We start from the raw sequence: 55,355 nt of genomic DNA, 5'->3' as shown, positions 1-55,355 counted from the left end.
GCACCTGGACGGGCGCGGGCTGCTGCTGGTCCCGTCGTTCTTCTGCGCGCGTACCCCGGTGGCGCTGCTCGACCCCGCGCTGCCGCCGGTGCTGGTCTACCCGGTGGACCGGCTGGGCGGCCTGGCGCCCGCGTCCGTCAGCGGCGCCGGTCCGACCGCCGAGGGATCCGGGCGGGAGGCGCTGGCCGCGCTGCTCGGCCGCACCCGGGCCGCCGTGCTGGAGGCCAGCGACGGCGGCTGCACCACCGGCGAGGTGGCCCGCCGCCTGAACATCTCGCCGGCCGCCGCCAGCCAGCACACCGCCGTGCTGCGCAACGCCGGGCTGCTGGTCAGCCAGCGGGACCGCAACACCGTGCTGCACACGCTGACCCCGCTCGGCCGGGCCATGCTGAACGCCTGACCCGAGCGGCCGCCGGAGAACGGGTCAGAGCGCGAGGCAGGCGCTGGCCGTGCTGCCCGTCGGGGGCGGCAGCAGCGCGGAGCCGATCCCCTCGGCGGCCAGCGCGGCGCGCAGCCGTTGCAGGTCGGCCCCGAACCGGACCAGGTCCGGCCGGTCGACCGGGGTGGGCGCGGCGCCGAGCACCAGGCCGGTCGCCTGCTCCGGCCAGCCCGGGACGGTCGCCACCAGGCCGGCGTGTACCTCCTCGTCGGTGACGTGGGTGAAGGCGGTGCCGGGCGCGACCACGTCGGCCACCGCGGCGACCGCCCGCTCGACCGCCGCCGGGTCCACCGGCGTCCCGCCGGGCGCGTCGGGCAGGGTGGCGGCGGAGCGCAGGCCGGCCGCCCGCGCCTCGGCGGTACCCAGCGAGAAGAGGTCCAGCGCGCTCTCCCGGACCAGCGCGGCCGCCCCGGCGCCGTCGTCGGTCCCGGTGGCGGCCAGGTAGCCGCGGACCACCGCGACCGGAACCTGGTCGCACTTGCCCTTGATCAGCTCGCCGGCGCCGGCGAGCTCGTCCACCACGGCCATCTGGGTCAGTTGCAGCTCGTTGCCGTACGGGTCGACCTCGCCCCGGTGGTCCCGGATGGCGGCCATCCCGGCCACACCGAGCGCCACGTCGGTGAGCCCGTTGCGCCAGGGCCGGCCCATGGTGTCGCTGATGATCACCGCCACATCGAGGTCGTAGCGCTCGCGCAGCCCGGCGCGGAGCGCCAGGGCCGAGGCGTCCGGGTCCTTCGGGAGCAGCACCAGCCGGGTCTTGTCGACGTTGGACGCGTCGATCCCGGCGGAGGCCATCACGAAACCGTGGTGGGTCTGCACGATCTGGGTCGGGCCCCGGCTGGCCACCACCCGGGCGGTCTCGGCGGCCAGCACCGCGTCCCGCGCGGCGAGCCGCTCCGGCCCGTCGGCCGGCACGTCGACCATCCGTCCCTCGGCCTTCGACACGATCTTGCTGGTCACCACCAGCACGTCGCCGTCGCGCAGCCACGGCGCCGCGGTCGCGATCATCGCCGCCAGGTCGTCGCCCTCGGTCACGTCGCCGATGCCCAGCACCGGCAGGATCTCCAGCCTCACACCAGCTCCAATGCGGCGCGGACCATCGCCACCGTCGCCGCCTCGTCGGTCATCCGCAACGGCGCGGAGCGGACCGGCACACCCGGCACCACCGCACCCTCGTCCTCCGGTGCCACCAGCCAGCCGTCGAGCAGCCCGCCGTCGCCGCGTCCGCCGTAGAGCCGGCCGACCCCGGCCGCGCTGCACTCCACCCCGAGCACCGACAGGCAGCGCTCGGCCATGCCGCGGACCGCCGCGCCGCCGATGATCGGCGAGACCCCGACGACCCGGGCCGGGCCCTCGGTGACCGCCTCGCGCAGGCCGGGCACCGCCAGCACCGGGGCGACGCTCACCACCGGGTTGCTCGGCGCGATGAGCACCACGTCGGCCGCGGCGACCGCCTCCCGCACGCCGGGGGCCGGCTTGGCGCTCTCCGCGCCGACGAAGACGAACCGGTGGGTGGGGACGTCCGCCCGGTACCGCACCCACCACTCCTGGAAGTGGATCGCCCGCTGGCCGCCGTCGAGGTCGACCACCACGTGCGTCTCCAGCCGGTCGTCGGTCGCCGGCAGCAGGCGTACGCCGGGCTGCCAGCGGGTGGCCAGCGCCTCGGTGACCGTCGAGAGCGGGTAGCCGGCGTTGAGCATGGTGGTCCGGACCAGGTGGGTGGCGATGTCCTTGTCGCCGAGCCCGAACCAGCTCGGTTCGGCGCCGTACGCGGCCAGTTCCTCCTTGACCGTCCAGCTCTCGCCGACCCGTCCCCAGCCGCGCTCCGGGTCGGCGCCGCCGCCCAGGGTGTACATGACGCTGTCCAGGTCGGGGCAGACCTTGAGCCCGTGCAGGAGCAGGTCGTCGCCGACGTTCACCACGGCGGTCACCTCGGCGCCCACCTCGCGGGCGTACGCCCGGACGCCGAGCAGGAACCGGGCGCCCCCGATGCCGCCGGTCAGAACCACGATGCGCATGCCGTCCATCCTCGCGTACGGGCCGCCTACCGTACGTGGGTGGTCCGGGAGACTAGGCTCACGTCCGCACCTGTCCGTTTTAGCCCCCGAGGGAGAGCTCGTGACCAGCCCCGCCGAGCCCGCGCCGACCGACGCGACGCAGGCCCGCCAGTTGACCAGGCCACTGCGCGAACTGGTCGCGCTCGTCCTGCTCGGCGCGAACGCCGTCCTGCTCTTCGTGGGCTTCGTCCGGCTGGTCGTGCCGACCTCCGACTACGGCACCTTCTCCGGCCGCGCCGGGAGCACCTTCTTCTCGTTCGTCGGCATCGAGGCGACGGTCCTGCCGCTGCTGGCCGTGCTGCTCGCCACGCACGTCTCGCCGGTGCTGCCGCGGGCGAGGCAGATCACCCAGGCGGCGGTCGGCGAGTACGCGTTCGGCGCGCTGTTCGGCGCGCTGGCCTTCCTGATCTGGCTGGTCGGTCGGCTGGCCGAGGCGGAGGTGCTGGACGCCCTGCTCGGCATGCTGACCCGGGCCGCCTGGTTCGCGGTGTTCGCGGTGGCGGCCTTCGTCGTCTACCGGATCTGGCGGACCCTGTACTTCGTCCCGAAGCCCAAGCCGCAGCCCGGCGTGTACGGCCAGCCGCAGCCCGGTTGGCACCAGCAGGGCGGCCATCCGCCCGCCGGCTACCCGGCCCCCGGCCAGCCCGCCGGCTGGCCGTCCCCGGGTCACCCGGCCCCGGGTCACCCGGCCCCGGGTCAGCCCGCCGGCCAGTACGGCCAGCCGACCGCCGCCCCGGCGCCGCCGTTCGGCGCTCCCCAGTCGGCACCGCCCTACGGCACCGCCCCGCACTCGGCGCCGCCGTTCGGGCAGCCGACGTCGGCGGACCCGACCCAGACCATCCCGCGCCAGCCGGGCGAGGCCGGTTCGCCGGGCGACGCGGACAGCGACCGGACCCAGCGCTTCCGTCGCGACGACCCGAACGCGCACTGACCGGAGCCGGCTCCCGCTCCGGCCACCTTCCGCCGGAGTGGGAGCGTCGGTCACCGACCGGTCGCGCCCGGGGCCGGTATCGCTGTCAATCATATTTATGACTCTCACTCAGATTGCTCACGGCGGAATCCACCTCCCGCGTCCGACCTGCCCACGGGCCCTCGCCGCCGGATCCCGGCCCACACGTGCCGATCTCACATCCGGTCGCGTGGCCTTACCGCCGTCCCGGTCACCACCTAGGCTGAACGGATGGCTGACCGCACCGATCCCGGCCCCACCGCGGCGAGCATCCAGCGCGCGTTGCGCCGGGCGGCCACCGGGCGTGCGCTGGACGTCGACGAGGCGACCGCGCTGCTGGCGGCCCGCGGGCCCGCGCTGGACGAGCTGCTCCGGATCGCCGGCGAGATCCGCGACGCCGGGCTGCGCGAGGCCGGCCGTCCGGGCGTCGTGACGTACTCCAAGAAGGTCTTCATCCCGCTCACCCGGCTCTGCCGGGACCGTTGCCACTACTGCACCTTCGCCACCGTGCCGCACCGGCTCCCCGCCGCCTTCCTGGACCGCGACGAGGTGCTGGAGATCGCCCGCGCGGGCGCCGCGCAGGGCTGCAAGGAGGCCCTGTTCACCCTCGGTGACCGGCCGGAGGAGCGCTGGCCGGCCGCCCGGGAGTGGCTGGACGAGCGCGGCTACGACTCCACCCTGGACTACCTGCGCGCCTGCGCGGTCGCCGTGCTGGAGGAGACCGGGCTGCTGCCGCACCTCAACCCGGGGGTGCTCTCCTGGTCGGAGCTGCAACGGCTCAAGCCGGTCGCGCCGAGCATGGGGATGATGCTGGAGACCACCGCGACCCGGCTCTGGTCGGAGCCGGGCGGCCCGCACTTCGGCTCACCCGACAAGGAGCCGGCGGTCCGGCTCCGGGTGCTCGACGACGCCGGCCGGGTGGGCGTTCCCTTCACCACCGGCATCCTGATCGGCATCGGCGAGACCCCGGCCGAGCGGGTCGACGCGATCTTCGCGATCCGCCGGGCACAGCGGGAGTACGGCCACCTCCAGGAGGTGATCGTGCAGAACTTCCGCGCCAAGCCGGACACCGCGATGCGCGGCATGCCCGACGCGGAACTGCACGACCTGGCCGCCACCGTGGCGGTGACCCGGCTGCTGCTCGGCCCGAAGGCCCGTGTCCAGGCACCGCCCAACCTGATCGAGGGCGAGTACGACCTGCTGCTGCGGGCCGGCATCGACGACTGGGGCGGGGTGTCGCCGCTGACCCCGGACCACGTCAACCCGGAGCGCCCCTGGCCGCAGCTGGACGAGCTGGCCCGGCAGACCGAGAAGGCCGGCTTCACCCTCCGCGAGCGGCTGACCATCTACCCGGAGTACGTCCGGGCCGGCGACCCGTGGCTCGACCCGCGGCTGCTGCCGCACGTGACCGCCCTCGCCGAACCGGAGAGCGGGCTCGCCGTCGAGTCCGCCCGGCCGGCGGGCCGCCCGTGGCAGGAGCCGGAGGAGGTCTTCGGCGGCCGTACCGACCTGCACGCCACCATCGACACCAGCGGGCGCACCGGCGACCGGCGGGGAGACTTCGACAGCGTCTACGGCGACTGGTCCGAGGTGGCCGGCAAGGTGGGCCCGGAGGCTTCCGGCGTACCCCGGGCGACGGGGACCGGCGCGGACGGCGACCTGCGGGCCGGGTTGCGGCTGGCGGCCGACGACCCGGCGGCGCTGCTGGAGCCCCGGCACGCGGACGCGGCGCTGGCCCTCTTCGGCGCGGACGGCCCGGCGCTGGACGAGCTGTGCCGGCTCGCCGACGACGTGCGCCGGGACGTCGTCGGCGACGACGTCACCTACGTGGTCAACCGCAACATCAACTTCAGCAACGTCTGCTACGTCGGCTGCCGGTTCTGCGCCTTCGCCCAACGGGAGCGGGACGCCGACGCGTTCCGGCTCTCCGTGGAGCAGGTCGCCGACCGGGCCGAGGAGGCCTGGGCGGCCGGCGCCAGCGAGGTCTGCCTGCAGGGCGGGATCGACCCGAAGTTCCCGGTGACCGGCTACGCCGACCTGGTCCGGGCGATCAAGACCAGGGTTCCCGGCATGCACGTGCACGCCTTCTCCCCGATGGAGATCGTCACCGCCGCGGCCAAGGCCGGCGTGCCGGTGAAGGAGTGGTTGACCCTGCTGCGCGACGCGGGCCTGGACACCATCCCGGGCACCGCCGCGGAGATCCTCGACGACGACGTGCGCTGGGTGCTCACCAAGGGCAAGCTGCCGGCCGTCGCCTGGGTCGAGGTGGTCAGCACGGCCCACGAGCTGGGCATCCGGTCCAGCTCCACGATGATGTACGGCCACGTCGACCACCCCGGGCAGTGGCTGGCCCACTTCCGGGTGCTGGCCGGGGTGCAGGACCGCACCGGCGGGTTCACCGAGTTCGTGGCGCTGCCGTTCGTGCACACCAACGCGCCGATCTACCTCGCCGGCATCGCCCGTCCCGGCCCCACCTGGCGGGAGAACCGGGTGGTGCACGCGATGGCCCGCCTGCTGCTGCACGGGCGGATCGACAACATCCAGTGCTCCTGGGTCAAGCTGGGCGACGAGGGCACCGTGGCGATGCTCAACGGCGGCTGCAACGACCTGGGCGGCACGCTGATGGAGGAGACGATCTCCCGGATGGCCGGCTCGGGCAACGGGTCGGCGCGTACCGAGGAGCAGCTGCAGGCGATCGCGGCGGCCGCCGGGCGACCGGCGCGCAAGCGGACGACCGCGTACGGTCACTCCGCCCGATAGCGTCGAACCTTTCCCCGGTGCCGGCCGTACCACTGGTCGCCGGCGGCGGTGGAGGCGAGGGCCGCCGCCGGCAGCCCCTCGCGAGCCACCCGCGGGCGCCCCGGCGCCGCCGGAGGAAAGGTTCCCCATGACGAGTGAAGAGCGGAAGCGGCCCTGGCCGCGGTTGACCCGCCGGCAGACGTTGACGGCCGCGGCGAGCGCCACGCTCGGTGCCGCCGCCCTCACCGTGCCGGGCCTGTCGGCCGCGCAGAACACGCCGTCGGCGGGCTCGAAGGACGACCCGATCGTCGTCCACCTGCGCGATGCCGCCTCCGGGACGATGGACGTCTTCGTCGGTACCTCCCGCATCGAGGTACGCGACCGCGGCCTGGCGGACCGGCTGCGGCGCGCCGCCGGCCGGCGCTGACCCGGCACGTCCGTCCCTTCACCGACCCGGCGCCGGCTCTCGGCGCCCGGTCGACCCTGCCCAGAATCCTCCTGACCCCGCAAAGGTTGGTCCGCCATGTCCTCCCACCGCGAAGCACCGGAGATAGCCAAGGACCCGGTCGCCGACAGTTCCGACCTGTACGCCTTCGTCAGCCCCGACCGGCCCGACTCGGTGACGCTGATCGCCAACTACGTGCCGTTGCAGCTCCCCTCCGGCGGACCGAACTTCTTCGAGTTCGGCGACGACGTGCGGTACGAGATCCATATCGACAACGACGGCGACGGCCACCCCGACGTGACCTACCGTTTCGAATTCACCACCGAGATCACGAATGCGAACAGCTTTCTTTACAACACCGGCACGATCGAGTCGTTGGACAGCAAGAACTGGAACCGTCGGCAGTTCTACAAGCTGACCCGGGTGGCCGACGGCAGGGAGCACGTGCTCGCCCACAAGCTGCCCTGCCCGCCGTGCAACGTCGGCCCGCTCTCCACCCCGAAGTACGCGGAGCTGGCCCGGCAGGCGACGTTCAGCCTCTCCTCCGGGGAGCGGGTCTTCGCCGGCCAGCGGGCCGACGGCTTCTTCGTCGACCTCGGTGCCATCTTCGACCTGGGAACCCTGCGGCCGTTCCAGCAGCTGCACGTGGCCGGTAAGAAGATCTTCAAGACCGAGGGCGAGCCGGTCAACGCCGTGGACCGGATGAACGTCCACAGCATCGCCGTGCAGGTCCCGCTGAGCAGGGTGCGCCGCAAGGCCAACCGGTACGGCTCCGCCGACCGCGCCTCGATCATCGGGGCGTGGACGTCGGCGTCCCGGCAGCAGGTCAGGGTGCTCGGCGACAAGGTCGCCGCGGACACCGCCGCCGGGCCATGGACCCAGGTCTCCCGGCTGGGCAACCCGTTGTTCAACGAGGTCATCGTGCCGATGTCCAAGAAGGACCTGTGGAACACGCTGCCGCCCGCGGAGGACAAGCGGTTCGCCCGGTTCGTCGAGCAGCCGGAGCTGGCCGCCCTGCTGCCCGCCCTCTACCCGGGCGTCTTCCGCAACCTGGACGCGCTGAACAAGTCCAGGAAGCCCCGGGCCGACCTGGCGGCGATCCTGCTCACCGGCATCCCGGCCGGCCTGATCGACGGCTTCACCAACAACACCGGTGCCGTCCAGGCCGACATGCTGAGGCTGAACACCGCGATCAGGCCGAACTCCAGGCCGGACCGGTTCGGGGTGCTCGGCGGCGACCTGGCCGGCTTCCCCAACGGCCGGCGGGTCGGCGACGATGTGGTGAGCATCGCATTGCGGGCCATCGCCGGGGTCACCGTCCCGCTGGTGGACGAGGCCTTCACGCCGGACGCGGCGGCCGGCGCGGTCACCCCGGGGCTCAGCGCGGCCGACGTGACCGCGCCCTTCCTGGGGCACTTCCCCTTCCTCGGCACGCCGTACGACGGGTTCAACAACCCGCCGGCGGCGAAGTCCTGAGCGGACGGGCACTCCATGCACGACCACGACCACGACCACGACCACGAGCACCGGCACCGGTACGGGCCGACCGGCAGCGGCACGGTCATGCTCGACCTCGGTGGGGACACCGGCGCCCTGATCATCTACACCGGGCGCGAGCAGCACGGGCGGGAGATCGAGATCAGCCCTGCCGACCGGGCCGCCGGACCGCGTACCCACGCCGCAGTGCGGGAGCGGATCGTCCGGGACGGGGTGTTCCACAGTGCCGTCTACCCGGACCTGCCCGCGGGTCTCTATACCGTCTGGTGGGACGGGAGCAGACCTGCCGGAGCGATCTCCGTCACCGGTGGCGCGGTGGCCGAATTCGTCTGGCCGGGCAGCGGTCCGCCGAGGGTGGGCTGATCGTCGTACCGCGCCGGAGCCGGAGCGCCTCGTCCACATGGTGGACGGGGCGCTGTCGGCGTCTTTGGCTCGACGGGCAACCTCGGCCGAACCGGGTTAACCTGTGCCCCATCGAGATGCTGATCTTGGTCGGCGTCGTCACCGGAGCCTCCGCCGGCGTCCATGGTGGCGCCGCCACGGCAGAAATCTCGGGCAACTCGCCGGAGAGGGCGTTACTCGTCCGGGGTCTGAATCGATAGGGCATGTTGCGAGGCCGGGTGGTCAGAGTGATCACCCGGAAACGTGTCGGGAGGGCGACTCCATTATCAAGTTCGGCTTGACGGCGCACGCATTACACGCGTGTAATTTGAATGGGGTTGTTCGCACGGAACGCAACAAATTTGGACCGGACGGACAAGCACGCCTTTCGCGTGGGGGGTTGCAGCGGCGGTGACGCCGGTGCGCGACAAGGAGGCATCTGATGGACGGCCAGCTCGAGGTGGCCGACCTGCTCGGGAACGCGCCGGAGTGGCAGGAGCGGGCGCTCTGCTCGCAGACCGACCCGGAAGCGTTCTTTCCCGAGAAGGGCGGTTCGACCCGCGAGGCGAAGCGGATCTGCTCGCGGTGCGAGGTCAAGACGGAATGCCTGGAATACGCTCTCGGGCACGACGAGCGGTTCGGGATCTGGGGTGGGCTCTCCGAGCGGGAGCGGCGCAAGCTCAAGCGGCGGGCCGCCTGAGCTGACGCGACGGGCCGGGGCGGTGGGGGCCGCCCGGCTCACGCCCGGTCGTCCGCCGCGGGGGTGGCGGTGACCAGGGGTCGGCTCAGGCGAGTTCGTCCGGGTCGACCCCGAGCAGGTTCGCCACCTGCTCGATGATCACGTCGTGCACCAGGTCGGCGAGGTCCTCGCGGTCCATCGCGCGGAACTCCAGCGGCCGGCGGTAGAGCACGATCCGGGGCGGTACCTCCTGCCGGCCCGGGCGGCCCGGCAGCAGCCGGGCCAGCGGCACCTCACCGTCCTCCAGCACGTCGGAGTCGTAGACGTTGAGGTCCGGCGGGACGTCCTCGACGGCGAACTCGACGCCGGCCAGCTCCTTGGCGAAGCGCCGCTCCAGCGTCTCGACGGTGTCCAGCACCAGGTCGTCGAAGACCTCGGCCTTGGTGCGGGCCAGCGGGACGGTCGCCGGCACCAGCCGCCCGCGCAGGCCGCGGCCGTGCCGGTCGCGGTGGGTGCGCCGGCCGGAGCCGGGGCGGCGGTGTTCCGGGCTCGTCATGAGGCAAAGGGTAGCTCTCGTGCCGGCCCGGCCAGCGGCAGCGCCGGATCCGTGGCGCGGCGGGCGACGGCAGGCGCGAATTGTGATCACCGCGACGGGCGTGTCGCAACGCGAACCGGTGCGCCGCACCCGGTAGTGGGGATACCCTGCCGCCGTGAGGTCACCACGGCGCTGCTCCCGTAACGGCTGCCCCCGGCAAGCGGTCGCCACATTGACCTATGTCTACAACGAGTCGACGGCGGTGGTGGGCCCGCTGGCCGCCTTCGCCGAGCCGCACACGTACGACCTCTGCGAGCCGCACGCCCGCAGCCTGACCGCGCCGCGGGGCTGGGACGTGGTCCGGCACGAGGGTGCGTTCGAGCCGCCGCCGCCCACCACCGACGACCTGGTCGCCCTGGCCGAGGCCGTCCGCGAGGCCGCCCGCCCGGTCACCCCCCGTCCCCCCGCGGACGACCAGCCCTCCCACCAGCCCCCGCACACCGCCCGCCGCGGCCACCTCCGCGTAATCCCCCCCAACCACTAACCCCCCCCGGCCCCCGGGGTCGGGGTCAGTGGCCGAGGAGGCGGGAGAAGGTGGCGGCGCGGCGGGACGGGCGGCCGGAGCGTAGCTCCGACCGGTCGGCGGAGAACATCACCTTGAGGCCGGCGTTGACGGCGAGCCAGCGCAGCGGCTCGGGCTCCCACCTCGGGGAGCGGTGGTCGACCCAGGGGAGCGCGGTCAGGTCGCTCGCCACGCCCCGGATCAGGTCGGCCAGGGTACGGCCGGCGAGGTTGCTGGCGCCGACGCCGTCGCCGACGTAGCCGCCCGCCCAGGCCAGGCCGGACGCGCGGTCCAGCCCCACCGAGGCGGACCAGTCCCGGGCCACGCCCAGCGGCCCGCCCCAGGTGTGGCTCACCGGCACGTCCGGGCCGAGCACCGGGAAGAGCTCGCCGAGCACCCGGCGCAACGCGGCGAAGACCCGCGGCTCCCGGTCGTAGGCGGGGGAGACCCGGGAACCGAAGTGGTACGGGGCACCCCGCCCGCCGAAGGCCAGCCGGCCGTCGGCGGTGCGCTGGCCGTAGATGATGACGTGCCGGTGGTCGGAGAACGTCTCCCGCTCCGCCAGCCCGATCCGGGCCCAGGTCTCCGCCGGCAGCGGTTCGGTGGCCACCATCAGCGAGTAGACCGGCGCGACCGCGCGCCGCTGCCCGGGCAGGCCCGGGGTGTACCCCTCGGTGGCCCGGACCACCACCGGCGCCCGGACCGTGCCGGCCGGGGTGACCGCCGCGCCGGCCCGGATCGCGGTCACCGGCGTGCGTTCGAAGATCCGTACCCCGCGCCGTTCCACCGCCCGGGCCAACCCGCGGACCAGCCGGGCCGGGTGCACCACCGCACAGTGCGGGGTGTACGTCCCACCGACCACCCCGTCGGCCGCGCAGCGGGCGTTGGCCTCGGCAGCGTCGAGCAGCACCAGGTCCCCGGGGTCGAGACCGTGCTCGCTGGCCTCGGCCACGGCGGCCCGGGCCCGGCCGAGCTGCACGTCGTTGCGGGCCAGCACCACCGTCCCGCCCTGGTGCCAGTCGCAGTCGATGCCCTCGGCGGCCACCACCCGGCCGACCTCGGGCACGGTCGCCTGCATGGCCCGCTGCATGGCCAGCGCCCGGTCCCGGCCGTGCCGGCGGGCCAGCGCGGGCAGCGAGGTGGGGAAGAGCGCCGAGCACCAGCCGCCGTTGCGGCCGGAGGCGCCGTACCCGGCGATCTCCTTCTCCAGCACGGTGATCCGCAGCGTCGGATCGGCCTCCGCCAGGTAGTACGCCGTCCACAGCCCGGTGTAGCCGGCCCCGACGATCACCACGTCCGCGTCGGCGTCGCCGGGCAGCGCGGGGCGCGGGCTCAGTGGCTCGTCCACGTTGGACAGCCAGTACGACAGTTCCTGGTAGCGCATCACCACTCCGGTGGGGGCAGGTCGTGGCGCAGCCGTGGGTCGGGCTGCGGGGTGCCGAGCGACTCGACGACCGGCACCACGCCGGCCCAGACCGGCTGGTCGAGGTCGTCCTCGGGGTCGTCGGGCGGGCCGGCGCTGACCTTCACCGAGCACTCGTCCAACGGCAGCGCGAGCACCAGCGTGGCGGCCAGCTCCTTCGCCGACGGCGGCCGGATCACCGCCCAGCGGCCGGGCAGCAGGTGCTCGGAGAGGCGTTCCAGGGCGGCCAGTTTCGCGTCCCCGTCCAGCGCGGTCAGCTCGCCGAGCACCATCGCGCACCGGTAGTTCATCGAGGACGCGAAGGCGCTGCGGGCCAGCACCAGGCCGTCGAGCAGGGTGACGGTCAGGCAGGCCGGGCCGCCGGCGGCGAGGTGCCGGAAGAGGCGGCTGCCGGTGGAGCCGTGCACCAGCACCCGGTCGCCGTCGCGGGCGTACGCCACCGGCAGCGCGTACGGCTGGCCGCCATGGGCGATGGCCAGGTGCCCGACCCGGCCGGCGTCGAGGACGGCGTACAACGTCGCCCGATCGGGCACGGCCAGGTCGGGCAGCCGGCGTATCCGGGTCCGATCGGTCCCGCCGACGGCGCGGGGCCGGTCCCCGGTGTCCCGGGAGCCGGCCCCGCCCGAGCCTGGTCCGCCGCTCAGAGCCGCGCCCATGCCTCGGTCAGCACCCCACGCAGGATCTGCTCGATCTCGTCGAACTGCTGCTGGTCGGCGATCAGCGGCGGGGCGAGCTGCACCACCGGGTCGCCCCGGTCGTCGGCTCGGCAGTAGAGCCCGGCCTGGAACAGCGCGGTGGAGAGGAAGCCGCGCAGCAGCCGCTCCGACTCGGCCTCGTCGAAGGTCTCCTTTGTGGTCTTGTCCTTGACCAGCTCGATGCCGTAGAAGTAGCCGTCTCCCCGCACGTCGCCGACGATCGGCAGGTCGTACAGCTTTTCAAGGGTGGACCGGAAGGCGTCCTCGTTGGCCCGGACGTGCCCGACCAGGTCCTCGCGGGCGAAGACCTCGAGGTTGGCCAGCGCCACCGCGCAGGAGACCGGGTGGCCGCCGAAGGTCACCCCGTGGGCGAACATGCCGGTCTCGGTGAGGAACGGCTCCATCAGCCGCTCGCTGGCGATCATCGCGCCGAGCGGGGCGTACCCGGAGGTGATGCCCTTGGCGGTGGTGATGATGTCCGGCTGGTAGCCGTACCGGACGCAGCCGAAGTACTCGCCGAGCCGGCCCCAGGAGCAGATCACCTCGTCGGAGACGAGCAGCACGTCGTACGCGTCGCAGATCTCCCGGACCCGCTCGAAGTAGCCGGGCGGCGGCGGGAAGCAGCCGCCGGAGTTCTGCACCGGCTCCAGGAAGACCGCGGCGACCGTCTCCGGCCCCTCCCGTTCGATCGCCCGGCCGATCTCCTCGGCGGCCCAGCGGCCGAACGCCTCGGGGGAGTCGCCGTGCTCGGGGGCCCGGTAGAAGTTGGTGTTCGGCACCTTGATGCCGCCGGGCACCAGCGGCTCGAACTCGCTCTTGATGCCGGGCAGGCCGGTGATCGACAGCGCGCCCATCGACGTGCCGTGGTAGGCGATGTACCGGCTGACCACCTTGTGCTTCATTGGCTTGCCGGTGCGCTTGAAGTACGACCGGGCCAGCTTCCACGCCGTCTCGACGGCCTCCGAGCCGCCGGTGGTGAAGAAGACCCGGTTCAGGTCGCCGGGGGTCAGCGAGGCGATCTTCTCGGCCAGCTCGACCGCCTTGGGATGGGCGTACGACCAGAGCGGGAAGAAGGCCAGCTCGGCGGCCTGCTTGGCGGCCGCCTCGGCCAGCTCGGTGCGGCCGTGACCGGCGTTGACGACGAAGAGCCCGGCGAGCCCGTCCAGGTAGCGGCGGCCCTGCGAGTCCCAGACGTACGCGCCCTCGCCGCGCACGATGGTGGGTACCTCGCCGGCGGAGTAGCTGGCCATCCGGGTGAAGTGCATCCAGAGGTGGTCGGTGGCGTTGGCCATGTCAGCCCCATCGGGTCTCGGGGCCGGTCAGGGGGGACACCGGCCGCTCTGCCCACGGTTATCGCACACTCCGGATCGCGAAAGCAAGTGTCATTGTCTTGTCAGGCTTCGGAATTAGCGCCCGAGGATGGATTCCGCAACGGAATCCGTATCAGGCCGTACCCCAGGTGTAGGTCTGCTTGCGCAGCTTGAGGTAGACGAACGCCTCGGTCGCCAGCACGCCCTCGACGGCGCGCAGCTTCTGCAGGATCTCCAGCAGGTGGGCGTCGTTGCGGCAGACCACCTCGGCCAGCAGGTCGAACGAGCCGGCGGTGATCACCACGTAGTCGATCTCCTCGAACTCGGCCAGCCGGTCGGCGACCGCCTCCAGGTCCCCGTCGGTGCGCAGGCCGATCATGGCCTGGCGGGGGAAGCCGAGCTGGAGCGGGTCGGTCACCGCCACGATCTGCATCACCCCGGCGTCGAGCAGCCGCTGCACCCGCTGCCGCACCGCCGCCTCGGAGAGCCCGACCGCCTTGCCGATGGTCGCGTACGGCCTGCGGCCGTCCTCCTGCAGCTGCTCGATGATCTGCTTCGCCACGTCGTCCAACAGCGCGTGGCTGACTCCATCACGGACGGTGACCCGCCGTCCGCCGTTGCCGTTCTCCGGTTGCCGGTTCGTCATCGACCGCTCCCCATGTCGGTTCCCGCGCTGAGCCTAGTGCCACCGCGCAGTCTGGCGTAATTCGTCGTCCAGAGCTATTCCCGCAACGGAATCCCTTGTAAGGAAGGTCTCCTCATGTCAGGATCAGTCGTCCCTGGCACCTGACCCCTCCCCGCCGGCGCGTCACCCCCGTCCCCGCCGCCGACGGACGACCCCCTAGGAGTCGTCACATGCGTATTCCCCTCCGGCCCTTCACCCGGCGTGGACTGCTCACGGGCACCCTCGGTTCGGCCGCGCTGCTCGCCGCTGGCGGCGCGCTCGCCGGCTGCGGCACCAAGGCCGCGACCCAGACCGAGGCCGGCTGCAAGAGCGAAGACCTCTCCGGCACCGAGAAGAAGTTGGCCTTCTCCAACTGGCCGCAGTACATGGACACCGACGAGAAGGACGCGGCGAAGCGGCCGACCCTCGACGAGTTCATCGCCAAGTCCGGCATCCAGGTGACCTACACCGAGGACGTCAACGACAACAACGAGTTCTTCGGCAAGGTGCAGAACCAGCTCGCCGACTGTCAGGGCACCGGGCGGGACATCATGGTCCTCACCGACTGGATGGCCGCCCGGATGATCCGGCTCGGCTGGATCCAGAAGCTGGACAAGGCGAAGGTGCCCAACGTCGAGGCCAACCTGCTGCCCTCGCTGCGCAACCGCTCCTTCGACTCGGAGAACCAGCTGGCCATCCCGTGGCAGTCCGGCCTGGCCGGTCTCGCCTACAACGGCAAGGTGGCCAAGGAGATCCGTACCGTCGACGAGCTGCTGACCCGCCCGGACCTCAAGGGCAAGGTGACCGCGCTGAGCGAGATGCGGGACACGATGGGCCTGCTGATCCAGTCCAACGGGCACGACCCGGCGAACTTCACCACGGCGCAGTTCGACGACGCGCTGAACAAGCTCAAGAAGGCCGTCGACTCCGGGCAGATCCGCAAGTTCACCGGCAACGACTACGCCCCGGACCTGGCCAAGGGTGACATCGCCGCGTGCATCGGCTGGTCCGGCGACGTGATCCAGCTCGGCTTCGAGGACGAGAAGGTCAAGTTCGTGGTGCCCGAGTCGGGCGTGATGCTCTGGTCGGACAACATGCTGGTGCCGAACAAGGCCACCCACAAGGGCAACGCCGAAGAGCTGATCAACTACTACTACGAGCCGGCGGTGGCGGCGAAGCTCGCCGCCTACGTCAACTACATCTGCCCGGTCAAGGGCGCGCAGGCCGAGATGGAGAAGATCGACCCGGAGCTGGCGGCCAACCCGCTGATCTTCCCCGACGAGCCGATGCTCTCGAAGGCCAAGGTGTTCATGGCCCTGGACGAGAAGCAGGAGAAGGAGTACGAGTCCAAGTTCCAGCAGGTTATCGGGGCGTGATCGGGATGGGCGCGAAGTCAGTGGAGCGCGATTCACCGGCCGGCGACCTGAGGCTGGCCAACCTCACCAAGCGGTTCGGCATCTTCACCGCGGTGGACGACCTCAGCCTGACCATCCCGCAGGGCTCGTTCTTCGCCCTGCTCGGGGCGTCCGGCTGCGGCAAGACCACCACGCTGCGGATGATCGCCGGCCTCGAGGAACCGACCAGCGGGCAGGTGCTGCTCGGTGACCGGGACATCGCCCGGTTGCGGCCGTACAAGCGGCCGGTGAACACCGTGTTCCAGAGCTACGCGCTCTTTCCGCACCTCGACATCGCGGAGAACGTGGCCTTCGGGCTGCGCCGGCGCGGCATCCGCAAGGTGGACGACCAGGTCCAGCGGATGCTGTCGCTGGTGCAGCTCGACGGCTACGACCGCCGCCGCCCGGCCCAGCTCTCGGGCGGCCAGCAGCAGCGGGTCGCGCTGGCCCGCGCCCTGATCAACCACCCGCAGGTGCTGCTGCTCGACGAGCCGCTCGGCGCGCTCGACCTGAAGCTGCGCCGGCAGATGCAGATCGAGTTGAAGCGGATCCAGACCGAGGTCGGGATCACCTTCGTGCACGTCACCCACGACCAGGAGGAGGCCATGACCATGGCCGACACGGTCGCGGTGATGAACGCCGGGACGATCGAGCAGCTCGGCGCTCCGGCCGAGCTTTACGAGTTCCCGGCCACCGCGTTCGTGGCGAACTTCCTCGGCCAGTCCAACCTGCTCGCCGCCGAGGCCGCGGGCGCCGCCGGCAGCGAGGTGCCGGTCACCGCCCACGGTGCCCGCTTCTCGGTGCCCGCCGACCGCGTCCGGTCCGACCGGGGCGCGGTCTACCTGGGGGTACGCCCGGAGAAGCTGCACCTGGTCGACTCCGTCGCCCAGGTTCCCAGCGGCCACCAGCACGTCGAAGGGGTGGTCAGCGACGCCTCCTACGTGGGGGTCAGCACCCAGTACCTGATCCGTACCGGCTGGGGGAGCGAGCTCTCCGCGTTCGCGGCGAACAGCGGTTCGGGTGGGCAGCTCCCGGTCGGCGCGTCGGTGGTGGCGTACTGGGATCCGCGGCACGCCTTCCTGCTGCCCCGCGAACCGGGGCAGGACGACCGCACCACCCCGCTGCTGGACGAGCCGGTGGGTGCGTCGTCGTGACGGCACTGGCGCACGTACCCACCCCGTCGGGGCAGGCGGCCGCACCGCCGCCGCCCCGGCGCGGGCGGCGGCGGCTGCTGCCGTACCTGCTGCTCCTGCCCGGCGCGGCCTGGCTGTTCATCTTCTTCGCGCTGCCGCTGCTGCAGCTCGCCGCGGCCAGCCTCTACGACCCCAGCGGCTCGCTCTCCACCGGGTACGCGCTGACCTGGGCGTTCGGCAACTATCCGGAGGCGTTGCAGGCGTACTGGCCGCAGTTCGCCCGGTCCTTCGGCTACGCCGGGATCGCGCTGGTGCTGGCCCTGCTGATGGGCTACCCGCTGGCGTACGCGATCGCGCAGAAGGCCGGCCGGTGGAAGAACCTGCTGCTGATCTGCGTGGTCGCCCCGATGTTCACCAGCTTCCTGGTCCGCACCCTGGCCTGGAAGACCATCCTGTCGGACAACGGCTGGCTGGTCGGGCTGCTGCGCGACGTGCACCTGCTCGCCCCCGACGGCCGGCTGCTGGCCACCCCGGTCGCGGTGATCCTCGGCCTGACCTACAACTTCCTGCCGTTCCTGGTGCTGCCGCTGTACGCGAGCCTTGAGCGGCTGGACTACCGGCTGCTGGAGGCGGCCAGCGACCTGTACGCCAGCCCGGTGCGGGCGTTCCGGAAGGTCACCCTGCCGCTGTCGATGCCCGGCCTGATCGCCGGCACGCTGCTCTTCTTCATCCCGGCCACCGGCGACTACATCAACGCGGAACTGCTCGGCACGCCGAACGAGTACATGATCGGCAACGTCATCGACTCTGCGTTCCTGGTCCGGCTGGACTACCCGCAGGGAGCGGCGCTGTCGTTCCTGCTGATGGCGGCGATCCTCGCGGTGGTCTTCGTCTACCTGCGCCGGGCCGGCACGGAGGAGGTGCTGTGAGACTGTCCCGTTGGCTGGCCGACCGCTGGGTGATGGGCATGGCCCTGCTGGTGCTCGGCTACCTCTCCCTGCCGATCCTGGTGGTGGCCGGGCTCTCCTTCAACCGCCCGTCCAGCCGGCTGTCGTACGACTTCCACGAGTTCACCCTGGACAACTGGCGGCAGCCCTGCGCCACCTCCGACATGTGCGACGCGGTGGTCCGCAGCGTGCAGATCGGCTTCATCGCCACCGTCGTGGCCACCGTGATCGGCACGCTGATGGCGTTCGCCCTGGTCCGGCACCGCTTCCGCGGCCGGTCCGGGATCAACCTGCTGATCTTCCTGCCGATGGCCACCCCCGAGCTGGTGATGGGCACCTCGCTGCTCGCCCTCTTCGTCTCCGCCGGCGTGCCGCAGGGCTTCTGGACCATCGTCATCGCGCACGTCATGTTCTGCGTGTCGTTCGTGGTGGTCACGGTCAAGGCGCGGCTCGCCGGGATGGACCGGCGGCTGGAGGAGGCCGCGATGGACCTCTACGCCAGCCAGTGGCAGACCTTCCGGCGGATCACCCTGCCGCTGGTGCTGCCCGGCATCGTCGCCGCCGCGCTGCTCGCCTTCTCGCTCAGCTTCGACGACTTCATCATCACGAACTTCAACGCCGGCACCACCGTGACCTTCCCGATGTACGTCTGGGGCGCCGCCCAGCGGGGCATCCCGCCGCAGGTCAACGTCATCGGCACGGCGATGTTCGTGATCGCGCTGCTGCTGGTCGGGGCCAGCTCGCTGCGCGGCCGACGGGCCCGGCGCCCGTCATGAAACTCCCGCATACCGGGCGGGCGCTCGCCGACGCGGCGCCCGTGCCCTACTGGCTCGACCGCCCGGAACGCCCCGACCCGCTGCCACCGCTGACCGGCACGCACCCCGCCGACCTGCTGGTCGTCGGCGGCGGCTACAGCGGGCTGTGGGCGGCGCTGCTCGCCAAGCGGGACGCGCCCGACCGGGACGTCGTGCTGGTCGAGGCGGGCACCTGCGGCTGGGCGGCGTCCGGGCGCAACGGCGGCTTCTGCGCCGCCTCGCTGACCCACGGGCTGGCCAACGGCGTGGACCGCTTCCCCGGCGAGATCGACGAGTTGGAGTGGCTGGGCCGGCAGAACCTGGACGCCATCGCCGCGACCGTCGAGGCGTACCGGATCGACTGCGACTTCGAACGCACCAGCGAGCTGGCGGTGGCCGTCGAGCCGTACCAGCTCGACGGGTTGGCCGAGGACGCCGAACTGGCCCGCCGGTACGGCCACGACGTCCGCCTGCTCGACCGGGACGAGGTGCGGGCCGAGGTGGACTCGCCGACGTACCTCGGTGGGATGTGGGACCGGGACCGGGTGGCCCTGCTCGACCCGGCGAAGCTGGCCTGGGGCCTGCGCCGCGCCTGCCTCGAACTCGGCGTGCGGATCGCCGAACACACCCGGGTGACCGGCCTCCGCCGCGACGGCGCCGCGCTGCGGGCCACCACGGCCGGTGGACCCGACGCCGCCCCCGGGTCGGTGCGGGCCCGGCAGGTGGTGCTGGCCACCAACGCCTTCCCGCCGCTGCTGCGCCGGCTGCGCGCCTGGATCGCACCGGTCTACGACTACGCGCTGATGACCGAGCCGCTCTCTCCGGAGCAGCGCACGGCGATCGGCTGGCAGAACCGGCAGGGGCTGGCGGACACCGGCAACCAGTTCCACTACTACCGGATCACCGGCGACGGGCGGATCCTCTTCGGCGGCTACGACGCGGTCTACCACTACGGCAACCGGATGGCGCCCGAACTGGAGCAGCGACCGGCCACCTTCACCGCCCTCGCCGAGCACTTCTTCACCACCTTCCCGCAGCTTTCCGACGTGCGCTTCAGTCACCGCTGGGGCGGCGTCATCGACACCTGCACCCGGTTCTGCCCGTTCTTCGGCACCGCGTACGACGGTCGGCTGGCGTACGCGGCCGGGTTCACCGGCCTGGGCGTCGGCGCGACCCGGTTCGGGGCCCGGGTGATGCTCGACCTGCTGGGCGGCGAGGAGACCCCGCTGACCCGGCTCGACCTGGTCCGCAGCACCCCGCTGCCGTTCCCGCCGGAGCCCGTCCGGGCCGCCGGCATCAACCTCACCCGCTGGTCGCTGGCCCGCGCCGACGCGCGCGAGGGCCGGCGCAACCTCTGGCTCCGTACTCTCGATCGTCTTGGTTTGGGGTTTGATTCCTGATGCGCATCCTGCTCGTCGGCGCCGGTGGCGTCGGCTCCGCCGCCGTCGCCATCGCCGCCCGCCGCTCCTTCTTCGAGACCGTGGTGGTCGCCGACTACGACCTCGACCGCGCGTCGCGGGCGGTGCAGGGGCACGGTGACCGGTTCGTCGCCGCCAAGGTCGACGCCTCCTCCGCCGACGCGGTCGCCGCGCTCTGCCGGGAGCACCGGATCACCCACGTGCTCAACGCGGTCGACCCGCGCTTCGTCATGCCGATCTTCGACGGCGCCTTCGCCGCCGGGGCGGACTACCTGGACATGGCGATGTCGCTGTCCCACCCGCACCCGTCGCGTCCCTACGCCGAGACGGGGGTGAAGCTCGGCGACGACCAGTTCGCTCTTGCCGATCGCTGGTCCGGGGCCGGGCGGTTGGCGCTCTGCGGCATCGGCATCGAGCCGGGCCTCTCCGACGTCTTCGCCCGCTACGCCGCCGACGAACTCTTCGCCGAGATCGACGAGATCGGGGTACGCGACGGCGCCAACCTCACCGTCGACGGGTACGACTTCGCGCCGTCGTTCTCCATCTGGACCACCATCGAGGAGTGCCTGAACCCGCCGGTGATCTGGGAGGAGGGCCGGGGCTGGTACACCACCGAACCGTTCAGCGAGCCGGAGGTCTTCGACTTCCCGGAGGGCATCGGCCCGGTCGAGTGCGTCAACGTGGAGCACGAGGAGGTGCTGCTGATCCCGCGCTGGGTGAAGGCGAAGCGGGTCACCTTCAAGTACGGCCTCGGCGACGAGTTCATCGAGGTGCTGAAGACCCTGCACAAGCTCGGCCTGGACTCCACTAAGCCCGTCTCCGTCCGGGGCGCTTCGGTCTCCCCCCGCGACGTGGTCGCGGCCTGCCTGCCCGACCCGGCCACCCTGGGTGACCGGATGCGCGGCAAGACCTGCGCGGGCACCTTCGTCACCGGAACCGGCAAGGACGGCGCGCCGCGGAAGGTCTACCTCTACCACGTGGTCGACAACGAGTGGTCGATGAAGGAGTACGGCCACCAGGCCGTCGTCTGGCAGACCGCGGTCAACCCGGTGGTGGCCCTGGAACTGCTCGCCACCGGCGCCTGGTCCGGCGTCGGGGTGATCGGCCCGGAGGCGCTGCCCCCTCGCCCGTTCCTCGACCTGCTCACCGGCTACGGCTCGCCGTGGGGGATGGAGGAGCGGTGAACCGCTACGGCCCGATGTACGGCCCCGACGTCACGTTCCTCGGGGTCGACCGCTGCTCGCTGGACGAACCCGCGTCGTTCGCCGACGCGGACGTGGTGATCGTCGGCGCGCCCTTCGACGGCGGCACCTCGCACCGGCCCGGCACCCGGTTCGGCCCGTCCGCCATCCGGCAGGCCTGCTACCTGCCGCACGACGGCTCCCGTCCATCCCTCGCGCTGCGCGTCGACGCCCTGCGCGACCTGCGGGTCTACGACGCCGGCGACGTGGAGATGTTCTCCGGCGACATCGAGCGGTCGCTGTCGTCGTTGGAGGCGGCGGTGTATGCCGTGTCGTCGTCGGGCGCCATCCCGATCGTGCTGGGTGGGGACCACTCCATCGCGTTGCCCGACGCCACCGGGGTGGCCCGGCAGCACGGGCTCGGCCGGGTGTCGCTGGTGCACTTCGACGCGCACGCCGACACCGGCGACATCGAGTTCGGGTCGCTGCACGGGCACGGCCAGCCGATGCGCCGGCTCATCGAGTCCGGCGCGGTACGCGGCGACCGCTTCCTCCAGATCGGCCTGCGCGGCTACTGGCCCGGGCCGGAGACGTTGTCGTGGATGGCGGAGCAGCGGATGCGGTCGTACGAGATGACCGAGCTGGTCGCCCGTGGGCTGGACTCCTGCCTGTCGGAGGCCTTCTCGATCGCGGTGGACGAGTGCGAGGGCGTCTTCCTCTCCGTCGACGTGGACGTGGTCGATCCGGGGATGGCCCCCGGCACCGGCACCCCCGAGCCGGGCGGGCTGACCTCCCGGCAGCTCCTCGACGCGGTCCGCCGGGTCTGCTACGAGCTGCCGGTGGTCGGCGTCGACGTGGTCGAGGTCGCCCCGCCCTACGACCACGCCGACATCACCGCCTACCTGGGCAACCGCGTGGTGCTCGAGGCGCTGTCCGCGATCGCCCGCCGCCGCCGCGACGCCGCCGGCGCCCCACCCTGGAACCCGAGCCAACCCCTCCTCGACGCCCGCTAACCCCTTCCCCCCTTCCCCCCTTCCCCTCCCGCGATCTTGCACTTTCTGCCCCGGCTTTTCGGGCATTCTCCATATATCGAGGGCCATAAGTGCAAGATCCCTGAGGGGAGGTGGGGGTGCCATAGCAGAGGGTGGGGTGGGGTGGGGGGTTTGCACAGGGGGGTGGGTTGTCCACAGGGGGCTTGGGTGGGGAACGGGGGTTTGCGCCGGGTTCGAGATTCTGTCGTGGTGTCTACTGAGCTGTGGCGCACCGATGACCTGGTGCGGATCCTCACGGTGAAGCGGATCCGGACCCGGGTCAGCAGGGAAGAGCTGCTCCGGGTGCGGAGAGGCGTCTACGCCGATCAGCGGTGCGGCGACGAGGACGAACTGCGGGCCCTCATGCTGTGCCTTCCTGAGGAAGCCATGCTGACCAGGCAGAGCGCGGCCGATCGGTACGGCTTCGGTGTGCTGCGTGGGGACCTGGTCCACGTCCAGTTGCCCGCCTCGGTGCCCAAGCCCCGGCTTCCCGGGCTGGCCGTACATCACTCGATCCTTCCCGTGCGGCCGGTTGTCGTCGGCGGACTGCCCTGCGTTCCGGCCGCCCGGTGCGCCGTGGACCTGGCGCGCACCGTCCGGCGGCTGGACGCCCTGCCGGTGCTCGACTCCGCCATCCGTTCGGGCGCGGTCACGCAGGACGAGTTGTTGGCGGAGGTGTCGGCTCATCGGGCGCTCCGCGGCGTGCGACAGGCCCGAGAGCTCGTGCCGCTGGCGGACGGTAGAGCGGAGTGTCGGCAGGAGAGCCAGCTGCGGTTGATCCTGATCGACGGGCGATTGCCGCCGCCGGAGCCGCAACTGTGGGTGCACGACCGTGACCGCATTCCTCGCTACCGGCTGGACCTGGGCTACCGGGAACGCAGGATCGGCATCGAGTACGACGGAGTGTCACACCTGGATCGCGATCAACTCCGGTACGACCGGGAACGGGTGAACTGGCTCGACGCGAACGGGTGGCGGATGCGCTACTTCACCGACCGTGACCTCTACCGCCGCCCAGCCCACATAGTCGCCACCATGCGGGCCGCCCTTTCCTGACCCGCCTCCTCGATCTTGCACTCTGTGCCCAGACCATTAGGGCCAAGCAGACATTTGTCGGGCACAGAGTGCAAGATCGCAGAGGGTGGATGGCGTCAGGCGCTGCCGCCCTTGAGCCGTACCGGCTCGGTGGTCTCGGCGACGCCCACGCCCTCCACCACGAGGCGGGCGCTGGCGGTGGCGCTGCCGCCGCGGAACGCGCCGTTGCCGGCCGGGATCGTCGCCGTCCAGGTGCCGGCGCTGGTGTCGTCGCTGCACTCCGTGATGTCGACGAAGGCCGAGCCGGTGACCGTCGAGACCCGACCGACACGCTGACTGAGGTTGACCTCGATGAAGGCGAAGCCCGTCGCGTCACCGCAGTCGTAGGTGCCGCTGATGGTGGCGGTGCTGGTGTCGAAGGTGCCGACCGGGTCGACCGTGATCGCCGCGCTCTGGGCGAGAGCGGCGCCGGACGAGGCGCCGAGTGCCACCACGGTGGCGACGATGGTGGCCAGTAGGAGTCTCCCGAGCTGTCTGACGGATCGCACTAGTTGCCTCCCATCCGTCATTGGTGATCATTTGCCCTGTTTGGGCCGAGCTCAGCCTCCCACCAAAGCAGGCCACCGGTGCTGGTAGATCTAGGACAAATTGCCCGGCGTGTATGGCTTGGGATGCCGCGACGACGACGGCTACGCCTGCGACGACTGATCCACGGTTGCGTAAAGTGCAGCCGTGCTGGACGGGTTGGACGAGATCGACTGGAAGGGCCTCACTCACGCCTACGGCCCGGCGGTGGACACGCCGGGCCTGCTGCGGGCGGTCGCCTCGACCGACGAGGAGGAGGCGGACGAGGCGCTGGACGCGATCGTCGGCAGTGTCTTCCACCAGGGCACCGTCTACCCGGCGACAGTGCCGGCCGTGCCGTTCCTCGCCGAGCTGGCGTCGACCGCCCCGCACCAGCGGGCGACGATCCTCGCCACCGTCGGGATGCTCGCCGACCCGCACCACGCGTACGGCGACGAGGAGGCGGAGGTCCGCGAGGCGGTACGCGCCCAGGCCGACCGCTTCCCGCCGCTGCTCGACGACCCCGACCCCGAGATCCGGGCGGACGCGGCGTACACCATGGCGCAGTGCGGCGACCGGCTCCCGGTCGCGCTGCTGCGCGACCGGTGGACGACCGAGGAGGACCCGGCCGTCCGCGCCTCCCTGGCGCTGGCCCTCGGGCTGCGGGACCCGGCCGGCTCCGCCGGTCTGCTGGCCGCCGCGCTGCACGACGAGGAGCCCTCGGTACGTGTTGCCGCCGCCGTCGCGGTCATGCGGGCCGGCCTGCCCTGGCCCGCGGGCGCCACCACGGCCCTCGCCGAGGCGGTCGGCCCGGAGGCGGAGATCGACTACGTCTGGCAGCACCACGGTGAGGCGCTCGACGAGCTGGCGGTCGAGGCCGACGACGACGTCGTGCGCGACCTGCTCGGCCGGTTGCTGGACGCCGGGCCGGAGGCCCGCACCGCAGCCCTCTACGCGATCTCGGAGCGCTGCCGGGCCCGCCGTTCGGCCCCGGCCATGCTGCTGCCGCTCGTCGCCCGGGTTCTCGACGACCCGGTGGAGGGCGTCCGCCGGGAGGCAATCGGCCTGTTGCGCCAGGCGGGGGCCGCGACCGGCGCGTACGCCGACGACCTGGCGCGGATCGCCGCCGGCTACCCGGAGGTTGCGGGCTCGGTCTCCTTCACGGCAGAGCGGCGGGCGGTGGAGACGCTGGCGATGCTGGCAGATCCACGGTGGATCGACGCGGTCTGCGCCGCCTGGACCGCCGGACACGACGTGCGGTTGCCGGTCGACGAGCCGCCCTTCGGCACGGCGGTGCTGCGCGCGGCCCAGGACCGGCTGGCGAGTGGCGGCTCACCCCTGCTGGTCGCCGGGCTGGCCACGCTCGTCGGAAGGTGGGGGCCGGCCGCGTCCGCCGCCGTGCCCGAGCTGGTCGCCGTGCTGCCCGTCGCACCTGCCCAGGTGTCGGCCGCGCTCGCGGCGATCGGGGCGCTCCCACCGGCGGCCGTACCCGAGCTGCGGGCCGCGGCGTCGGCCGGCGACATCCCGTCCGGGATCGCGCTGTGGCACCTCGCCGGTGAGGCCGAGCCACTCGTGGCGGCCGTCGAGGCCCAGCTCGACAGGGGCCGGGGCGTCAACGACCGCCAGCTGGTGCGGACCGTGGCGGCGGCGGCACCGGCGCTCGGGGCGCTGGTGCCGAGGCTGCGGTCGTACCTGACCGGGGTGGCTCTGCCCACGTACCCGGAACGGCACGTCCAGGTGGTGGCGGCCCGGATCGTGTGGGCGGCGACCGGAGAGGCCGACGCGGTGCTGCCCACCGTCCGGGCGGTGCTGGCGGGTGGGCACCTGCCGGCGAGCGCGGCGGCGGAGCTGGCCGCCCTGCTCGACGAGCCGACGCTGGCACCGGTGTTGCGGGACCTGCTCGCCGACGAGTTGGCCCGGGTGGCGGCGGCGCGGGCGCTGTGGCGGCTCGGGGTGCCGGCGGACGAACTGGCACCGACGCTGGTCCGGGCCGCCGAGGACGAGTACGGCTCCCGCGGCGCGTTGCCGCTGCTGGTCGAGATGGGCGCGCGTGGGTCGGGGCCGGCCCTGCGCGACCTCGCCGAGCGGGACCGCCGGGTTGTCACCGCCGGGATCGAGGTCGACACCGTCTGGCTTGACGAGCGGTTCCAGCGGGAGCTGCGGGCCGCCGCCGACGTTCTCGCTGCTTGACCGGGGTCGATATTCGGGGCATTGACAGTGCTCGCACCGACCGTGATCATGTGGGGACGCTGCGGCCGTACGGGGGTCCGCGGCCCAGTCTCCGGAGGACCTTCATGGGTCGTACCCTGTCCGCGTTCGCCCTGGGTGTCACCGCCGTCGCCGCTGCCGTGCTGGTGGACACCGCGCCCGCGTACGCCGCCACCGAGCAGCTGCGGCTCGACTTCGACGCCACGCCGACCGGCCAGGTCGAGCCCGGTCCGTGGACGTCCGGCTGCTTCGCAGATGTCGCCACCCCCGGCGACTCGGGGTGCATCGCGGTGGGCTCTCCGGGCAGCATCTCCCGGGCGACCCGCCCCAGCGGGACCGCCACCAGCCCGGCGATCGCCTTCCCCGCCTCGGGCAGCGCCGTGATCCAGGTACCGGACGCCGCCAACCTCAACCCGGGTACGCAGGACTTCACGATCAGCGCGCTGGTGAAGGTCACCTCCGGTCAGGTGACCGAGGGCGCCAACCTGATGCAGAAGGGCGTGTTCGCCGACCCGGCCCAGTGGAAGCTCCAGCTCGACAGCGGCAAGCCGGGCTGCCGCATCGAAGGCACCGACTCCCTGGGCAACAACGTGTTCGTGCTCCTCACCGCCGACACCTCCATCGCCGACCAGGGCTGGAAGTTCGTCCAGTGCAAGCGGCGCGGGGACGTGCTCAGCCTGGTTGTGGGCAGTACGACGGTGAAGACCGACGATGGCGCCAGCATGGACATCGCCAACACCGCGAAGGTGAACATCGGCGCCAAGGGCGCCGGTCTGACCAACAACGACCAGTTCCGCGGCGAGATGGACAACGCCGTCTTCAGCATCGGCTGATTCGTGTTCTGTTCGGTGGGCGGGCGCGTCAGATCGCCTGATCGGGGGCCTCGCCTGGCAACCGCGAGGCCCCCACGTCAGGCGGCGAGGCGGGAGCGGATGAGGAAGCGGACGCCCTCGGGAGCCTCCAGGGAGAAGCCGCTGCCCCGGCCGGGCACCACGTCGACCGTGAGCACGGTGTGCCGCCACAACGCCCACTGCGACGTCGACATCCAGAACTCGACGGGCTCGGGCACGCCGTCCACCACCAGCGACGCCAGCAGCACGTCGGAGCCGCCGGTGCGGAACTCGCCGGCCGGGTAGCACATCGGGGCGCTGCCGTCGCAGCAGCCGCCGGACTGGTGGAACATCAGCGGCCCGTGCTGCCCCCGCAGCGACCGGATCAGCTCGGCCGCCGCGGGGGTGACGGAGACGGGCGGCGGTGCCGCGGCTCCCGGCGAACCGGGAGCCGCGGCACCGTTGGGAACGGTACCCATCAGAAGAAGCCGAGCTTCTTGGTGGAGTAGCTGACCAGCAGGTTCTTGGTCTGCTGGTAGTGCTCCAGCATCATCTTGTGGTTCTCCCGGCCGATGCCGGACTGCTTGTACCCGCCGAACGCGGCGTGCGCCGGGTACGCGTGGTAGCAGTTCGTCCAGACCCGCCCGGCCTGGATGGACCGACCCGCCCGGTACGCGGTGTTCATGTCCCGGGTCCAGACGCCGGCGCCGAGCCCGTACAGGGTGTCGTTGGCGATCTTCACGGCGTCGTCGAGGTCGGCGAAGGAGGTCACGGAGACCACCGGGCCGAAGATCTCCTCCTGGAAGATCCGCATCGAGTTGTCGCCCTCGAAGATGGTCGGCTGCACGTAGTACCCGCCGGACAACTCGCCGCCCAGGTCCGCCCGTGAACCGCCGGTCAGCACGCGAGCGCCCTCCTGCCGACCGATGTCCAGGTAGGACAGGATCTTCTCCAACTGATCGTTGGAGGCCTGCGCGCCGATCATCGTGTCGGTGTCCAGCGGGTGTCCCTGCACCACCGCCTTGGTCCGGTCGACGGCCCCGGCCAGGAAGTCGCTGTAGTGGCCCTGCTGGATCAGCGCCCGGGACGGGCAGGTGCAGACCTCGCCCTGGTTGAGGGCGAACATCGTGAACCCCTCGAGCGCCTTGTCCAGGAAGTCGTCGGATGCGGCGCTGACGTCGTCGAAGAAGATGTTCGGGCTCTTGCCGCCCAGCTCCAGGGTGACGGGTTTGATGTTCTCGCTGGCGTACTGCATGATCAGCCGCCCGGTGGTGGTCTCGCCGGTGAACGCCACCTTCGCCACCCGGGGCGAGGACGCGAGTGGCTTGCCCGCCTCGACGCCGAAGCCGTTGACAATGTTCAGCACGCCCGGCGGCAGCAGGTCCGCGACGAGTGAGAGCCAGTAGTGGATCGACACCGGGGTCTGCTCGGCCGGCTTGAGCACCACCGTGTTGCCGGCGGCCAGCGCGGGTGCGAGCTTCCAGGTGGCCATCAGGATCGGGAAGTTCCACGGGATGATCTGCGCGACCACGCCGAGCGGCTCGTGGAAGTGGTACGCCACGGTGTCGTCGTCGATCTCGCCGAGCGAGCCCTCCTGGGCCCGGATCGCCCCGGCGAAGTACCGGAAGTGGTCGATCGCCAGCGGGATGTCGGCGGCCAGGGTTTCGCGTACCGGCTTGCCGTTCTCCCAGGTCTCGGCGATGGCGAGGGATTCCAGGTTCTCCTGCATCCGGTCGGCGATCTTGTTGAGGATCAGCGACCGTTCGGCGACCGAGGTGCGTCCCCAGGCGTCGGCGGCGCCGTGCGCGGCGTCGAGCGCCTTCTCGACGTCCTCGGCGGTGCCCCGGGCCACCTCGCAGAAGATCTCGCCGGTGACCGGGGTGGGATTCTCGAAGTATCGACCGTGGTGCGGGGTGACGTACTCGCCGCCGATGTAGTGGTCGTAGCGGGACTGCCAGTGGGTGGGGGCGTCGTAGCGCGTCATCGGGTACCTCCGCCGTCCGTCAGGGGTGATGGCGGGAGGCTAGTTTCGCGGACGTTGCAGCAACGTTGCGTGCTGTAGGTCGTATTCGGAGGAGAGCTGGCGGATGCGCGCGACGGCGAGGGGCCGGCGCGGCGCGCCCGGCGGCAGGGCCCGCGCCAGGGTCTGCCAGGCGGTGAGGTCGTCGGCGCCGGCGGGCGTCGCGGTCCAGGCCGCGAGCAGCGCCGGGTCCGCGGCGGCCAGCACGGCCGCCCGCAGCTGCCCGTCGACCAGCCGGCGCAGTCGGGCCACTCCCGGCGCGTCCGACCCGGGCAGCAACGGCCCCGGGTACGCCCCGAGCGCGCCCGCCGGATCGCCGCGTTCCAGCAGCTCGGTGACGGTCCGGAAGTCGGCGCGCACCCTCCCGCGCAGCCGGTACGGGCGGGAGTCGAGCAGTTCCGGGCCGAGCGCCCGGCGCAGCCGGGACAGCTCGGCGCGCAGGGTGACCGGGTGCAGCCGGTCGTCGCCGTAGAGGTCGAGGCCGAGCTGTTCCCCGGTCCGCCCCTCGGGGTGGTCGAGGAGCAGCACCAGCAGCTCGCTGTGCCGGCGGCCGAGCCGGATGCGACGACCGCCGACGCGCAGTTCCGCCTCGTCGCGGCCGAGCGCGTTGACGGTGACCACGTCCGGGTCGAGCGGTTGCGCGAGGAACGCCTCGGCGGCCCGCGCGGTGGCCCGGACCAGGGCGAGGCTCTGCGGGGCGGCCAGGTGGTCGCCGCCGGTGATGTCGACCGCGCCGAGCAGCCGGCCGGTGGTCGGGTCGTGGATGGGGGCGGCGGCGCAGGTCCAGCGCTGCACCGGGCGGACGAAGTGCTCGGTGGCGAAGATCTGCACGCTGTGGTCGACGGCGAGGGCGGTGCCGGGGGCGTTGGTGCCGGCGTGCGCCTCGTCCCAGCGGGCGCCGGGGATGAAGTTCATCCGTTCGGCGTGCCGGAGCACCCCGGGATGCCCCTCCACCCAGAGCAGCCGCCCGTACGCGTCGCAGACCGCCATCAGGTGCGCGCCGTCCTGGGCGATGCCGCCGAGCAGGTCACGGAAGAGCGGCAGCACCCGGGCGAGCGGGTGGGCGGCCCGGTAGTCGTCCAGCGCGTCGTCGGCGAGATCGACCGGGGCGGTGGCTTCGGGGTCGAGCAACGCGGAGCGTTCCCACGACCGCCGGACCACGTCGCGGACCCGGGCGGGTGTGGTGCCGGCGTTGAGGAACGCTTCGTGGGCGGCGCGGACCTGCGCGATCCGCTCGGCCGGATCGGCGCCGAATTCCAGGGCGAGCCACGGGTCAGCCATCGGCGACCTCCTCGCGCCCATGGTGACCCACCTCACCCCTGATCGCCAACCGCCCGCGTCCGGGCGGGACGGACGGCGCAGACCGCACGGCGCGGCGACAGAACCTACGGGCCGGGCTTGGGGCGGTTTGTCCGCCGAGCGTCGCCGTGGAGGATGGCTCCTGCGGGTGCTTACAGAACCCTTAACCCCGGTCTGCGACGGTATGCCGGTCAACAAGGAACCACGGGGAGCGGAAGCGTGCGGGTGCTGGTGGCGGACGACGAGCGGTTGCTGGCGGACACGGTCGCCGAGGGGTTGCGACGCCTCTCGATGGCAGTCGATGTCTGCTACGACGGCGACGGCGCACTGGAGCGGATCGGGGTCAACCGGTACGACGTCGCGGTGCTGGACCGGGACATGCCCGGACGCACCGGCGACGAGGTCTGCCGCAGCATCGCCGGCTCCGAGGCGGGCACCCGGGTGCTGCTGCTCACCGCGGCCGCCGGCATCCGGGACCGGGTGGAGGGGCTCGACCTCGGCGCGGACGACTACCTCACCAAGCCGTTCGCCTTCGCCGAGCTGGTCGCCCGGGTGCAGGCCCTCGGCCGGCGGTCCGCGCCGGCGCTCCCGCCGGTGCTCGCCCGGGACGGCGTGGTGCTGGACGTGGCCCGGCACGTCGCCACCCGGGACGGCCGCACCCTGGCGTTGAGCCCGAAGGAGTTCGCCGTGCTGCACGTGCTGCTGCGCGCCAACGGGCAGGTGGTCAGCGCCGAGGAGCTGCTGGAACAGGCGTGGGACGAGTTCGCCGACCCGTTCACCAACGCGGTGCGGGTCACCGTGATGACCCTGCGCAAGAAGCTCGGCGAGCCGGCCGTCATCCACACCGTGCCCAAGGCCGGCTACCGGATCGGCGGCCTGGCGTGACCCCGCGCCGCCGCGTCCTGCTGGTCGGCGTGGTCGCCCTGTTCCTCGGGTACAGCCTGCCCGGCCAAGAGAAGTGGCTGCTGACCGCGTTGTGGTTCCGCGGCCAGGAGGTCTGTGGCCTGCCGGGGCGTGGCGTGGAGAGGGCGTGCCAGGCCGCGCGCCAGCTCGACACGGTGCTGCCCATGCTGACCCTGCTCGGCCTGCTCGTGGCCGCGGTGGTCGGGATCTGGGCCGCTGCGCGGTGGTGTCTGCGTCCAGTGCGTGATCTCGCCGAGCCGATCGCGCACGTCGGCCCGCAGAACCTCGGCCACCGGATCCGGCGGCACGGCCGGGACGAGCTGGCCCGGCTGTCCGGGGCGATCGACGACATGATGGAACGCATCGCCGCCGGGTACGAGGGGCAGCGGCGGTTCGCCGCGAACGCCTCGCACGAGCTGCGGACGCCGCTGGCGGTCCAGCGGACGCTGATCGAGGTCGGCATGGCCCGGTCGCTCACCGGCGAGCAGCTCGAGCTGCTCACCGGCCAGCTGCTGGAGACCAACGAGCGCAACGAGCGGCTCATCGAAGGGCTGCTCGCGCTCAGCGAGAGCGACCAGGGGCTGCACTCCTCCACCCCGCAGCGCCTCGACGAGATCGTCACCACCGTTCTGGCCGCGTACCGGGACCGGGCGACGGCGGCCGGGGTGACGGTGGAGAGCCACCTCGCCCCCCGGGTCGTGATGGGCGAGCGGGTGCTGCTGGAGCGCCTGGTGACCAACCTGGTGGAAAACGCGATCAAGTACAACCGGCCCGACGGCACGCTCACCGTCGCCGTCGGCGGGACGCCGGCGCTGACCGTGGTCAACACCGGGCAGGTCGTGCCGGCCGAGGCGGTGGCCGGCCTCTTCGAGCCGTTCCGGCGCCTGGCCCGGGACCGCACCAACCAGGGCGGCGGGGCGGGCCTCGGCCTCGCCATCGCCCGCTCGATCACCCAGGCGCACGACGGCATCATCGCCGCCCGACCCGCCGAGTACGGCGGACTGCGCGTCGACGTCCAGCTACCCACCCCGCACTAGCACCCCACATCCGTCCCCGGGGTCCGCGTACTGCGGCACCCCTGCCTTCGGCGTGCCCGGAAACCGACCGGGTGCGCAGCCGCGACCCCGGCCGGCCCGCCCCGCCCTGAGCGGAGAGGAGAGACCTGTGACGACCCGTATCGACCCGATCGCCGCGGTCCCGTCCGTCGCCGCACCGCCCGCCGCGCGCCTCGACTGGGCGGACGTGGCCAAGGGCGGCTGCATCATCCTGGTGCTGCTCTGGCACGTCGTCGTCAAGGACTACCTCCAGATCGACTGGCGGGTGGGCGTGCCGGTGCCGGGCGCCTGGGGGCTGCTCGGGGAGCAGCTGCTGCCGCTGCGGATGCCGTTGTTCTTCACCATCTCCGGGATCTTCGCGGCGAACGCCGTCAGCCGGCCCTGGCGGGCGGTCGGTCGTTCCCGGGTGGCCCGGCTGCTCTACCTGTACGTGCTCTGGCTGCTGATCCACACCGCCGTGCTGGCGCTCGCCCCGGGCTTCCCGACCGACCGGGCCACCAGCGTCGGCGGGTTGCTGATCCAGCTCACCGTCACCCCGTCCAACCTCTGGTACCTGTACGCGTTGGCGCTCTACTTCGTGCTGGCCAAGGCGCTGCGGCGGGTGCACCCGGCGGTGCTGCTCGGGGCGGCGGGGGCGCTGTCGGCGCTCGCGGCGGCCGGCCTGCTCGACACCCCCGGCAACCGGGGCGGCCTCTACCAGAACCTGGTCTTCTTCCTCGCCGGGCTGCACCTGCGGCCCCACCTCCAGCGCTGGGCGGCCACCGCGACCGACCGCCGCCTGCTGCTGAGCCTCGCGGGGTACGCCGCCGCGCTGGCCGGGACGGCGCTGGCCGGCGCCGGGCGATGGCTCGGCAGCTCGCTGCTGGTCTCCGTCGCCGCGGTGCCGTTCGGCATCACCGCGGCGGTCCGCCTCGCCCGGCGGCCGGTGCTCGGCGGTGTGCTCGCCGCCCTCGGTCGCCGGACGCTGCCGGTCTACGTCATCCACATGCCGGTGCTGGCGCTGCTGCACCGGCTGCTCGCCGGCCCGGTCGCCGGCCTGAACGGCCCGGGCCGGGCGCTGCTGGTGGCCGGCTATCCGGTCCTGCTCACCGCGGTGGTGCTGGCGCTCAGCCTGGCGCTGCACCGCGGGCTGCTGGCGGCCGGCGCGACCTGGCTGTTCGAACTGCCCACGCACCGCCGGCGCGCGGCCACAACCGCAATCGAAGGAGGAACGATGTCCCGCACAGTTGCCCCGGCCCCGGCCCCGGCCCCGGCCGCCCCGGCCCGGGCCGACGTCGAGGAGGCCGCCCGGTGGTTGTCCGGCCGGGTGGTGCACACCCCCGTGCTGCACTCCCCGGCGATCGACCGGCTGGCCGGCGCCCGGGTGTTGATGAAGGCGGAGAACCTCCAGGCCGGCGGCTCGTACAAGATGCGCGGCGCGCTGCTCGCGGTCGGCCGGCTCGCCACCGGCAGGCACACCGGGGTGGTCGCGCAGAGCACCGGTAACCACGCGGTGGCCGTGTCGCTGGCGGCCCGGCGGCACGGGCTGGCGGCCACCGTGGTGCTGCCGGTCGATGCGGCGCCGACCAAGGTGGCTCTGGCCCGGGCGGCGGGGGCGCGGGTCGTGCTCGCCGGTACCACCGTCGAGGAGCGGGTGGCGGTGGCCCGCCGGCTCAGCGACGAGACCGGTCACCCGCTCGTTGACGCGTACGACCACCGGGACGTCATCGCCGGGCAGGGCAGCGCGAGCCTGGAACTGATCGAGGAGGCCGAGCGGGCCGGCACCCCGCTGGACGCGTTGGTGGTGCCGGTCGGCGGGGGCGGTGGTGCCGCCGGCGCCTGCCTGGCCGCATCCGGCAGGGCGATCGACGTGTACGGGGTCGAGCCGGTCGGCTGCGACTCGCTGGCCCGCAGCCTGGCGGCCGGCCGGCGGGTCCCGGTCACGCCAGCGCCCACGATCGCCGACGGGCTGCGGCCGTCCTGCGTGGGTGAGCTGCCGTTCGCCGTCCTGCGAACCGCCCTGCGCGGGGTCGTCCGGGTCGACGACGAGGAGATAGCGGAGGCGTTCCGGCTGCTCCTGCTGGAGCTGAAGGTGCTCGCCGAGCCGTCCGGGGCGGCCGGCCTGGCCGGTGCGCTGCGCCTCGCGGTCGGCCGGACCGACCCGGGCCGGCTGGAACCGGCCGCGGGCGGGCTCGAAACGGCCGCCGTGGGCGGGCTGGAAGCGACCGGCGTGGGCCGGGGGAGGTACCGGACGGTCGGCGTCGTGCTGACCGGCGGCAATGTCGAGGCGGCGCTGGTCGCCCGGTTGGCGGCCGAGCGGCTCGCCGACCCGAGTATGGAAGGGGTGGCGGCATGAGCGCGCCGATCCGGATCGGAATTCTCTTCGGGGGCCCGTCGGCGGAGCACGAGGTCTCCTGCGCCTCGGCGCTCGGCGTGGCCCGGGCGCTGGCCGATGGCGGGTACCGCACGGTCGCCATCGGCGTCACCCGCACCGGCGGGTTCCGGCTGGTGCCGGAAGCCGTGCTGGCCGAGCTGCGGGACCGGCCGGCCGCCGACCGGGCCATCGACGACCGGCTGACGGTGACCGGGCCGGCGGTGGAGCTGCGCGCCGGCACCTGCCCGGGGACCGTGCTGGTGTCGGCGGGGAACGCCCGTGGCGCGGTGCACGCCGAGCTGGATGTGGTCTTCCCGGTGCTGCACGGCCCGTTCGGCGAGGACGGGGTGGTGCAGGGGCTGCTGGAGTCGCTGGACGTGCCGTACGTCGGGTGCGGCATCCTCGCCTCCGCCGTCGGGATGAACAAGGTGGCGATGAAGCGGGCGCTGCGCGCCGAGGGCATCCCGATCACCCCGCACGTCACGTTCGACGCACACACCTATCGGCAGGCCGACGACCCGGAGAAGCTGGTGCTGGGGCTGCGCCGGCCGCTGTTCGTCAAGCCGGCCAGCATGGGGTCCTCGATCGGGATCTCCCGGGTCGCCGACGGCGACGACCTGGCGGCCGCGGTGGAGGAGGCGCTCCGGCACGACCAGCTCGTCGTGGTCGAGCAGGGGGTGAGCGGCCGGGAGCTGGAGTGCGCCGTGCTGGGCGGCTGGCGCCCGGAGGCGTCGGCGGTGGGCGAGGTGCGGGTCGCCGGCGGCTGGTTCGACTACCAGCAGAAGTACTTCGGTGACGTCGACCCGATGGTCGTCCCGGCCGGGCTGCCCGACGAGGTGACCGAGCGGGTCCGCGAGCTGTCGCTGCGCGCGTTCGCCGCGATCGGCGGCTGGGGCCTGGCCCGGGTGGACTTCCTCTACGACGAGACGACCGGCGAGCTGTACGTGAACGAGCTGAACACCATGCCCGGTTTCACCGCGCACTCGATGTACCCGAAGGTCTGGGCGGCGGCCGGGGTCGGCTACCGGGAGGTGGTGGACCGGCTGGTCGAGCTGGCCCGTACCCGGCACGCGGAGCGGGCCGAGACCGCCGCGCGGAGCGCCCGATGATCCTGCTCTCCGACCCCCGGGTGGCGGCGGTGCCGAGCGTCGACGACGGCGATCCGCTGGTGGACCTGCGCGAATTTCCCGAGCTGCGGCTGGACGGGCGGGCGGCCGACCCCGCCGGCGCGTACGCCCGGCTGCGCAGTGGCGTCGCCGACCGGCTGCTGGCGGCGCAGCGCTCGCTGCCCGCCGGGGTGCGCCTGCTGGTCATCGAGGGGTACCGGCCGTACCGGGCCCAGCTGGGCATCTTCACCGGCTACCGCGACGAGCTGCGCCGGCGGCACCCGGACTGGTCGCCGGAGCGGCTGCACCGGGAGACCACCAAATTCGTCTCGCCGGTCGAGGTGGCGCCGCACAGCACCGGCGGGGCGGTGGACCTGACGCTGTGCACCGACGAGGGCGTGGAGCTGGACCTGGGCACGGCCGTCGACGCCACCCCGGAGGACAGCGCCGACGCCTGCTTCACCGACGCCCGTGCCATCGGCGCGACCGCGCGGCGGCACCGGCGGATCCTGGTGGACGCGCTCGGCGGCGCGGGACTGGTGAACTACCCGACCGAGTGGTGGCACTGGTCGTACGGCGACCGGTACTGGGCGCTGACCACCGGCGCGCCCCGCACCCGGTACGGGCCGGTGTGACGGGCCGGCCGGCAAATCTTGCCATTGACAAGTTGCGCTGCCCGCAGCTAACTTGACGTCGACAAGATGAAGGGACTCGGGGAGGGACGAGATGGACGCGACGACGGTCCGGATGATGTGGCAGCTGATCGAGCCCGTGCACGCGCTGGTCTACTACGCGCCCGAGCTCACCGAGGAGGCCGCCGCGTTGGGCCTGCCCACCGACGAGCGGTGGCCCGGCTACTTCGCGCTGCGGTCCGCCCCGCTGGGCGCGGCCGGCCCGGCACTGGTCACCGCCACCTACTACAGCTTCAGCCCGCGAATGGTCGCCGAGTACGTCCCGGCGATCTGGGCCACCGCCGACCCCGCGAAGGTGCTCGACGCGCGGCTGTCCGGGGTGGACCGGGCGCTGCGTGCCCTGCTCGGCGACCGGGTCGACTCGCCGGAGCTGGCCGAGGCCGCCGCGCTGGCCCGTCGCGCCGCCGAGGCCGCCGACCTGGCCGGGCGTCCGCTGGCCGCCGCCAACGCGGACCTGCCCTGGCCGGACGCGCCGCACCTGACGCTCTGGCAGGCCGCCACCATTCTCCGCGAGCACCGCGGCGACGGGCACGTGGCGGCGCTGCTCACCGCCGGCCTCGACCCGACCGAGGCGCTGGTCTCCTTCGCCGCCCTCGGCGCGGCGCCGGTCGAGGTCTTCGCCAGCCGCCGCTGGACCGGCGAGGAGTGGGCCGCCGCCCGGGACCGGCTCGCCGCGCGCGGCCTGGTCGACGCCGACGGCGTGGCCACCGGGGCGGGGCGCCGGCTGCGCGACGAGGTCGAACGGCGTACGGACGAACTCGCCGCCGCGCCGTGGCAGGCCCTCGGTCCGGCCGCCGGCCGGCTCGCCCAGCTGGTCGCCCCACTGACCCAGGCGGTGGTCGCCTCCGGGATGCTGCCGGCGCAGAGCACGCTCGGCATCGGTCGCGCTTCGTGACGGGGTGTCGGCTCCCGCTGAGGATTTCAGTCGGCGGGCCGCCGAGCTGCGGAGTGAAATGTCGGCCGCAACCCGTCTCACCGACGATCGTCCCGCTGAACATTTCCGTGCGCACATCGTGCTGCCCCAACCCTGAGCAGTGGCCGTTCGCCAAGTTGGGTTCTGGGGTTCCCTCCTGTGTTCCTCCATGACGGGTCGAGCGTCCGGAAGATCATCGCCGGGTACGCGGGCTGGGCCCGCCGCCTCTTCGAGGAGAGCTACGGCCCCTGCTGACCGGCCGACGTCGGACCACCGACAAGACGGTTGTCGCCGATCGACCCCCGTGGAATCATCTGCTCGCCCGCGCAGGTCGCGCGGCATTCCACGGGGGAGTTGATCATGAGAACAACCCTGGCCAACTATCGGCGGAAGGGCTTGTCGCACCTGGCGATGGTCGCCGCCCTGACCGCCACCGCAGCGAGCGTCCTGATCGGACCGGCTCCCGCGACCGCCGCACCATCGCCGTCGGCGACGCCCACCACGACCGCCGCGCCCTCGGAGACCGCTGCCAGCCCGTCGGCTACGCCCACCGCGGCACCCACGCCCACGCCGACGGCGCCCGCTCTGGCGAAGGCCTCCACCGCCGACGCCCCCAGCAAGCCGACGAAGACCGACGACGACGGAAAGTCCACCAGCGGCACGCGAGGCTGCGGCGGCAAACTCGTCTTCGGCAAGATCGAGAGCTGCTCGATCAGCGGCGAGGAGCAGCACGCCTGGACGGTCACCTCGACCGTCGACCAGGACACCCTGTACGCCCGACTCAAGGGCGTGTCGGGTGAGGGCGTCAGCGCGCAACTCACCGACCGGAACGGTGACTACGTCTGCTACCTCGGGCCGTACCTGAACGAGTGCCAGCTCGGGACGGCGGGCACCTACACGATCACCGTGTCGCTCTACTACGGGACCGGGGAGGGCGCCTACACCCTCTCCGCCGAGTCCCGGCGCACTCCGCCGGAGTGCGACACCCTGCCGGAGAACTTCTTCTCCTGGGCCTCGGCGGGCCGCAGCGGCACGCTGCCGGCCGGCCTGGCCGCCCGCTGCTTCAAGTTCAACCAGCCGACCGGCACCGTGCTGCACCTGGCCGACCCGGGCGGCCCGGGTGACGTGCGGGGCACGATCCTGGACGGGCAGTACCAGCCGGTCGGGTGCCAGGTGGGCGACACCACCGAGTGCACACTCGGCGAGCCCGGGCCGTACCGGCTCTTCCTCGAGGAGACCTACGGCAACGAGTCCGCCTACACCCTGAAGATGCCCCGCCTCTCGCACGCCGTCGGATGCCCGGCCCTGCTGCTGGCGTCCTTCGGTGACCCCGGTACGGCCGTGGGCAGCGGGACCGTGCCGTCCTACCAGGGCGTGTCCTGCCAGTCCCTGACCAGCACTGCGGCCGGCGCGGTCGTGGTGCGCTTCAACCAGTTCGCGAACCAGTACCTCGACTGGCGAATGTATGACGCCGACGGCCGACAGATCTGCGCGGAGTACGACGCCTGGCGCTCCTGCGCCCTGCCGACGGCGGGCTCCTACACGCTGCTGGCCCAGAACTGGTTCTGGGAGCCGGTGAACTACCAGGTGGCGGTGGCCGCGCTCGACCGCGCCGACGGCTGCGCCCCCGCCACCGGCACCAACTGGGACCAGCCGACGCTGGTGGTCCACCAGACCTCGCCCGTGCAGGCCAACTGCCACCCGTTCCAGGGCAAGGCCGGCGAGCGGGTGATGGTGTACCGCGCGCCGGACGTCTACAACCAGCTCTACCCGTGGATCGTCGACGAGCACGGCGCGGCGATCTGCACCGAGCCGTCCGAGGAGGACGGCTGCGCCCTGCCCTCGACTGGCACCTACCGGGTCGTGTCGTTCCTGTCGGACTGGGACGCGGGCAGCACCGACCTCACCTACCGCATGCAGGTGCGGTCGCTCACCGACCCGGCCGGCTGCCCGACGGTCACGCCGGGCAGCTACAACGCGGCCCCTGCCGGGGCGCTCGGCGGCATCCGCTGTCGAGTTCTGGAGGTCCCCGCCGGGGGCGTCTACCGGGTGAAGGCGGTCTCGGCGAGCGGCGAGCGGATCTACGCCACCGTCTACGACGGCACGGGACACCGGCTCTGCCTCGACGTCTGGTGCGAGCTGCCGGAGGCCGGCAAGTACCCGCTGGTGCTCGGCGGCAGCGGCCCGGACTCCGTCTACGAGCCGGACTTCCAGTACGCCCTGGCGCTGCTGCCCTGGCTCCCGTCGAACTGTGCGCCGGTCTCGGACACCGGCTGGCAGGACGCGCCGCACCGCGGCGAGTTCACCGCCCCGGCCCAGTTCGACTGCCTGCAGCTCGCCAGCGCGGCCGGGTCCCGCATCGTGGAGCTGCTGCCCGGGGACGCAACCGGTGCCGCCTACCCGGACGTGGCCGTCGTGGACGCCACGGGCGCGCACCTGTGCGACTCGTCCTGGTCGCTGCGCCAGTACCACTGCGAGCTGACCGGCCAGGCGCCGTTCTTCGCGGTGCTCAACGCCCCCGACGACGTCCCGACCGGAGCGTACTCGGTGGCCTTCGCCCGTACCGACGGCCCGCCGGCCTGCCCGGTGCTGCCGGCGGACGCGGCGGGTGCCACGGTGACGACGGGCGCGGACCGGTTCGCCGTCTGTTTCTCGGTCCCGGCTGACCAGCGGGCCGCCAGGGAGTCGTTCACCTGGAAGCGGACCAGCGGGACCGGTGACGCCCGGATCTCGATCTTCGACGAGTCCGGCCGCCGCTACTGCGGGCCGACCGGGTACGCCGTCGAGCGGACGATCTCCTGCTCGCTCCCGGCGGGCGCGGTGACGGTGATCCTGGAGACGGACGCGGTCGACGCGACCTACCAGCTGACCCACCGGGACGCGAGCCTGCCGGCCGCGTGATCCCCGGCGGGCCGGCCCCACCCGGGGCCGGCCCGCCACCCGGCCTCACCTGCCAAAACCGCCCGGCCGGTCCGTCAGGACCGACCGGGCGTTTCCGGTTGGCGGTGGCGGCGGGATTTGAAGCCGCGGAGGGCGACGCCGAGTTCGGCACGGCCGAGGACGACGCCGCCCGGGACATGGGCCGCGCGGTGCAGGAGGTCGCCGCCCGACACCGCGCCCGGTAAGGGGCGGGAAATTTCACATTCGCTGCCGGCCGACGGCGCTGGCGTATCCGGATGCGTAGTCCGGCTCGGCCGTCTTCCGGTGCGATGGATCGCCCCCCGACCCGCCCTAACCACAACGGGTTCCCCTTCAATCCCGTGGTCAGGTTCCGGTAGTCCACACCCGGACGATGTTGTCGTCGCTGGTGGTCGCGACCAGGACGCCGTCGGCACTGAACGCGAAGGACCGAGCCGGCTTCGGGTGCAGGATCCGGGCGAGTTCGATGCCGCTGCGGGGATCGTGAACCGCGATGGACGCGGCCGCGGTGGCGACGGCGAGGCTGTTGTCCACGGGGTTGAACGCCAGTTCTGAGACCGGGAGGGAATAGCCGAGCTCCTGCAGTTTCACCGGAGGCGAACCGCTGGTGGTGGAGCTGGCGGTGGAGCTGCGGTCGGTCGCCCGGCGCGCGCTCGCCACCGGTGACGACGCGTACTGCTGGACGTGCCTCTGAGTCACCGGAAGGCCCTCCGGCAACTCTCCTGGCAGTGCGGCTGAACCGGGCAGCGCTCCCGGACCGTACCAGCGGTCACAGGACGTCGGACGACGGGAGAACAAGGTGCAGCGGAAGCATGTGCTGGCGGCGGGAGTGGTGGCGGTCGCCTCGGCGGTGGTCGCGGTCGGGACCGGGTTCGGCTTCGCCGACACCGCACCCGCCCGGCAGAGCGCCTGCTCCGGGTCGGTCACGTTCTCGGCCGAGGGCGGGGCGCCGGCGGCGACCAGCGACCGGTTCCCGGTGGGGACCCGGCTGCGGGTGACCAACCTGGACAACGACAAGGTGGCCACGGTGACGGTGACCGGCCCCTCGGGCAGCTGCGTGCTGCTCAACGCCGCCGCGATGGAGCTGGTCCGGGAGCCGGGCAAGAACGTGATCCGCCGCAACGTGGTGGAACGTCTCGACGGGGGCGCCCCGGCGGTTCCCGGGGCGCGGCCCGCTCCGGAGGAGACCCGTCCGGGCGCCGCCCAGCCGCCCGCCGGCTCCCCGGCCGGCGGTCCCGCGCGCAGCGCGTGCACCGGGGCGATCACCTTCTCGGCCGAGGGCGGTGCGCCCGCCGCGACCAGCGGGCAGTTCCCGGTGGGGACGCAGCTGCGGGTGACCAACCTGGACAACGACAAGGCGGTGACGGTGACGGTGACCGGTCCGTCGGGCAGCTGTGTGCTGCTCAACGCCGCCGCCATGGACCTGATCCGCGAGCCGGGCAAGAACCTGGTCCGCCGCAACGTCGTCGAGCTGCTGCGCTGACCGCTGCGGGAACGGGCGGGTGCGCGCGGTGCCGGCGCCACACCCGCCCGCCGGCCGACGTCACCACGACCCGGCCCCCGCCGGCCGGACAAGGTCGGCGGAGGGCGGGCCAGGTGGCGGGGTCAGGCGATGCGGCGGATGCGGCGGACGGCGAGGTAGAGCAGGAGCGCGGCGAGGGCGACGAAGATGCCGGTCTCGATGCCCTGGAACAGCCAGAACCGGTCCGCCGGCTGGTAGAGCTGCCAGTTGTACGCGCCCGGCTCGAGGCCCAGCTCGGCGCCGCACGCCTTACCGCTGGGTCCCTTGCCACCCGGCGGGCATTGGATCCGGGTGTCCTCCGCCACCATCGTTCCGTCGGCGTTCCGGATGCCCATGGAGAGGATCCAGTCGCCGCGCTCCGTCGGCGGTTCGCCGGAGCCGTCGATCGGGAAGGTGAGGGTGCGGGCGGGCTGGTAGTGCGGTCGGGCCAGGATCTCCACCGCCGCCCGTACGCCGATGAACCCGGCCAGGGTGATGCCCATGGCGGGGAGCATCCGCTTCCACACCGTGCCGGCGAAGATGCCGAGCGCCACGGCGAAGAGGGTGTACCCGATCGGGACGACGCCCTGCAGGTCGAAGACGATCAGGCCGAGCCGGCCCTCCCGGGCGGCCTGGGTGAGCGGGTCGACCCACCACGACATGCCCAACCCGTAGCCGACTGCGAGGGCCACCACGGCGGCACCGACCAGCCCGAACTTCACCAGCGCCCAGCGGGTCCGGCCGACGCCCTGGGTCCAGACGAAGCGGTGCGTGCCGTGCTCCACCTCCCGGGCGACCAGCGGGGCGCCCCAGAACAGGCCGACCAGCACCGGCAGGGTGAGCAGCAGCACGGCCACCAGGTTGAGGTTGCCGTACTGGTTGGTGAAGCGGTGGAAGCCCGCGTCGCAGCTGTCCCGGGTCGCTGCGGCCACGTCCGGGTCGCTCAGTTGACGTACGCACTCCGCCAGCCCGAGGTCGGCGAAGGTGTGCCGCATCGACAGGCCGATCGGCACCATCAGGGCGGCGAGCGCCGCGAACCCCAGCAGAGTGAAGAATGCCTGCTTGCGGTGTTGCCGCCAGGTCAGCCAGATCATGCCGGCACCCCCCACTCGCTGTGACTGGTCTGCGTTGCGCCGTCGGCCAGGTGGGCCAGGACGACGTCCTCCAGGCCGACGTCGCGCACCGTCCAGGCGGGATCGGTGACCGGGCCGTCGGTGCGGACCAGCAGAGTGGACTGCCGGTCGGTGTGGCTGGCCCGGACCACCTCGGCGACGCCGCCGATCGGGCCGCCGTCGTGCCGCGGGCCGACCAGCTGCCGGTGCGAGGCGACCAGATCGTCGACCGCGCCGGCGAGCTGCACCTGGGCGGCGTTGAGCACGATCAGGTAGTCGCAGACCCGTTCCAGGTCGGCCAGCAGGTGCGAGGAGAGCAGGACGGTGGTGCCGGCGTCCGCGACGCTGCCCATCAGTGACTGGAGGAACTCCCTGCGGGCCAGCGGGTCGAGGCTGGCGACCGGTTCGTCGAGCAGCAGCAGCCGGGGCCTTTTGGCCAGCGCCAGGGCGAGTGCCACCTGGGCTCGTTGCCCACCGGAGAGTTTGCCGACCGGCCGGTCCGGCGGTATGCCGAGCTGAGCCAGCCGGGTACGGGCCAGCCCCGCGTCCCACCGCCGGTTGAGCTTGCCGCCGGCCGTGACCAGCTCGGCGGCGGTGAAGTCCCGGTACAGCGGGGTGTCCTGGGCGACGAACCCGATGTCGGCCAGGCCCTCCGTGTCACCGTAGGGCGATCTGCCGAAAACCCGCACCGCGCCCGCGTCGGGCCTGAGCAGGCCGACGGCCAGGTGCAGCAGCGTGCTCTTGCCCGCACCGTTCGGCCCGACCAACGCGGCGATCCGGCCGGCCGGCAGGTGCAGCGAACAGTCCCGCAACGCCCAGGCGCTTCCGTACCGCTTGCCCAGCCGGTCGGCTTCCAAGACCATGTCCATCCTCTGTCCTCTCTCTCCGCTCACGCGGGCTCCTTCTGCGGGGCGTCGTCGGCGAGGGTGGCTCGTAGCGTGGTCTCCACCAGGGCGACGACGTCCTCGGCCGTGAGGCCGGCGGCCTGCGCCCGGTGCAGCCACGCGACCAGGTCTTCGCGCAGCTCGGCCTGGTTGGGCAGGGACGCGCCGGCCAGGGTGCGCTGGACGAACGTGCCCACCCCCGGTCGGCCACCGACCAGACCCTCGATCTCCAGCTCCCGGTACGCCTTCAGCACCGTGTTCGGGTTGATCGCCAGCGACTGTGCGACGTCCCGGACCTTCGGCAGTTGGTCGCCCGGCGACAGCAGGCCGACCCGCAGGGCCTGTTTGACCTGCTGGATCAGCTGCACGTAGGTGTTCACCTTGGACCGGCCGTCCAGCACGAACTCGATCACCCGTGGCAACCCTTCTATTGTCCTACGACAGTAAGACTATAAGACAGGGTGGCGGGACGGGAGCCGCTCTGTCAACGGTTTCGGGTGGCATCAGAACGAGGCGGATCGCTCTTGAGCGGACAACCCACTGAACCCGCCCCTCTGGTGAGGGACGGGTTCAGGCGGCGGGCCGTGACGGGCGTCAGCCGAAGGCGGCGTCCAGGATGTCCAGACCCCGGGTCAGCTCCTCGTCGGAGATGACCAGCGGCGGGAGGAAGCGCAGCACGTTGCCGTAGGTGCCGCAGGTCAGGGTGAGCAGGCTGGCGGCGTGGCAGGCCGCCGAGACCGCCGCCGTGGCGGCCGGGTCCGGGGTGAGAGTGCCGGGCTGCACGATCTCCACGGCGAGCATCGCGCCCCGGCCGCGTACCTCGGCGATGCGCGGGTCGCGGGCGGCGACGGCGCGCAGCCGGTCGCCCATCACCCGCTCGATCCGCCGGGCCGCGCCGGCCAGGTCCAGCTCGTGCATGGTCTCGATGCTGGCCAGCGCCGCCGCGCAGGCGATCGGGTTGCCGCCGTACGTGCCGCCGAGGCCGCCGACGTGCACCGCGTCCATCAGCTCGGCCCGGCCGGTCACCGCCGCGAGCGGCAGGCCGCCGGCGATGCCCTTGGCCAGGGTGATCAGGTCCGGTTCGACGCCCTCGTTCTCACAGGCGAACCAGTCGCCGGTTCGGCAGAACCCGGTCTGGATCTCGTCGGCGACGAAGACCACCCCGGCCGCCGTCGCCCACTCGCGCAGCGCCGGCAGGAACCCCTCCGCGGGTACGACGAAGCCGCCCTCGCCCTGGATCGGCTCGATCAGCAGTGCCGCCACGTTCTCCGCGCCGACCTGCTTCTCCACCATCTCGATCGCCCGCGCCGCCGCCTCGGCGCCGGAAAGCCCCCCGTCGCGCAGCGGGTACGACATCGGCACCCGGTAGATCTCCCCGGCGAACGGCCCGAACCGATGCTTGTACGGCATGTTCTTCGCGGTCAACGCCATGGTCAGGTTGGTCCGACCGTGGTAGGCGTGGTCGAAGACCACCAGCGCCGGCCGCCCGGTGGCGTGCCGGGCGATCTTCACCGCGTTCTCCACCGCCTCGGCGCCGGAGTTGAACAGCGCCGAGCGCTTCTCGAAGCTGCCCGGGGTCAGCGCGTTGAGCTGCTCGCAGACCGCCACGTACGACTCGTACGGGGCGACCATGAAGCAGGTGTGGGTGAAGCGTTCGACCTGCGCCTTCACCGCCTCGACCACCCGCGGCGCGGAGTTGCCGACGCTGGCCACCGCGATGCCGGCGGCGAAGTCGATCCACTCCCGCCCCTCGACGTCGGTGATGGTGCCGCCGCCGGCCCGGTCCACGTAGGAGGGAATGACGCTGCCGACGCCCCGGGCGACCGCCGCCCCGCGCCGCTTGTGCAGTTCCTCGCTCGACGCCACGGCTCAGCCCTCGATGTTGTGCATGACGTGCTTGATCCGGGTGTAGTCCTCCAGGCTGTAGACCGACAGGTCCTTGCCGTGCCCGGAGTGCTTGAAGCCGCCGTGCGGCATCTCGGAGACGAACGGGATGTGGGTGTTGACCCAGACGCAGCCGAAGTCGAGCCGCCGGGTCATCCGCATCGCCCGGCCGTGGTCCCTGGTCCAGACCGAGGCGGACAGGCCGTAGTCGACGCCGTTGGCCCAGCGCACCGCCTCGTCCTCGTCGGAGAAGCGCTGCACGGTGATGACCGGGCCGAAGACCTCGTCCTGGATGATCTCGTCCTGCTGGCGCACTCCGCTGACCACCGTGGGGGCGTAGAAGTAACCCCGCGTGCCCTGCCGGGATCCCCCGGTCTCGATGTTCGCGTGATCCGGCAGCCGGTCCACGAAGCCACGCACCCGGGCGAGCTGGTTGGCGTTGTTCAGCGGGCCGTAGAGCACGTCCTCGTCGTCCGGCGCACCGGTCCTGGTGTTGCGGGCCTGCTCGGCGAGGGCGGCCACGAAGTCGTCGTAGATGCCGGGGCCGGCGAGCACCCGGGTCGCGGCGGTGCAGTCCTGGCCGGCGTTGAAGTAGCCGCCGACCGCGATCGCCTCGGCCGCCGCCGCCACGTCCGCGTCGTCGAAGAGCACCACCGGGGCCTTGCCGCCGAGCTCCAGGTGGGTCCGCTTGAGGTCGGGGGCGGCGGCGGAGGCGACCTCCATGCCCGCGCGGGTCGAGCCGGTGATCGACACCAGCTGCGGAGTGGGGTGCGAGACGAGGGTACGACCGGTGTCCCGGTCGCCGCAGACCACGTTCAACACGCCCGGCGGGAAGAACTCGGAGGCGATCTCGGCGAGCAGCAGCGTCGACACCGGCGTGGTGTCCGACGGCTTGAGTACCACCGTGTTGCCGGCCGCGAGGGCCGGGGCGATCTTCCAGACCGCCATCATCAGCGGGTAGTTCCAGGGCGTGACCTGCGCGCAGACTCCGACCGGCTCGCGCCGCACGTACGAGGTGTGCCCGGCCATGTACTCCCCGGCCGAGCGGCCTTCGAGCAGGCGGGCGGCGCCGGCGAAGAAGCGGAACTGGTCCACCGCCGGCGGCAGCTCCTCGTCGGCGGTGAGCTGGCGCGGCTTGCCGGTGTTGCGGACCTCCGCGTCGACCAGCTCGGCGGCCCGCGCCTCGATCGCGTCGGCGAGCTTGAGCATGGCCTTCTGCCGCTCGCCGGGTGTGGCGTCCCGCCAGCTCTCGAAGGCGGTGGCGGCGGCCTTCATCGCCGCGTCGACGTCCGCCGCCCCGGAGACGGGCGCCTGGGCGAACACCTCACCGGTGCAGGGATCGATCAGGTCGGCGTACCCGCCGTCCACCGGGTCGACGTACTCGCCGTTGACGAAGTTGCGCAGCTGCTGCTGGTCGCTCATGGGGATGTCTCCGTGGGATGGCCGGGGGATGGTCAGCGGAGGTATTCGCAATCTAGGTGCCATCTTGGCTACTGAATTCGCGGCCCACAAGGCCTGTGGCGACTGTTTCCGTGCGAGCCGGGGTCGTCTACGCTGCCGACGTGGAGCCAAGAGCCTTCTATGTCGCCGGCCGCCCCGTTCACGGCGAGGGCGAGCTGACCGTCACCCACCCGTACGACGGCCGAACGGTGGGGCGTACCACGCTCGCCACGGCCGACCAGGTCGAGGCGGCCATCGCGGCAGCGGCCGGAGTGGCCGCGGCGGCCGCGGCCCTGCCGGCGCACGCCCGGGCGGCGGCCCTGGACCACGTGTCCCGGCGGCTGGCGGAGCGCGCCGACGAGGTCGCCGCGTTGATCACCGCGGAGAACGGCAAGCCGGTGAAGTGGGCACGGGCCGAGGTGGGGCGCGCGGTGTCGACGTTCCGCTGGGCGGCGGAGGAGGCACGGCGCTTCTCCGGTGAGCTGCAACGCCTGGACACCGACCCGGCGGCGACCGGGCGGATCGCCCTGGTGCGACGGGCGCCGAAGGGGCCGGTGCTGGGCATCGCGCCGTTCAACTTCCCGCTGAACCTGGTGGCGCACAAGGTCGCCCCGGCGATCGCGGTGGGCGCGCCGATCATCGTGAAGCCGGCCCCGGCCACGCCGCTGTCGGCGCTGCTGCTGGGCGAGATCCTGGCCGAGACGGAGCTGCCGGAGGGCATGTTCTCGGTGCTCCCGCTACCGAACGAGCGCGCCGCCGAGCTGGTCGCCGACCCGCGCCTGCCGGTGGTGTCGTTCACCGGCTCCGGGCCGGTGGGTGCGGCGATCCGCCGGTCCGTGCCGGAGAAGCACGTGACGCTGGAGCTGGGTGGCAACGCGGCGGCGGTGATCTGCGAGGACTGGGACTCCCACGAGGATCTGACCTTCGCCGCGCACCGGATCGCCACGTTCTCCAACTACCAGGCCGGGCAGTCGTGCATCGCCGTGCAGCGGGTGTTCGTGCACGAGTGGCTGTATGACGGTTTCCTGCCCCGGCTGATCGCCTCGGTGGAGGCGCTGCGGGTCGGCGACCCTTCGTCGGAGCACACCGACGTCGGGCCGCTGGTGTCGGTCGAGGCCGCTGCGCGCGTGGAGGAGTGGGTGGACGAGGCGGTCGCCGCCGGCGCCACCATCGAGGTGGGCGGCCGACGCGAGGGCGCCACCTACCCGCCGACGGTGCTCTCGGGGGTGCCGGCGGACGCCAAGGTCTGCACCGAGGAGGTCTTCGGGCCGGTGCTGGTGGTCACCCAGGTCGAGAACGACCAGGCCGCGTTCGCCGCCGTCAACGACTCGGCGTACGGCTTGCAGGCGGGCGTCTTCACGCACCGTCTGGACGTGGCCTTCGCTGCCTCGCGCGCCTTGGAGGTGGGCGGGTTGATCGTCGGGGACGTGCCGTCGTACCGCGCCGACCAGATGCCCTATGGCGGGGTGAAGGGAAGTGGAGTGGGGCGCGAGGGGCTGCGTAGCGCGATGGAGGACTACACGGAGCCGCGGGTGCTGGTGCTGACCGGGGTGCAGCTCTGAAGTGGGGTTGGAGAGTCCCTGACCTACGCACTACGAGTCTCGCGTGGCTGCTCAGTGGACCCGGACGCCTCGCTTACAAGCCCTGTGAGGGCACGCCGCCGAAGCCCCGCGACCGCCGCCAGCTCGCCGACGCGGCCGGCGTGCGCTCCCCTAGGCCGCGCGGGTCCTGGCCGCGCGGCCGGGCCGGCTGCCGGCCCACCACCCCGCCCCGAGAGGAACTTGCTGGCCACGGCGACGCCGTGAGGCGGCCGGCGTCGGAGCGGGCGACCAGGGAGAAGGTCAAGCAGGAAGAGTGGCGCGGGCCGCTGCGTGCGCATCGCCGCTAGTAGGGCGGCGTGGCCGGTTCCGGTGGGCGCCCCCAGGCCCGGCGGGCGTCGGCGACGGCGACCGCGGTCAGCACTGCGACGACCACGGCCGCCGATATCAGCGGCGGGTAGTGCACCAGGACGGGCACCGGGGCCAGCAGCACCAGCGCGGCGATCCACCGGGGTGGCGACACCCGGCTGAACACCTCGTACTCGAAGCGGGCCCGGCCGGCCAGGAAGAGGACCGGACCGCCGATGACCACCGCGATCCAGGAGGTCTCGGGATGGCTCAGCGGGTGCCTGATCGTCAGGTCGTAGCCGATCGCGGTGGTGGTGAGGCCGACCACCATTACCAGGTGGGTGTCGGCTGCGGACCGGCCGATGGTGGCCGGGTGGCGGGCCTTGGCGACCGCCTCGCCGAGGATCTGCCCGGCGCGCTGGACGTAGAGCCGCCAGAGCAGGATCGAGGTGGCCAGCGCCAGAGCGAAGGCGATGGTCTGGCCGAGCCAGTAGGGGCCCGTGTTATAGGCGAGGCCGGCCACAATGATCGTCTCGCCGAGCGCGACGAGGAAGAACTGTTGGTAGCGCTCGGCCAGGTGCTCGGCGGCGATCTCCGAGTGCGCGATGGTGGACCGGCCCAGTCCCGGCACTGGCCAGCCGAACCGGTTGGCCAGGTACTCGGCGGTGAGCGCCGATGTCCAGAGGACGATCCGCGGGTTGGTCGGAAGCAGCGCCCCGATGATCCAGAGCACCCCGGTGGCGCTGAAGACGATCGCCATCCGTATTTCCAGCCGCCGGTGCGGGTGGGGGCCCAGCGCGAGCAGCAGGATCACCGGCCGAGACAGCTGCGCGACCACGTACGCCACGGCGAAGGCCAGCCCGGTCTCGCGGAACGCCCGGGAGATCGCCACGCCCATCACCATGCTGGACACCAGCGCGGTGATCACGATCAGTTGCAGCCAGCCGTGGTGCGGGTCGTACCGGCTGGTGGTCCAGGCAATGCCCTGCCAGACCCCCCAGAGCGCGAAAAGCAGCAGCAGGAGCTTGCCGCCGCCGGTGACCGCGCTCCAGCCCTCGCCGCCGCCCGTCTCCGGGGCGAGGTCCTCGAACGCCCGGGCGGAAATGCGGCTGAGCGCGTAGGCGAAGATCAGATCGAAGAAGAGCTCCAGGAAGGTCGCCCGCCCCGTCGCTTGCGTGGTGGGCATCAGGCGCCGCGCACCCCCGGCCGCCATGCCTCAGCGGCTCCCGTCGTCGATGGTGCCCATCAGGCAGTCGTAACACCGGCCGCCGACCTGGCCGGCCCTTATCCGGGAAACAGGCAGCCCATCCTGCCCGCGCGGCGGGCGGGCAGGAACGGCCGAGGACGAAGCGATGGGGGTGACTGTGCCATTGGGCGGGATCCCGCTGGCCGACCACGCCGCGGTCAACGTGACCGTCGACCGGGCCGGCTTTACCAACGTCTCGTCCTCCGAGGTCGCCGGGGCCGACGCCTTCACCCCGCTGGCGCTGGCCGCCGCCTGGCAGCCGCGGCTACGCCCGTTCAGGGCCGCCTTGAAGACGTACAGAAACTGGAACGGGGATTCTGGCGACGCCGGCAGCCGGCTGTCCGGTCTCGGGACCTGCGTGACGGATCGGTATCAGGACCTGGGTGACATCCGCCGAGTGTGGCTTCCCAAGATCGCGCTAGGTGTTCTGCCGTGGCGAGTGGCTTCCGTCGTTCCTGGCTCGTTTGTATGGAGTGATACGAGAGGAAGCGCCGTGACTAGGTTGGGACTCTGTGCCGGGCTGATGGCGGATGGGTGAGTCGGGCGGCGAGCGGCTCATGCGCGAGAAAGCCGGCTGGCGGCGGGCGACCTTCCTGGAGCTGCTCTTCGATCTTGTCTTCGTGTTCGCGCTCAATCAGCTCAGCTTGCGGCTGATCCATGACCTCAGCGCTGGGAGTCAGCAATGGTTCGGCGAGGTGGTGGAGACCTTCCTGCTGTTCCTGGCGTTCTGGGTCCTGTGGCTGTCGACTGTCGCGTTGACCAGCCGACGAAGCCCGGATTTGCTGCTGGTCCAGATCATGGTGTTCATGTCGATGGCCGGCGCCGTGGTGATGGCCGTCGCGGTACCGCAGGGGTTCGAGCAGCGGGCTCTCGTCTTCGCCGGCGCTTATGCGACGGTCCGGATAAGCCGCCTGCTGCTCCTCCTGGTCCTCCGCCGTCTAACGGTCACTACCACGGCGCCGCTCTCGGTTGCCGTGAGCGCGGTGCTGTGGATCGTGGGCGCGCTGGTGCACGACCAGGGTCTCCGCGCCGTGCTCTGGGCCCTCGCGCTGGCCATCGGCTACATCGGGTTCACGGCCCGCTTTAAACGATCCGCTGGACCGATCGCGGGTGAGCACCTGGCCGAGCGGTTGCAGCAGTTCTATTTGATCACGTTAGGTGAGGCGATCTTCGTGTCCGGCAAGGCGTTCAGCGGCAGCGACCTCGGCACCCCGCATACGGCCGGGTTCGGGCTCGCGTTCGTCGCCATCGTGCTGCTCTGGCGGGTCTATTTCTACCGGGCCGGCGCTACCCTCCCGCTGGCCATCACGGGCGCCAGGAACCCGGTCCGGCAGTCCGTGGCGGTAGCCGGGACTCACCTGCTCATGATCGCCGGCGTCCTCCTGGCCGGTGTCAGCTTCGAGCTGTACATCACGGAGCCGCTCGGCCGGCCGGAACCGAGCTGGCTCATCGCCATCCTCGGTGGGCCCGCGCTGTTCCTGGCCGGGCGGTCATTTCTCGAACTCCAGGTCTTCAGCCGAGTCTCCCGATCGCGGCTGGCCGGCCTGCTCGCCCTGGGCCTCCTGATTCCGGCCACGTGGTACCTGCCACCCCTGGCCGCCGGTGGCGCCGCCGCTGCGGTACTGGCCGGAATCGCCGGCTCGGACGCTTGGCGCGCCCGGGGCCGCGCACCCGAGGCACCCGCCCCACGGATCTGACCCACCAGGGAATCCCGGCCCTTCGCGGAGCGAACCGTCAGGGCCACGGACCAGACAGGCCTCAAGAACTACCCAACGTCAAAAGATCGTCTAGGCCGGACGTGTCACGCAGGTCCTGATGAGGGTGATGGTTGACACCTGGTCGGCCTGGTCCTCGTTGTGTCTGTAACCCAGCCGGGAGGAGCACCGGGTGGGACTCGCGGAGTTGAGCGTCATGGAACAGCGGTTTCACGCGGTCATGGAATCGACGCGACAGCGGCGGGTCGGACTCGTGACGACGGCGCTAGTTGCTCTTGGATGCGCGATCTGTGACGTAGACACCCTTGCCCTGACGGCCGTCGATTAGCCCCTCGGCCTTGAGGACGAGCATCGCCGCGCGGATGACAGTGTTGCTGGCCTCGTAGTGCGCGCAGAGGGCGTTGAACGACGGCAACTTGTCGCCTGGCTTCAGGCGTCCGTCACGGATCTGCTCGCGAAGATCGCGGGCGACCTGAAGGTATGCAGCTTCAGACATCGGTGGTGCTCCCAGCTTGGCGGCTGGGGCAAGCACACCACAGGAAGTGCGGAAGTTACAACGCCATGTGCTCATAGCCGTTGACCGTGCGCGCTATGCGCTCTAAGTTGCTGATGGGGCTACTGAGCTTGGCGGCTTGACGCCCCGCCGTGGGTGTCTGGCCTGGTCCCCCGTCCGGGGTGGGCACCCGCGGCACCGTCCTGGCGAGTTGGCGGGAGGCCCGATGGGTGGTCGGACGCGGTGGATGCCGAGCCGACGAAGGGCCTTCGAGCGGGCGACCGAGCTTCGGGAGCGGCATGCGGGTTCAGCGACACAGCGGGCGGCGTGATGGTGCGCCGCGTTTCCTACGAGGAGTACCTCGTCGCGGCGGCGATGACGCTGGCCCGCCGGCATCGGCCGGTCTGGTGTTGGCGCCGGTGGCGACGGGTGTGCCGGTGCGGCGCGGACCTGCCGTGCCGGGCGCGGCACCGGCTCCCGATCAACCGGGGCCACTGGCCGGGGGAGGGGCGGACGCCGACCACCTGATGTGGCTGATCCTGGCGGTGCACGTGCGGCGGATCGACGGCACGTGTGCCGGCTGCCGGGCCTGGTGGGCGCGGCTGTCGCCGTACCCCTGCTGGCAGGTCGAGTGGGCGACCAGCCGGCAGGCCCGCTCGCGCACCGCGCGCTTCCTGGGCGGCCTGCGATGACCACCCACGGCCCGGTGCTGCCGGTGTGGAGTTGCGGTGGCTGCGACCTGCCGTGGCCGTGCCCGACGCGCAAGCGCGAGTTGCGGGCCGAGTTCGACCGGGCGCCCGTCTCGCTCGCCCTCTACATGGGGTCCTGCCTCGTCTGGGCGGCCGAGGATCTGGTCAGGCTGCCGGCGGGCAGCCTGCATCGACGGTTCTTGGGCTGGGTGCGGTGAGCGTCCTCCGGCCTGGTGACGAGAAGTTCCACTACAGCGACGGCTCGCACAAGTGGATCCCGCCCAGTCCCGACTACGACCAGGAGGTCTGGGACGAGCAGGTGCGGCAGCACAAGCAGCGGCACCTCGCTGGTGAGAAGCCGAAGCCCCGCCTGCGCACGCGTTCGATCTGAGCGGCGGAAATCCCTTGCTACCGGTCGATGGGTGGGTCAGGGTCGCCGCATGACGGACTCCCACGCCGACACCAACCTGCCCGCCCGCTCCTTCGGCTGGTCGGACATGTTCGTCCGACCCGAGGACGACCCCCGTTCGGACGGAAACTTCGACGACGAGCGGAGCATCCTGGTCAACTACCTCCGCGACTATCGGCTGACCCTGGAACTCAAGTGCGCCGACCTCGACGCGGAGGCGCTGGCCCGGCGTAGCGTGCCGCCGTCGACGATGTCGCTGCTCGGGCTGGTCCGACACATGGCCGAGGTGGAGCGGGGCTGGTTCCGGCGCACCATGGCCGGCGAGGACGCCCCGTGGATCTGGCGTACTGAGGACGACCGGGACGCCGACTTCGACGGCGCGGTCGGTGACCCGGAGGTGGTCGCGGAGGCGTGGGCGACCTGGCGGGCCGAGGTCGCGTACGCCGAGCGTTTCGTCGCCGAGGCGCCCGACCTCGGGGTCAAGGGGCACCGCGGCGACGAGGTCATCTCGCTGCGCGAGCTGCTGGTGCACATGATCGAGGAGTACGCCCGGCACCTCGGCCACGCCGACTTCCTGCGCGAGCGGATCGACGGCCGGGTCGGCCAGTGACGGCGGAGGACCGGATCGCCCGGGCCCACGCCCACTACGAGCGGGCCGTCTTCGCCGGCGAGACCGGCGTGCTCACCGAAGCCGAGCGCGACCTGGACGGGGTCGAGGCGGATCTCGCCCTGGCCCGGGGCCGGATCCTGCACGCCCGGTTCCTCGACGGCCGGGTCGAGGACCCGCGCGAGCTGCCGCTCTTCGAGCGGGCCGTTGAGCTCTACCGGCAGCTCGGTGACGCTCGCGGCGAGGCGGAGGCACTCTTCTGGGTCGGCTGCGTCCACCAGGTGATCCGGCAGGACGAGAAGGCTGCCGCTCCGGCGTACGCGCGCGCTCATCAGCTGGCCACCGGGGTCGGTGACCGGTTGACGCTCTCCTACGTGCTGCGGCACCTGGCCTTCACCGAGCAGGCGGCCGGGCGGCTCGACGCGGCGCGCCAGCGGATGGAGGAGTCCACCCAGCTGCGCCGGGAGGTCGGCTTCCAGCCGGGCGTCGCGGCGAACCTGGTCGGGCTGGCGTTCCTCGCCATCGGCGACGGCCGACGGGACGACGCCCGGGCGCTGGTCGAGGAGGCGGCGGCCACCGCCGAGGCCAGCGGTGCGTCCGGCATCCTGCGCTGGGTCGAGGAGGCGCGCCAGGCATTGAGCGAGTGATCTCCGGAAGGGCGTGGACGATGGGGATATCGCCGTATCGCCGGAGAGGAGTCGATCATGAAAGGCCAGGGGGCGCCGCGGACGGTGGCGGAGGCGGTGGCCGTCCAGGATCGGTTGCGGCCGCTCGCGGACCTGGTCGGGCCCGGCCCGCGCCGGCCCGCGACGGTGGCCGGCCTCGACGTCGCGTACGCGGAGAGCGGTGACCTGCTGGCGGCGGCCGTCACCGTGCTCGACGCCGCGACCCTGACCGTGGTCGACCGGGCGGTCAGCGTCGGCCGGCCGGCCTTCGACTACGTACCCGGGCTCTTCGCCTTCCGGGAGCTGCCCGCGCTGCTGGCCGCGCTCGACCGGCTGACCACCCGTCCGGAGCTGCTGGTCTGCGACGGGCACGGGCTGGCCCATCCGCGCCGGTTCGGGCTGGCCTGCCATCTGGGCGTGGTCACCGGCCTGCCGGCGATCGGGGTGGGCAAGACGCCGCTGGTCGGCGAGTGGGCCGAGCCGGGGCCGCGCCGAGGTGACAGCAGTCCGTTGGTCGACGAGGGCGACACTGTCGGGCGGGTGCTGCGGACCCGGGACGGGGTGAAGCCCGTCTTCGTCAGCGTCGGGCACCGGATGAGCCTGGACAACGCGGTCGCGCAGGTGCTCGCGCTGACCCCGCGCTACCGACTGCCG

53 protein-coding genes and 1 pseudogene (2 of these 54 only partly in view) are annotated in these 55,355 nt (G+C 72.4%); 35 read left to right on the top strand and 19 right to left on the bottom strand.

The features are described from left to right. Positions 1-400, top strand: partial view of an ArsR/SmtB family transcription factor gene (locus ACLQ2U_RS07670; RefSeq protein ID WP_425749850.1) — the 3' end only. The gene continues 605 nt to the left of window position 1, outside the view; 400 of the gene's 1,005 nt are visible here — the last part of the coding sequence; the start codon falls outside the window, past its left edge; the stop codon is at positions 398-400. 24 nt (positions 401-424) lie between these two features. Here the strand turns inward: ACLQ2U_RS07670 and ACLQ2U_RS07665 are convergent, their stop codons facing one another. Then, positions 425-1,513 (bottom strand): coenzyme F420-0:L-glutamate ligase, encoded by a 1,089-nt coding sequence (locus ACLQ2U_RS07665; RefSeq protein WP_425749849.1) that lies wholly within the window; start codon positions 1,511-1,513, stop codon positions 425-427. Then, the gene (gene cofD / locus ACLQ2U_RS07660; protein ID WP_425749848.1) at positions 1,510-2,457 is read right to left on the bottom strand and encodes a 2-phospho-L-lactate transferase; all 948 of its coding nucleotides are present in this window, start codon (positions 2,455-2,457) and stop codon (positions 1,510-1,512) included. Before cofD ends, ACLQ2U_RS07665 begins: the two co-directional genes overlap by 4 nt. 100 nt (positions 2,458-2,557) lie before the next feature. On the opposite strand from cofD, the gene ACLQ2U_RS07655 reads away from it, so the two are divergent. The 6 genes from ACLQ2U_RS07655 (at position 2,558) to ACLQ2U_RS07630 (ending at position 9,207) form a co-directional block, all read left to right on the top strand. After that, the gene (locus ACLQ2U_RS07655; protein ID WP_425749847.1) at positions 2,558-3,427 is read left to right on the top strand and encodes a hypothetical protein; all 870 of its coding nucleotides are present in this window, start codon (positions 2,558-2,560) and stop codon (positions 3,425-3,427) included. Positions 3,428-3,676: 249 nt separating this feature from the next. Continuing rightward, positions 3,677-6,205 (top strand): bifunctional FO biosynthesis protein CofGH, encoded by a 2,529-nt coding sequence (locus ACLQ2U_RS07650; protein WP_425749846.1) that lies wholly within the window; start codon positions 3,677-3,679, stop codon positions 6,203-6,205. A 127-nt stretch (positions 6,206-6,332) separates the two neighbouring features. Beyond that, entirely contained in the window at positions 6,333-6,611 is a 279-nt protein-coding gene (locus ACLQ2U_RS07645) for a hypothetical protein (protein WP_425749845.1), read from the top strand. A gap of 96 nt (positions 6,612-6,707) precedes the next feature. Further along, complete coding sequence (locus tag ACLQ2U_RS07640; RefSeq protein WP_425749844.1) at positions 6,708-8,105, top strand: DUF4331 domain-containing protein; 1,398 nt, start codon at positions 6,708-6,710, stop codon at positions 8,103-8,105. 15 nt (positions 8,106-8,120) lie between these two features. Beyond that, positions 8,121-8,489: a phospholipase gene (locus tag ACLQ2U_RS07635; protein WP_425749843.1), complete on the top strand. Its 369-nt coding sequence runs from the start codon at positions 8,121-8,123 to the stop codon at positions 8,487-8,489. Positions 8,490-8,949: 460 nt separating this feature from the next. Next, the gene (locus ACLQ2U_RS07630; protein WP_007455784.1) at positions 8,950-9,207 is read left to right on the top strand and encodes a WhiB family transcriptional regulator; all 258 of its coding nucleotides are present in this window, start codon (positions 8,950-8,952) and stop codon (positions 9,205-9,207) included. A gap of 85 nt (positions 9,208-9,292) precedes the next feature. Here ACLQ2U_RS07630 and ACLQ2U_RS07625 read toward each other — a convergent pair whose 3' ends face one another. Next, complete coding sequence (locus tag ACLQ2U_RS07625; RefSeq protein ID WP_088963879.1) at positions 9,293-9,742, bottom strand: metallopeptidase family protein; 450 nt, start codon at positions 9,740-9,742, stop codon at positions 9,293-9,295. A gap of 154 nt (positions 9,743-9,896) precedes the next feature. On the opposite strand from ACLQ2U_RS07625, the gene ACLQ2U_RS07620 reads away from it, so the two are divergent. Beyond that, a complete protein-coding gene (locus tag ACLQ2U_RS07620; protein ID WP_425749842.1) occupies positions 9,897-10,265 on the top strand; it encodes a DUF3499 domain-containing protein in 369 nt (122 codons plus the stop codon). A 25-nt stretch (positions 10,266-10,290) separates the two neighbouring features. Here ACLQ2U_RS07620 and ACLQ2U_RS07615 read toward each other — a convergent pair whose 3' ends face one another. The 4 genes from ACLQ2U_RS07615 to ACLQ2U_RS07600 all read right to left on the bottom strand — a co-directional run bounded on the left by ACLQ2U_RS07615 (position 10,291) and on the right by ACLQ2U_RS07600 (position 14,357). After that, positions 10,291-11,667 (bottom strand): NAD(P)/FAD-dependent oxidoreductase, encoded by a 1,377-nt coding sequence (locus tag ACLQ2U_RS07615; protein WP_425749841.1) that lies wholly within the window; start codon positions 11,665-11,667, stop codon positions 10,291-10,293. Further along, positions 11,667-12,362 (bottom strand): pyridoxamine 5'-phosphate oxidase family protein, encoded by a 696-nt coding sequence (locus tag ACLQ2U_RS07610; RefSeq protein ID WP_425749840.1) that lies wholly within the window; start codon positions 12,360-12,362, stop codon positions 11,667-11,669. The genes ACLQ2U_RS07615 and ACLQ2U_RS07610 overlap by 1 nt, the downstream gene beginning before the upstream one ends. Next, entirely contained in the window at positions 12,347-13,693 is a 1,347-nt protein-coding gene (locus ACLQ2U_RS07605; RefSeq protein ID WP_425749839.1) for an aspartate aminotransferase family protein, read from the bottom strand. The genes ACLQ2U_RS07610 and ACLQ2U_RS07605 overlap by 16 nt, the downstream gene beginning before the upstream one ends. A gap of 151 nt (positions 13,694-13,844) precedes the next feature. Further along, a complete protein-coding gene (locus tag ACLQ2U_RS07600; protein WP_425749838.1) occupies positions 13,845-14,357 on the bottom strand; it encodes an Lrp/AsnC family transcriptional regulator in 513 nt (170 codons plus the stop codon). Positions 14,358-14,566: 209 nt separating this feature from the next. Between ACLQ2U_RS07600 and ACLQ2U_RS07595 the strand changes: the two genes are divergently transcribed. The 8 genes from ACLQ2U_RS07595 (at position 14,567) to ACLQ2U_RS07560 (ending at position 23,329) form a co-directional block, all read left to right on the top strand. Next, positions 14,567-15,751, top strand: a complete 1,185-nt coding sequence (locus ACLQ2U_RS07595) for a polyamine ABC transporter substrate-binding protein (RefSeq protein WP_425749837.1) — start codon at positions 14,567-14,569, stop codon at positions 15,749-15,751. Between the two features lie 5 nt (positions 15,752-15,756). Further along, the gene (locus ACLQ2U_RS07590) at positions 15,757-16,923 is read left to right on the top strand and encodes an ABC transporter ATP-binding protein (RefSeq protein WP_425749836.1); all 1,167 of its coding nucleotides are present in this window, start codon (positions 15,757-15,759) and stop codon (positions 16,921-16,923) included. Beyond that, on the top strand, positions 16,920-17,831 hold the full coding sequence (locus ACLQ2U_RS07585; protein ID WP_425749835.1) for an ABC transporter permease: 912 nt from the start codon (positions 16,920-16,922) through the stop codon (positions 17,829-17,831). The genes ACLQ2U_RS07590 and ACLQ2U_RS07585 overlap by 4 nt, the downstream gene beginning before the upstream one ends. Further along, complete coding sequence (locus ACLQ2U_RS07580) at positions 17,828-18,625, top strand: ABC transporter permease (protein WP_425749834.1); 798 nt, start codon at positions 17,828-17,830, stop codon at positions 18,623-18,625. The genes ACLQ2U_RS07585 and ACLQ2U_RS07580 overlap by 4 nt, the downstream gene beginning before the upstream one ends. Continuing rightward, entirely contained in the window at positions 18,622-20,043 is a 1,422-nt protein-coding gene (locus tag ACLQ2U_RS07575) for an NAD(P)/FAD-dependent oxidoreductase (protein ID WP_425749833.1), read from the top strand. Before ACLQ2U_RS07580 ends, ACLQ2U_RS07575 begins: the two co-directional genes overlap by 4 nt. Then, positions 20,043-21,245, top strand: coding sequence for a saccharopine dehydrogenase family protein (locus ACLQ2U_RS07570; RefSeq protein WP_425749832.1), 1,203 nt, complete (start codon positions 20,043-20,045; stop codon positions 21,243-21,245). Before ACLQ2U_RS07575 ends, ACLQ2U_RS07570 begins: the two co-directional genes overlap by 1 nt. Continuing rightward, on the top strand, positions 21,242-22,255 hold the full coding sequence (gene speB, locus ACLQ2U_RS07565; RefSeq protein ID WP_425749831.1) for an agmatinase: 1,014 nt from the start codon (positions 21,242-21,244) through the stop codon (positions 22,253-22,255). The genes ACLQ2U_RS07570 and speB overlap by 4 nt, the downstream gene beginning before the upstream one ends. Before the next feature lie 228 nt (positions 22,256-22,483). Then, positions 22,484-23,329, top strand: coding sequence for a DUF559 domain-containing protein (locus ACLQ2U_RS07560; RefSeq protein ID WP_425749830.1), 846 nt, complete (start codon positions 22,484-22,486; stop codon positions 23,327-23,329). A gap of 95 nt (positions 23,330-23,424) precedes the next feature. Here ACLQ2U_RS07560 and ACLQ2U_RS07555 read toward each other — a convergent pair whose 3' ends face one another. Next, entirely contained in the window at positions 23,425-23,856 is a 432-nt protein-coding gene (locus tag ACLQ2U_RS07555) for a DUF6299 family protein (RefSeq protein WP_425749829.1), read from the bottom strand. Between the two features lie 184 nt (positions 23,857-24,040). On the opposite strand from ACLQ2U_RS07555, the gene ACLQ2U_RS07550 reads away from it, so the two are divergent. Then, positions 24,041-26,062, top strand: a complete 2,022-nt coding sequence (locus tag ACLQ2U_RS07550) for a HEAT repeat domain-containing protein (RefSeq protein ID WP_425749828.1) — start codon at positions 24,041-24,043, stop codon at positions 26,060-26,062. A 104-nt stretch (positions 26,063-26,166) separates the two neighbouring features. Beyond that, complete coding sequence (locus ACLQ2U_RS07545; RefSeq protein ID WP_425749827.1) at positions 26,167-26,913, top strand: LamG-like jellyroll fold domain-containing protein; 747 nt, start codon at positions 26,167-26,169, stop codon at positions 26,911-26,913. A gap of 77 nt (positions 26,914-26,990) precedes the next feature. On the opposite strand, the gene ACLQ2U_RS07540 is transcribed toward ACLQ2U_RS07545, so the two are convergent. From ACLQ2U_RS07540 to ACLQ2U_RS07530, 3 genes are read right to left on the bottom strand one after another with little or no spacing between them, the layout of a single operon-like run. Next, positions 26,991-27,389 carry a DUF779 domain-containing protein gene (locus ACLQ2U_RS07540; RefSeq protein WP_425749826.1) on the bottom strand — a complete coding sequence of 133 codons (399 nt, stop codon included), beginning with the start codon at positions 27,387-27,389 and terminating at the stop codon, positions 26,991-26,993. Continuing rightward, a complete protein-coding gene (gene adh / locus ACLQ2U_RS07535) occupies positions 27,389-28,894 on the bottom strand; it encodes an aldehyde dehydrogenase (RefSeq protein ID WP_425749825.1) in 1,506 nt (501 codons plus the stop codon). The genes ACLQ2U_RS07540 and adh overlap by 1 nt, the downstream gene beginning before the upstream one ends. A gap of 39 nt (positions 28,895-28,933) precedes the next feature. Beyond that, on the bottom strand, positions 28,934-30,211 hold the full coding sequence (locus ACLQ2U_RS07530) for a transcriptional regulator (RefSeq protein ID WP_425749824.1): 1,278 nt from the start codon (positions 30,209-30,211) through the stop codon (positions 28,934-28,936). A 237-nt stretch (positions 30,212-30,448) separates the two neighbouring features. Here ACLQ2U_RS07530 and ACLQ2U_RS07525 point away from each other — a divergent pair, with 237 nt between their 5' ends. The 7 genes from ACLQ2U_RS07525 to ACLQ2U_RS07495 all read left to right on the top strand — a co-directional run bounded on the left by ACLQ2U_RS07525 (position 30,449) and on the right by ACLQ2U_RS07495 (position 40,152). Next, positions 30,449-31,114, top strand: coding sequence for a response regulator transcription factor (locus tag ACLQ2U_RS07525; RefSeq protein WP_425749823.1), 666 nt, complete (start codon positions 30,449-30,451; stop codon positions 31,112-31,114). Then, a complete protein-coding gene (locus ACLQ2U_RS07520) occupies positions 31,111-32,169 on the top strand; it encodes a sensor histidine kinase (RefSeq protein ID WP_425749822.1) in 1,059 nt (352 codons plus the stop codon). Before ACLQ2U_RS07525 ends, ACLQ2U_RS07520 begins: the two co-directional genes overlap by 4 nt. A 127-nt stretch (positions 32,170-32,296) precedes the next feature. After that, positions 32,297-34,522: a pyridoxal-phosphate dependent enzyme gene (locus ACLQ2U_RS07515; protein ID WP_425749821.1), complete on the top strand. Its 2,226-nt coding sequence runs from the start codon at positions 32,297-32,299 to the stop codon at positions 34,520-34,522. Further along, positions 34,519-35,649, top strand: coding sequence for a D-alanine--D-alanine ligase family protein (locus ACLQ2U_RS07510; protein WP_425749820.1), 1,131 nt, complete (start codon positions 34,519-34,521; stop codon positions 35,647-35,649). Before ACLQ2U_RS07515 ends, ACLQ2U_RS07510 begins: the two co-directional genes overlap by 4 nt. After that, positions 35,646-36,281, top strand: coding sequence for a M15 family metallopeptidase (locus ACLQ2U_RS07505; protein ID WP_425749819.1), 636 nt, complete (start codon positions 35,646-35,648; stop codon positions 36,279-36,281). Before ACLQ2U_RS07510 ends, ACLQ2U_RS07505 begins: the two co-directional genes overlap by 4 nt. A gap of 91 nt (positions 36,282-36,372) precedes the next feature. Beyond that, entirely contained in the window at positions 36,373-37,233 is an 861-nt protein-coding gene (locus ACLQ2U_RS07500) for an SCO6745 family protein (RefSeq protein WP_425749818.1), read from the top strand. Positions 37,234-37,611: 378 nt separating this feature from the next. Then, positions 37,612-40,152, top strand: coding sequence for a hypothetical protein (locus ACLQ2U_RS07495; RefSeq protein ID WP_425749817.1), 2,541 nt, complete (start codon positions 37,612-37,614; stop codon positions 40,150-40,152). Positions 40,153-40,515: 363 nt separating this feature from the next. Here ACLQ2U_RS07495 and ACLQ2U_RS07490 read toward each other — a convergent pair whose 3' ends face one another. Then, complete coding sequence (locus ACLQ2U_RS07490) at positions 40,516-40,869, bottom strand: hypothetical protein (protein WP_425749816.1); 354 nt, start codon at positions 40,867-40,869, stop codon at positions 40,516-40,518. A 100-nt stretch (positions 40,870-40,969) separates the two neighbouring features. Between ACLQ2U_RS07490 and ACLQ2U_RS07485 the strand changes: the two genes are divergently transcribed. After that, positions 40,970-41,653: a hypothetical protein gene (locus ACLQ2U_RS07485; RefSeq protein WP_425749815.1), complete on the top strand. Its 684-nt coding sequence runs from the start codon at positions 40,970-40,972 to the stop codon at positions 41,651-41,653. Positions 41,654-41,775: 122 nt separating this feature from the next. Here ACLQ2U_RS07485 and ACLQ2U_RS07480 read toward each other — a convergent pair whose 3' ends face one another. The 5 genes from ACLQ2U_RS07480 to ACLQ2U_RS07460 form a co-directional block, all read right to left on the bottom strand. Continuing rightward, positions 41,776-42,765 (bottom strand): transporter, encoded by a 990-nt coding sequence (locus ACLQ2U_RS07480; protein ID WP_425749814.1) that lies wholly within the window; start codon positions 42,763-42,765, stop codon positions 41,776-41,778. Next, positions 42,762-43,652 (bottom strand): ABC transporter ATP-binding protein, encoded by an 891-nt coding sequence (locus ACLQ2U_RS07475; RefSeq protein WP_425749813.1) that lies wholly within the window; start codon positions 43,650-43,652, stop codon positions 42,762-42,764. Before ACLQ2U_RS07475 ends, ACLQ2U_RS07480 begins: the two co-directional genes overlap by 4 nt. Before the next feature lie 20 nt (positions 43,653-43,672). Then, entirely contained in the window at positions 43,673-44,080 is a 408-nt protein-coding gene (locus tag ACLQ2U_RS07470) for a GntR family transcriptional regulator (protein ID WP_425749812.1), read from the bottom strand. A 181-nt stretch (positions 44,081-44,261) separates the two neighbouring features. Further along, on the bottom strand, positions 44,262-45,533 hold the full coding sequence (gene gabT, locus ACLQ2U_RS07465; RefSeq protein ID WP_425749811.1) for a 4-aminobutyrate--2-oxoglutarate transaminase: 1,272 nt from the start codon (positions 45,531-45,533) through the stop codon (positions 44,262-44,264). A 3-nt stretch (positions 45,534-45,536) separates the two neighbouring features. Then, positions 45,537-46,973, bottom strand: a complete 1,437-nt coding sequence (locus ACLQ2U_RS07460) for a gamma-aminobutyraldehyde dehydrogenase (protein WP_425749810.1) — start codon at positions 46,971-46,973, stop codon at positions 45,537-45,539. A gap of 140 nt (positions 46,974-47,113) precedes the next feature. Here ACLQ2U_RS07460 and ACLQ2U_RS07455 point away from each other — a divergent pair, with 140 nt between their 5' ends. After that, entirely contained in the window at positions 47,114-48,553 is a 1,440-nt protein-coding gene (locus tag ACLQ2U_RS07455; RefSeq protein ID WP_425749809.1) for an aldehyde dehydrogenase family protein, read from the top strand. Between the two features lie 322 nt (positions 48,554-48,875). On the opposite strand, the gene ACLQ2U_RS07450 is transcribed toward ACLQ2U_RS07455, so the two are convergent. Beyond that, positions 48,876-50,063 carry a low temperature requirement protein A gene (locus ACLQ2U_RS07450; protein WP_425749808.1) on the bottom strand — a complete coding sequence of 396 codons (1,188 nt, stop codon included), beginning with the start codon at positions 50,061-50,063 and terminating at the stop codon, positions 48,876-48,878. A 172-nt stretch (positions 50,064-50,235) separates the two neighbouring features. Here ACLQ2U_RS07450 and ACLQ2U_RS07445 point away from each other — a divergent pair. Together ACLQ2U_RS07445 and ACLQ2U_RS07440 are read left to right on the top strand one after the other, a co-directional pair. After that, positions 50,236-50,479: pseudogene (locus ACLQ2U_RS07445) on the top strand (LLM class F420-dependent oxidoreductase); the annotation flags it as partial. Positions 50,480-50,653: 174 nt separating this feature from the next. Then, on the top strand, positions 50,654-51,820 hold the full coding sequence (locus ACLQ2U_RS07440) for a low temperature requirement protein A (RefSeq protein ID WP_425749807.1): 1,167 nt from the start codon (positions 50,654-50,656) through the stop codon (positions 51,818-51,820). Between the two features lie 283 nt (positions 51,821-52,103). On the opposite strand, the gene ACLQ2U_RS07435 is transcribed toward ACLQ2U_RS07440, so the two are convergent. Further along, positions 52,104-52,334, bottom strand: a complete 231-nt coding sequence (locus tag ACLQ2U_RS07435; RefSeq protein WP_425749806.1) for a winged helix-turn-helix domain-containing protein — start codon at positions 52,332-52,334, stop codon at positions 52,104-52,106. A gap of 434 nt (positions 52,335-52,768) precedes the next feature. Between ACLQ2U_RS07435 and ACLQ2U_RS07430 the strand changes: the two genes are divergently transcribed. The 6 genes in view from ACLQ2U_RS07430 to nfi are tightly spaced (at most 57 nt apart) and all read left to right on the top strand, a layout consistent with a single transcriptional unit that may run on beyond the window. Beyond that, entirely contained in the window at positions 52,769-53,023 is a 255-nt protein-coding gene (locus tag ACLQ2U_RS07430; protein WP_425749805.1) for a hypothetical protein, read from the top strand. After that, positions 53,020-53,238 (top strand): hypothetical protein, encoded by a 219-nt coding sequence (locus ACLQ2U_RS07425; protein WP_425749804.1) that lies wholly within the window; start codon positions 53,020-53,022, stop codon positions 53,236-53,238. The genes ACLQ2U_RS07430 and ACLQ2U_RS07425 overlap by 4 nt, the downstream gene beginning before the upstream one ends. After that, positions 53,235-53,411 carry a hypothetical protein gene (locus tag ACLQ2U_RS07420; RefSeq protein ID WP_425749803.1) on the top strand — a complete coding sequence of 59 codons (177 nt, stop codon included), beginning with the start codon at positions 53,235-53,237 and terminating at the stop codon, positions 53,409-53,411. Before ACLQ2U_RS07425 ends, ACLQ2U_RS07420 begins: the two co-directional genes overlap by 4 nt. Positions 53,412-53,460: 49 nt before the next feature. Continuing rightward, complete coding sequence (locus ACLQ2U_RS07415; protein ID WP_425749802.1) at positions 53,461-54,039, top strand: DinB family protein; 579 nt, start codon at positions 53,461-53,463, stop codon at positions 54,037-54,039. Beyond that, a complete protein-coding gene (locus ACLQ2U_RS07410) occupies positions 54,036-54,683 on the top strand; it encodes a tetratricopeptide repeat protein (protein WP_425749801.1) in 648 nt (215 codons plus the stop codon). Before ACLQ2U_RS07415 ends, ACLQ2U_RS07410 begins: the two co-directional genes overlap by 4 nt. A gap of 57 nt (positions 54,684-54,740) precedes the next feature. After that, on the top strand, positions 54,741-55,355 hold the 5' portion of the coding sequence (gene nfi / locus ACLQ2U_RS07405) for a deoxyribonuclease V (RefSeq protein WP_425749800.1). Its footprint extends 81 nt past the window's final position; 615 of the gene's 696 nt are visible here — the first part of the coding sequence; the start codon lies at positions 54,741-54,743; the stop codon falls past the right edge of the window.

The sequence above is a fragment of the Micromonospora sp. DT47 genome, from assembly GCF_049844475.1.
Taxonomy (GTDB): Bacteria; Actinomycetota; Actinomycetes; order Mycobacteriales; family Micromonosporaceae; genus Micromonospora.
The sequence above is the reverse complement of the archived record's forward strand: the minus strand, read 5'-3'. Positions and strand labels throughout refer to the sequence as shown.

Excerpts from the sequence above, each read along its gene's own strand:
- cofD (WP_425749848.1), bottom strand. The coding sequence starts at position 2,457 with ATGCGCATCGTGGTTCTGACCGGCGGCATCGGGGGCGCCCGGTTCCTG.
- ACLQ2U_RS07650 (WP_425749846.1), top strand. The coding sequence starts at position 3,677 with ATGGCTGACCGCACCGATCCCGGCCCCACCGCGGCGAGCATCCAGCGC.
- ACLQ2U_RS07645 (WP_425749845.1), top strand. The coding sequence starts at position 6,333 with ATGACGAGTGAAGAGCGGAAGCGGCCCTGGCCGCGGTTGACCCGCCGG.
- ACLQ2U_RS07640 (WP_425749844.1), top strand. The coding sequence starts at position 6,708 with ATGTCCTCCCACCGCGAAGCACCGGAGATAGCCAAGGACCCGGTCGCC.
- ACLQ2U_RS07635 (WP_425749843.1), top strand. The coding sequence starts at position 8,121 with ATGCACGACCACGACCACGACCACGACCACGAGCACCGGCACCGGTAC.
- ACLQ2U_RS07630 (WP_007455784.1), top strand. The coding sequence starts at position 8,950 with ATGGACGGCCAGCTCGAGGTGGCCGACCTGCTCGGGAACGCGCCGGAG.
- ACLQ2U_RS07625 (WP_088963879.1), bottom strand. The coding sequence starts at position 9,742 with ATGACGAGCCCGGAACACCGCCGCCCCGGCTCCGGCCGGCGCACCCAC.
- ACLQ2U_RS07615 (WP_425749841.1), bottom strand. The coding sequence starts at position 11,667 with ATGCGCTACCAGGAACTGTCGTACTGGCTGTCCAACGTGGACGAGCCA.
- ACLQ2U_RS07610 (WP_425749840.1), bottom strand. The coding sequence starts at position 12,362 with ATGGGCGCGGCTCTGAGCGGCGGACCAGGCTCGGGCGGGGCCGGCTCC.
- ACLQ2U_RS07605 (WP_425749839.1), bottom strand. The coding sequence starts at position 13,693 with ATGGCCAACGCCACCGACCACCTCTGGATGCACTTCACCCGGATGGCC.
- ACLQ2U_RS07600 (WP_425749838.1), bottom strand. The coding sequence starts at position 14,357 with ATGACGAACCGGCAACCGGAGAACGGCAACGGCGGACGGCGGGTCACC.
- ACLQ2U_RS07595 (WP_425749837.1), top strand. The coding sequence starts at position 14,567 with ATGCGTATTCCCCTCCGGCCCTTCACCCGGCGTGGACTGCTCACGGGC.
- ACLQ2U_RS07590 (WP_425749836.1), top strand. The coding sequence starts at position 15,757 with ATGGGCGCGAAGTCAGTGGAGCGCGATTCACCGGCCGGCGACCTGAGG.
- ACLQ2U_RS07575 (WP_425749833.1), top strand. The coding sequence starts at position 18,622 with ATGAAACTCCCGCATACCGGGCGGGCGCTCGCCGACGCGGCGCCCGTG.
- ACLQ2U_RS07570 (WP_425749832.1), top strand. The coding sequence starts at position 20,043 with ATGCGCATCCTGCTCGTCGGCGCCGGTGGCGTCGGCTCCGCCGCCGTC.
- ACLQ2U_RS07545 (WP_425749827.1), top strand. The coding sequence starts at position 26,167 with ATGGGTCGTACCCTGTCCGCGTTCGCCCTGGGTGTCACCGCCGTCGCC.
- ACLQ2U_RS07540 (WP_425749826.1), bottom strand. The coding sequence starts at position 27,389 with ATGGGTACCGTTCCCAACGGTGCCGCGGCTCCCGGTTCGCCGGGAGCC.
- adh (WP_425749825.1), bottom strand. The coding sequence starts at position 28,894 with ATGACGCGCTACGACGCCCCCACCCACTGGCAGTCCCGCTACGACCAC.
- ACLQ2U_RS07530 (WP_425749824.1), bottom strand. The coding sequence starts at position 30,211 with ATGGCTGACCCGTGGCTCGCCCTGGAATTCGGCGCCGATCCGGCCGAG.
- ACLQ2U_RS07510 (WP_425749820.1), top strand. The coding sequence starts at position 34,519 with ATGAGCGCGCCGATCCGGATCGGAATTCTCTTCGGGGGCCCGTCGGCG.
- ACLQ2U_RS07505 (WP_425749819.1), top strand. The coding sequence starts at position 35,646 with ATGATCCTGCTCTCCGACCCCCGGGTGGCGGCGGTGCCGAGCGTCGAC.
- ACLQ2U_RS07500 (WP_425749818.1), top strand. The coding sequence starts at position 36,373 with ATGGACGCGACGACGGTCCGGATGATGTGGCAGCTGATCGAGCCCGTG.
- ACLQ2U_RS07495 (WP_425749817.1), top strand. The coding sequence starts at position 37,612 with ATGAGAACAACCCTGGCCAACTATCGGCGGAAGGGCTTGTCGCACCTG.
- ACLQ2U_RS07480 (WP_425749814.1), bottom strand. The coding sequence starts at position 42,765 with ATGATCTGGCTGACCTGGCGGCAACACCGCAAGCAGGCATTCTTCACT.
- ACLQ2U_RS07475 (WP_425749813.1), bottom strand. The coding sequence starts at position 43,652 with ATGGACATGGTCTTGGAAGCCGACCGGCTGGGCAAGCGGTACGGAAGC.
- ACLQ2U_RS07460 (WP_425749810.1), bottom strand. The coding sequence starts at position 46,973 with ATGAGCGACCAGCAGCAGCTGCGCAACTTCGTCAACGGCGAGTACGTC.
- ACLQ2U_RS07450 (WP_425749808.1), bottom strand. The coding sequence starts at position 50,063 with ATGCCCACCACGCAAGCGACGGGGCGGGCGACCTTCCTGGAGCTCTTC.
- ACLQ2U_RS07440 (WP_425749807.1), top strand. The coding sequence starts at position 50,654 with ATGGGTGAGTCGGGCGGCGAGCGGCTCATGCGCGAGAAAGCCGGCTGG.
- ACLQ2U_RS07435 (WP_425749806.1), bottom strand. The coding sequence starts at position 52,334 with ATGTCTGAAGCTGCATACCTTCAGGTCGCCCGCGATCTTCGCGAGCAG.
- ACLQ2U_RS07425 (WP_425749804.1), top strand. The coding sequence starts at position 53,020 with ATGACCACCCACGGCCCGGTGCTGCCGGTGTGGAGTTGCGGTGGCTGC.
- ACLQ2U_RS07415 (WP_425749802.1), top strand. The coding sequence starts at position 53,461 with ATGACGGACTCCCACGCCGACACCAACCTGCCCGCCCGCTCCTTCGGC.